33 protein-coding genes and 2 tRNA genes (1 of these 35 running past the window's edge) are annotated in these 43,775 nt (G+C 70.3%); 24 read left to right on the top strand and 11 right to left on the bottom strand.

Annotation, left to right across the window (positions count from 1 at the left end; genetic code table 11):
• Positions 1-150 precede the first annotated feature (150 nt).
• Together ACIQFZ_RS04785 and ACIQFZ_RS04780 are read right to left on the bottom strand one after the other, a co-directional pair.
• Positions 151-1,167 carry an aspartate-semialdehyde dehydrogenase gene (locus ACIQFZ_RS04785; RefSeq protein ID WP_402690610.1) on the bottom strand — a complete coding sequence of 339 codons (1,017 nt, stop codon included), beginning with the start codon at positions 1,165-1,167 and terminating at the stop codon, positions 151-153.
• A gap of 221 nt (positions 1,168-1,388) precedes the next feature.
• A complete protein-coding gene (locus tag ACIQFZ_RS04780; protein ID WP_402690609.1) occupies positions 1,389-4,715 on the bottom strand; it encodes a S8 family serine peptidase in 3,327 nt (1,108 codons plus the stop codon).
• A 317-nt stretch (positions 4,716-5,032) separates the two neighbouring features.
• Between ACIQFZ_RS04780 and ACIQFZ_RS04775 the strand changes: the two genes are divergently transcribed.
• Positions 5,033-5,479, top strand: a complete 447-nt coding sequence (locus ACIQFZ_RS04775) for an NUDIX hydrolase (RefSeq protein WP_365428442.1) — start codon at positions 5,033-5,035, stop codon at positions 5,477-5,479.
• Positions 5,480-5,992: 513 nt separating this feature from the next.
• On the opposite strand, the gene ACIQFZ_RS04770 is transcribed toward ACIQFZ_RS04775, so the two are convergent.
• Complete coding sequence (locus ACIQFZ_RS04770; protein WP_402690608.1) at positions 5,993-7,054, bottom strand: hypothetical protein; 1,062 nt, start codon at positions 7,052-7,054, stop codon at positions 5,993-5,995.
• A gap of 203 nt (positions 7,055-7,257) precedes the next feature.
• Complete coding sequence (gene pepN, locus ACIQFZ_RS04765; protein ID WP_383055529.1) at positions 7,258-9,897, bottom strand: aminopeptidase N; 2,640 nt, start codon at positions 9,895-9,897, stop codon at positions 7,258-7,260.
• A 135-nt stretch (positions 9,898-10,032) separates the two neighbouring features.
• Between pepN and ACIQFZ_RS04760 the strand changes: the two genes are divergently transcribed.
• Positions 10,033-10,707, top strand: a complete 675-nt coding sequence (locus ACIQFZ_RS04760; RefSeq protein WP_365417400.1) for a DsbA family protein — start codon at positions 10,033-10,035, stop codon at positions 10,705-10,707.
• 9 nt (positions 10,708-10,716) lie between these two features.
• Here the strand turns inward: ACIQFZ_RS04760 and ACIQFZ_RS04755 are convergent, their stop codons facing one another.
• Both ACIQFZ_RS04755 and ACIQFZ_RS04750 read right to left on the bottom strand, forming a co-directional pair.
• Complete coding sequence (locus ACIQFZ_RS04755; protein WP_365417397.1) at positions 10,717-10,938, bottom strand: hypothetical protein; 222 nt, start codon at positions 10,936-10,938, stop codon at positions 10,717-10,719.
• A 264-nt stretch (positions 10,939-11,202) separates the two neighbouring features.
• The gene (locus ACIQFZ_RS04750; protein WP_402690607.1) at positions 11,203-12,624 is read right to left on the bottom strand and encodes an amino acid permease; all 1,422 of its coding nucleotides are present in this window, start codon (positions 12,622-12,624) and stop codon (positions 11,203-11,205) included.
• Between the two features lie 406 nt (positions 12,625-13,030).
• On the opposite strand from ACIQFZ_RS04750, the gene ACIQFZ_RS04745 reads away from it, so the two are divergent.
• Positions 13,031-13,612 carry a biotin transporter BioY gene (locus ACIQFZ_RS04745; protein ID WP_365417392.1) on the top strand — a complete coding sequence of 194 codons (582 nt, stop codon included), beginning with the start codon at positions 13,031-13,033 and terminating at the stop codon, positions 13,610-13,612.
• A 221-nt stretch (positions 13,613-13,833) separates the two neighbouring features.
• Here the strand turns inward: ACIQFZ_RS04745 and ACIQFZ_RS04740 are convergent, their stop codons facing one another.
• The gene (locus ACIQFZ_RS04740) at positions 13,834-15,309 is read right to left on the bottom strand and encodes an amino acid permease (RefSeq protein ID WP_365417389.1); all 1,476 of its coding nucleotides are present in this window, start codon (positions 15,307-15,309) and stop codon (positions 13,834-13,836) included.
• A 218-nt stretch (positions 15,310-15,527) separates the two neighbouring features.
• On the opposite strand from ACIQFZ_RS04740, the gene ACIQFZ_RS04735 reads away from it, so the two are divergent.
• Both ACIQFZ_RS04735 and ACIQFZ_RS04730 read left to right on the top strand, forming a co-directional pair.
• Positions 15,528-16,013 carry a ribose-5-phosphate isomerase gene (locus ACIQFZ_RS04735; RefSeq protein ID WP_141360894.1) on the top strand — a complete coding sequence of 162 codons (486 nt, stop codon included), beginning with the start codon at positions 15,528-15,530 and terminating at the stop codon, positions 16,011-16,013.
• A gap of 309 nt (positions 16,014-16,322) precedes the next feature.
• Entirely contained in the window at positions 16,323-17,144 is an 822-nt protein-coding gene (locus ACIQFZ_RS04730; RefSeq protein ID WP_402690606.1) for an Fpg/Nei family DNA glycosylase, read from the top strand.
• A 10-nt stretch (positions 17,145-17,154) separates the two neighbouring features.
• Here the strand turns inward: ACIQFZ_RS04730 and ACIQFZ_RS04725 are convergent, their stop codons facing one another.
• Positions 17,155-18,396, bottom strand: a complete 1,242-nt coding sequence (locus ACIQFZ_RS04725; protein ID WP_365417383.1) for a GNAT family N-acetyltransferase — start codon at positions 18,394-18,396, stop codon at positions 17,155-17,157.
• Between the two features lie 162 nt (positions 18,397-18,558).
• On the opposite strand from ACIQFZ_RS04725, the gene ACIQFZ_RS04720 reads away from it, so the two are divergent.
• Both ACIQFZ_RS04720 and ACIQFZ_RS04715 read left to right on the top strand, forming a co-directional pair.
• Positions 18,559-19,737: a PP2C family protein-serine/threonine phosphatase gene (locus ACIQFZ_RS04720; RefSeq protein WP_365417382.1), complete on the top strand. Its 1,179-nt coding sequence runs from the start codon at positions 18,559-18,561 to the stop codon at positions 19,735-19,737.
• A gap of 42 nt (positions 19,738-19,779) precedes the next feature.
• Positions 19,780-20,232, top strand: a complete 453-nt coding sequence (locus ACIQFZ_RS04715) for an HD domain-containing protein (protein ID WP_402690621.1) — start codon at positions 19,780-19,782, stop codon at positions 20,230-20,232.
• Here ACIQFZ_RS04715 and ACIQFZ_RS04710 read toward each other — a convergent pair.
• On the bottom strand, positions 20,222-21,406 hold the full coding sequence (locus ACIQFZ_RS04710; protein WP_402690605.1) for an acyltransferase family protein: 1,185 nt from the start codon (positions 21,404-21,406) through the stop codon (positions 20,222-20,224). The genes ACIQFZ_RS04715 and ACIQFZ_RS04710 overlap by 11 nt on opposite strands.
• Positions 21,407-21,894: 488 nt before the next feature.
• Between ACIQFZ_RS04710 and ACIQFZ_RS04705 the strand changes: the two genes are divergently transcribed.
• Positions 21,895-22,089: a hypothetical protein gene (locus ACIQFZ_RS04705; RefSeq protein WP_365417378.1), complete on the top strand. Its 195-nt coding sequence runs from the start codon at positions 21,895-21,897 to the stop codon at positions 22,087-22,089.
• A gap of 116 nt (positions 22,090-22,205) precedes the next feature.
• Here the strand turns inward: ACIQFZ_RS04705 and ACIQFZ_RS04700 are convergent.
• Positions 22,206-22,276, bottom strand: a tRNA-Gly gene (locus ACIQFZ_RS04700).
• A gap of 175 nt (positions 22,277-22,451) precedes the next feature.
• Here ACIQFZ_RS04700 and ACIQFZ_RS04695 point away from each other — a divergent pair.
• From ACIQFZ_RS04695 to clpX, 5 genes are all read left to right on the top strand, one after another.
• Positions 22,452-22,528, top strand: a tRNA-Pro gene (locus tag ACIQFZ_RS04695).
• Between the two features lie 193 nt (positions 22,529-22,721).
• Entirely contained in the window at positions 22,722-24,098 is a 1,377-nt protein-coding gene (tig, locus tag ACIQFZ_RS04690; protein ID WP_384429820.1) for a trigger factor, read from the top strand.
• A gap of 248 nt (positions 24,099-24,346) precedes the next feature.
• A complete protein-coding gene (locus ACIQFZ_RS04685) occupies positions 24,347-24,952 on the top strand; it encodes an ATP-dependent Clp protease proteolytic subunit (RefSeq protein WP_172633231.1) in 606 nt (201 codons plus the stop codon).
• A gap of 131 nt (positions 24,953-25,083) precedes the next feature.
• Complete coding sequence (locus ACIQFZ_RS04680) at positions 25,084-25,764, top strand: ATP-dependent Clp protease proteolytic subunit (protein ID WP_141360910.1); 681 nt, start codon at positions 25,084-25,086, stop codon at positions 25,762-25,764.
• Between the two features lie 159 nt (positions 25,765-25,923).
• A complete protein-coding gene (gene clpX, locus ACIQFZ_RS04675; protein WP_100566838.1) occupies positions 25,924-27,210 on the top strand; it encodes an ATP-dependent Clp protease ATP-binding subunit ClpX in 1,287 nt (428 codons plus the stop codon).
• An 89-nt stretch (positions 27,211-27,299) separates the two neighbouring features.
• Here the strand turns inward: clpX and ACIQFZ_RS04670 are convergent, their stop codons facing one another.
• Positions 27,300-28,271 (bottom strand): hypothetical protein, encoded by a 972-nt coding sequence (locus ACIQFZ_RS04670; protein WP_402690604.1) that lies wholly within the window; start codon positions 28,269-28,271, stop codon positions 27,300-27,302.
• 137 nt (positions 28,272-28,408) lie between these two features.
• Between ACIQFZ_RS04670 and ACIQFZ_RS04665 the strand changes: the two genes are divergently transcribed.
• The 11 genes from ACIQFZ_RS04665 to ACIQFZ_RS04615 all read left to right on the top strand — a co-directional run.
• A complete protein-coding gene (locus ACIQFZ_RS04665; protein WP_402690603.1) occupies positions 28,409-31,039 on the top strand; it encodes a valine--tRNA ligase in 2,631 nt (876 codons plus the stop codon).
• 97 nt (positions 31,040-31,136) lie between these two features.
• Positions 31,137-32,684 carry a bifunctional folylpolyglutamate synthase/dihydrofolate synthase gene (locus ACIQFZ_RS04660; protein ID WP_402690602.1) on the top strand — a complete coding sequence of 516 codons (1,548 nt, stop codon included), beginning with the start codon at positions 31,137-31,139 and terminating at the stop codon, positions 32,682-32,684.
• 6 nt (positions 32,685-32,690) lie between these two features.
• The gene (locus ACIQFZ_RS04655) at positions 32,691-33,053 is read left to right on the top strand and encodes a DUF4233 domain-containing protein (RefSeq protein WP_365417365.1); all 363 of its coding nucleotides are present in this window, start codon (positions 32,691-32,693) and stop codon (positions 33,051-33,053) included.
• A gap of 64 nt (positions 33,054-33,117) precedes the next feature.
• Positions 33,118-33,531 (top strand): nucleoside-diphosphate kinase, encoded by a 414-nt coding sequence (gene ndk / locus ACIQFZ_RS04650; RefSeq protein ID WP_361408463.1) that lies wholly within the window; start codon positions 33,118-33,120, stop codon positions 33,529-33,531.
• Between the two features lie 313 nt (positions 33,532-33,844).
• The gene (locus ACIQFZ_RS04645) at positions 33,845-34,864 is read left to right on the top strand and encodes a rod shape-determining protein (RefSeq protein WP_361408466.1); all 1,020 of its coding nucleotides are present in this window, start codon (positions 33,845-33,847) and stop codon (positions 34,862-34,864) included.
• Between the two features lie 162 nt (positions 34,865-35,026).
• Positions 35,027-35,968, top strand: a complete 942-nt coding sequence (gene mreC, locus ACIQFZ_RS04640; RefSeq protein WP_365417362.1) for a rod shape-determining protein MreC — start codon at positions 35,027-35,029, stop codon at positions 35,966-35,968.
• Between the two features lie 14 nt (positions 35,969-35,982).
• A complete protein-coding gene (gene mreD, locus ACIQFZ_RS04635) occupies positions 35,983-36,660 on the top strand; it encodes a rod shape-determining protein MreD (protein WP_376650746.1) in 678 nt (225 codons plus the stop codon).
• A gap of 71 nt (positions 36,661-36,731) precedes the next feature.
• The gene (gene mrdA / locus ACIQFZ_RS04630) at positions 36,732-39,059 is read left to right on the top strand and encodes a penicillin-binding protein 2 (RefSeq protein WP_402690601.1); all 2,328 of its coding nucleotides are present in this window, start codon (positions 36,732-36,734) and stop codon (positions 39,057-39,059) included.
• The gene (gene rodA, locus ACIQFZ_RS04625) at positions 39,056-40,255 is read left to right on the top strand and encodes a rod shape-determining protein RodA (protein ID WP_402690600.1); all 1,200 of its coding nucleotides are present in this window, start codon (positions 39,056-39,058) and stop codon (positions 40,253-40,255) included. Before mrdA ends, rodA begins: the two co-directional genes overlap by 4 nt.
• Positions 40,256-40,315: 60 nt before the next feature.
• Entirely contained in the window at positions 40,316-41,830 is a 1,515-nt protein-coding gene (locus tag ACIQFZ_RS04620) for a CHAD domain-containing protein (protein ID WP_402690599.1), read from the top strand.
• Between the two features lie 94 nt (positions 41,831-41,924).
• Positions 41,925-43,775, top strand: partial view of a TIGR03960 family B12-binding radical SAM protein gene (locus tag ACIQFZ_RS04615; RefSeq protein WP_365773851.1) — the 5' portion only. It continues 129 nt past the right edge of the window; only the first 1,851 of its 1,980 coding nucleotides appear in the window; its start codon is at positions 41,925-41,927; the stop codon falls past the right edge of the window.

The raw sequence follows: 43,775 nt of genomic DNA, 5'->3' as shown, positions 1-43,775 counted from the left end.
CCCAATGATCACGAAGCCCGTGCCTGCTCTGCTATGCACCCCAACCGGTCACGGCCCGACCCAGCCGCACGACTCCGGAACTTGACCAAGCCCTGCCGTCGAGTACGGCTGCTTCCTCTACGAGGTGCGCCGGGATCGGGTAAGCGGTGACTAGCCCTTGAGCTCCGCCGCCACCAGCTCCGCGATCTGCACCGCGTTCAGGGCCGCGCCCTTGCGGAGGTTGTCGTTGGAGATGAACAGGGCCAGGCCGTTGTCCACCGTCTCGTCGCGGCGGATGCGGCCGACGTACGACGGGTCCTGGCCGGCCGCCTGGAGCGGCGTCGGGATGACGGAGAGGGCGACACCGGGGGCGCCGCCCAGCAGCTCGGTCGCGCGCTCCACGCTGAGCGGGCGCGCGAAACGGGCGTTGACCTGGAGGGAGTGACCGGAGAAGACGGGCACGCGCACGCAGGTGCCGGACACCTTCAGCTCCGGGATCTCCAGGATCTTGCGGGACTCGTTGCGGAGCTTCTGCTCCTCGTCGGTCTCGTTCAGGCCGTCCTCGACGAGGTTGCCCGCGAAGGGGAGCACGTTGAAGGCGATCGGGCGCTTGTAGACGGACGGCTCGGGGAAGTCCACGGCCGCGCCGTCGTGGGTCAGCCTGTCGGCGTCCGCGACGACCTTCTGGGTCTGGCCGTGCAGCTCGGCGACGCCCGCGAGGCCCGAGCCGGACACCGCCTGGTAGGTGGCGACGACCAGCGCCTGAAGGCCCGCTTCCGCGTGCAGGGGCTTGAGGACCGGCATCGCGGCCATCGTGGTGCAGTTCGGGTTGGCGATGATGCCCTTGGGGCGGTCGGTGATCGCGTGCGGGTTCACCTCGGACACCACCAGCGGGACGTCCGGGTCCCTGCGCCACGCCGAGGAGTTGTCGATCACCACGGCGCCCTGCGCGGCGACCTTCTCGGCCATCGCCTTCGAGGTCGCGCCGCCCGCCGAGAACAGCACGATGTCCAGGCCGGTGTAGTCCGCGGTGGCCGCGTCCTCCACCGTGACCCCGTCGAGGACCGTCCCCGCCGAGCGGGCCGAGGCGAACAGGCGCAGCTCGGTCACCGGGAAATCGCGCTCCGTGAGGATCCCACGCATGACCGTGCCGACCTGACCGGTGGCTCCGACGATTCCGATCCTCACGGTGACTCCTTCTGCTCACTTCACTGGCGCTGCGTACGCGGTACGCGCAGGACGGTTCCATCATGCGTCTGTCCCGGGTCCGTCTGTCCAATCATTGCCCACGGAGTGGGACGGCGCGGGACGGAGTGCGACGGCCCGGTGGGTGGGCTCCGCCGGAAACGCAAAGGGCGGGCTCCGAGTGGAGCCCGCCCCGTGTCACGTATCGGAGGTGGAGACCGCCGTTACGGGACGACCTTGCCGATCTTCACGCTGCCGAGGCCCGCGGCGGTGCCGCGGGTGTTCAGCACCTGCACCTCGCCGAAGAACTCGCGGCCCGCGGGGGCCGGCTCGTTCGCGATGACGTCGGCGGAGATCTGCGCCGTGCCGTTCGGGGCGAGGGTGAACACCTTGGCGTCGTCGACCTTGACCGAGCCGAGCGCCGCCGAGTAGTACACGTCCCGGTAGTCGTAGGCCGTGGTGCCGGCCGGCACCGAGTAGGCGTCGATCAGGATGGTGTACGTGCCCGCGGCGGGCTTGGCGATGGAGACGGACTCCTCCGAGCCGCCCGCGGCCGAGTAGGCGACGCGCGTGCCGGCGGCGTTGTACACGTACAGGTCCAGGTCGGCCCCGGCGTCCGAGACGTTGCCGATGGCGACGTCCAGGCGCTCGGCACCGGCGGGCACGACGACCGTCCTGGTGTGGCTGTCATGGTTGGCGATGGTCGGCCGGTCCGTCTTCGACGATCCCAGCGAGCCGCCCTTCAGCTTGGCGTCCAGCCCGGCGAGCTTGTTCGTCAGCGTCCAGGACACGGGGGCCGGCGTACCGGCCTTCGCCTCGTCGATCGTCTGCACCGCGGGGCTGAAGTCCAGCCCGTAGACCGCCGCGTTCAGCGTGTACGGGTTGTCGAGCAGCGGCGAGGTACGACGCGACTCGACCTCGATCTCCCAGACTCCCGGCATCGGCTTGGCGTACGAACGCACGTCCGGACGGCAGGTGTTGGCCGGGTTGTTGTAGTTCGGGTAGCAGTTCGGCGTCGAGGTGGGGTCCACCGGGGTGCCGTACGGGTGGATCGCGATGAAGCGGGTCTGGCTGCCGTCCTTGAGACCGCTCATCGAGACCTCGAGGGTCTTCGCACCCTCCGGGACCGTCACGAAGTACGACGTGGTGCTGTTGCGCTGCGCCACACCCGACACCGAGTAGGTGTAGGACGGCTTGGCGATCTCCGTGGAGACCACGACGGTGAGCATGATCTGCTTGTCCACGCCCTCGGTGCCGCGGTCGTCGACCTCGAGGATCGCGCTGTGCACACCGGCGGAGGCGGGGCGCGCCTCGATCTTGACGGTCACCGGCTTGTTCAGCGGCAGCGAGACCTCGTCGTCGCCGAGGATCTTGAAGGTGCCGTCGTCGTTCTTCAGGCTCAGCTTGTGCTTGACCGAACCGGCCGGGCCCGTCGTACGGGTGACCTGGACGTCGTAGGTCTTCTTCTGGCCCTTCTGCAGACCGCCCTCGCGGTCGTACAGGCCGGTGCCGAAGTCGGGGGTCTTCAGCGCCCAGGACAGCGAGGTGCTGACCGGGGCCTTGACCGCGTACTCGTGCGCCGAGGCGCCCTTCTCGATCGACTTCCAGGCCTTGACGATGTCCATCAGGCCGGCGCCCTCGCTGTGCGGCTGCTCGCCCTTGATGTGCTTCGCGGTCGAGGTCAGCGCGGTGCGCAGGGCCGCCGGGGTCAGCTCGATGCGCTTCTGCTTCGCCGCCGACAGCAGCAGCGCGGACGCGCCGGCCGCCTGCGGGGACGCCATCGAGGTGCCCTGGAGCATCGAGTAACCGGCCGGCAGCGAGTAGCCGGCCTCGGCGACCGGGCCGCCGGGCAGCCAGGTCTGGGTGGTGTTGATGGCCGCGCCGGGCGCCGAGATGATCGGCGTGAAGCCGCCGTCCTCACGCGGACCGCGCGAGGAGAACGGCATCATGGCGTACGACTTGTCCACCACGGAGCCGTAGTTGGCCGCCCAGGTCTCCTTGGAGATGGTCGCGCCGACCGAGATGACCTTGTCGGCGAGGCTGGGGTCGCCGATGGTGTTCAGGCCCGGGCCGCTGTTGCCCGCCGAGATGACGAGCTGCACGCCGTAGGTGTCGATGAGCCGCGTGTAGAGCTGCGCGCGGGCGTTGTTGCCGTCGTTGAGCGCCGGCAGGCCGCCGATGGACATGTTGACGATGTCCACGCCGCGGTTGACGACGAGGTCGATCATGCCCTCGGTGAGCGCGACGTTGGTGCAGCTGCCGCTCCAGGTGCAGGCCCGGGAGGAGACGATCTTCGCGCCCGGGGCCGCGCCGTTCATCTTGCCGCCGAACAGGCTGTTGGCGGCGGTGATGCCGGCGACGTGCGTGCCATGCTCGGACTCGATGACGCCGATGTTGACGAAGTCGGCCTTCTTGCCGATCCAGGACCCGCCGTAGGGGTCCATCGCCACGTCCTTGCGGACCTCCACGACGAACGGCACGCGCAGGTCGGCGCCGGTCGCCGGGTCCTTCTTGTCCTGGCCGAAGTAGCCGACCTGGTAGCCGTCCTTGTACGGCTTCATCGGGACGTCGTCCGTGAAGTCGTTGTTGTTGTTCAGGTCGACGCGGACGGTGCCGTTCGCCGGGTCGTACAGGACGCCCCACACGCTGGTGGTCCCGCCGTCGCGGTCCAGGTCGCCGTTGGCGTCGCCGCCCTTGGTCGCGGACTCGCTGAAGGTGTTGAACAGGAAGTTGCCGGCCGGCGCCTTCCAGGTCTTGCCGCCCGCGGTGAACTGGGGGCCCGTGACGCCGGAGGTCATCGGGCGCCAGGTGCCGTCGCTGTCGACGATCGGGTCGGTGGCGGTGACCCAGTCGACGATCTTGCGCTCGCCGGTGGTGGTCTTCTGGAGCGCCGGGTGGCCGAGGTCCACGCCGGAGTCGAGGATGCCGATGGTGATGCCCCGGCCGTCCGCCTTCGGGTTGTTGTTCACGAAGTCGACGGCGCCCGTCTCGAAGGACGGGTTGTACGGGTTCTCGGCGGGGGTGTTCTTGTCGGGCGCCGGGTAGGTGCCCTGGTCCTGCCCCTTGCTCTTGTCCTTGCCCTGGGGGGCGTCCGCCTCGGGCCTCGGGTCGTCGAGCGGGATGTCCTGCTTCAGGTCGATGGCCTGCACGGAGGACAGCTTCGCGGCGGCGGCGATCGCCGAGTCCGCCTTCTGCGTCGGCACGGTGGCGCGGACGTAGCCGAGCTTGTCGTAGGTGCGGCCCACGGCGCCGCCGTCGATCGCGTCCAGCTGCTTGGCGACCTGCGCGGTCTGCCCGGGCTCGGTCGCGATCATCATGGTGACGTTCTTGGCGCCCTCGGCCTTGGCCTCGGCGAGCAGTTCGGCGCCGGTCGAACCGAGTTTGTCGTCCGCCGGCTTGACGGCCGGGTCGGTGGACGTGGGGCCGTCCTGGGCGACGGCCAGGGGTATCGGGCCGGCCACGGAGAGCGCGGCCACCACGCCGGCGGCCATGGCGATGCGGGCCAGGCGTCTCGCGCCCGTGAGCGGTGCGCGCTGGGGGTCGGGGGTCATCGGCATCCCTTGCAGGTAAAGGAACCAAGAGAGGTGCGATCGGGGTCGATCGCGATCGTCCGGATTTCGGAGTCGGATGATCGCTCAGCTTTACCCAAAGGAAAGATGTTTGACGAGACTTGGTCCTGGCGGGATGGAATCATGGCGTACTTCCGCCATGCGCCACGAGGGTCATAGGGGCCCAAACCGTGGCGCTTCCCCTGGCATTGCGGGAGGACAACCAGCCCTGCCGGACGGAGCGTTCATCCGGCCGCGTGCTGGGCCCCGTCCTCGCCGACTCACGCCGGACAGCCCCCTTCCTGCCGTAACGTCCACCTATGAACAAGGAGTTGAGGGTGGCGGCCTACGCCGTGTGTGTGCGGGACGGACGGCTGCTGCTGGCCCGCTGGGTGGCGGGCGACGGCGCCCGCCGGTGGACCCTGCCCGGCGGTGGCATGGAGCACGGCGAGGACCCCTACGACACCGTCGTGCGCGAGGCCGAGGAGGAGACCGGCTACACCGTCGAACCGGTCGCCCTCCTGGGCCTGGACTCCGTCCGCCGCAACTACCCGCGCCCTCTGGGCACCCACGCCGACTTCCACGGCCTGCGCATCCTCTACGAGGGCCGTGTCACCGGCGGCGAACTGCGCCACGAGACGGGCGGCTCCACGGACCGAGCCGCCTGGCACCCCCTGGACGCGGTACCCGCACTGCCCCGCGTCGGCCTGGTCGACGTGGGCCTGCACCTATGGCACAACCGCCCACCCACGGGAAGCCCCACCTGACAGCACCCGGCTGCCGACCCCCGGCCGACCGCGCCGGGTTGTCCGTGTCGGGCCGAGCGCGGCACCGGCCCGCCTGCCTCTCCGCGGCCGCCGAGCACGGCACCGGCCCGCGTCCGCGCGTCGGTGTCTGACTGAGCGCGACATCGGCCCGTGTCCGGCTGCCCGTGCCCGGTCGAGCGCGAGACCGGTCCGCGTCTGCCTGTCGCCCCGGGCCTACCGCGCGCGCCTGTCCGCGCCGAGCGCGGCGCCGGCTCGCGCCTGCCTGCGTCGGGCCCAGCGTGGCCCCCGCCCGCTGTCTGTGCCTGGTCGACCGCGTCTGCCTGTCCGTGCCGGGCCGAGCGTGGCGCCGGTCCGCGTCAACCTGTGGTCCCTGGGCCGACCGTGACATCCGTCCGCGCCGCCCTGTTCGCCCCCGGCCGGTACTCCTTGCGACGTGCGAGGAGGGGCCGCCGAGACGTGGTCCGGTGGTCCCTCCTCGCCCCTCCTGGCGTGTCCCCGTTGGGCGCTTCGGCGCTACTGGGGGAGTGCCACCACGTGTGCGGCCGGGTCGCGGTCGGTGGCTGCCATCAGGGCGGTGCGGACGATGGTCGCCTGCTGGTCCGGGAACTCCCGCAGCTTCCGGGGGGTGACGTGGACGACCGTGATGCCCAGCCGCTCCAGGTGCTCGCGCTTGCGGGCGTACTCGGAGTGCCGGGTCTCGTCGTCCGGCCGGCCGCCGTGGCGGGGTGCGCGGGTGTCCAGCTCCAGGGCGACCGCCTGCTCCGGCCAGTACGCGTCCACGCCGCCGAGACGGGGGCCGCCCGGCAGCCGCAGGTCCACGTTCCAGACCGGGTCCGGCAGCCCGTGCTCACGCACCATCCGGTACAGCCGGTCCTCCGAGAGCGCCCGCCCCTCGGCCAGCAGCAGGCCCACCGCGTCCACCACGTGCGACCGGCCCAGCAGCCCGGCCCCGGTCAGTTCGCGGACCACGGCGGACGGTTCGCAGTGCCCGCCGCGCACCGCCTCCGTCAGCAGCCGCCGTACCGTGCCCGCGTCGGACAGAGCGGCCACCGCGTCCGCCAGGGCGCGCGGCACCGGGGCCACCGGCAGACCCGTGACCGCCTCGGCGGCGGGCAGGCCGGCCGCCCGGACGATCCGCACGCAGCCGGCCGAGCGCAGCCGCCGGCCGCGCTCCACCAGGACGTCGATCCTCTCCAGGGCCGGCAGGCCCGGCGACGCGGCGAAGCCGTGCAGCGTGAGCGCCGCCAGACCGGTGACCATCACCTCCGCGTACACCGGGCGGTGCGGATCCTGGGCGCTCGGCTGCGTCGGCACCCCGGTGGCGGCGCGCGGAAGCGGTCCGCGCGCCGCGTACAGGAGCACCGCGTGCAGCCGCTCCTCACTGGTCGGTGGGCCCGGATGTAGCAGGAACACGCCCGGCAGGAGCTGTTGCCAGGGTCCTCCGGCGCGGCACCGCACGGCCGTCTCGGCCGCCGGCACTCCGTGCTCGCGCAGCTGAGCGGTGGTCAGGACCCGGCGCGGCGCCTCTGCGAGGTGGTGCAGGGGGCGGGGGGAGAGCGGGGTTTCGTGGTTCATGTCCGGCACGTTTCCCGCTTCGCGACCGGCCCGTAACCGCTGTTACACGCCCGTTGGCAAACCTGGACAAGCCCGCCCTAAAGGACGGTTGTTCGGATGCCGAAAACCCCTGGTCCCCTCATGGGTGGACCAGGGGTTACGGCGGGCCGGGCACGCATCGTGTAACAGTTACGACGTGCCCGACCCTTGGCCAGAACTACGGGTCAGCCGGCGGACGTTCCGGCCGCCGCGTCGCACGCCTGTCCGCGCAGCGCCCGCGCCAGGTCGTCCCGGGCCTCCAGCACCAGGCGGCGCAGGGCGGGAGCGGCTCCCTCGTGCGCGGCGAGCCACGCGTCGGTCGCCTCCAGAGTCTCCGGCGAGTCCTGCAACGCCGGGAACAGCCCCCGTACGACGTCCATGCCGATCTGGATGGACCGCTCGGTCCACACCCGCTCGATCGCCTCGAAGTACCTCGGCGTGTACGGCGCGAGCAGCTCCCGCTGGGAGGCCTGCCCGAAGCCCGCGATCGTCGCCTCCACCAGCGCGTTCGACAACGCGTCCGAGTCGACCACCTGCTCCCAGGCCCCCACCTTGACGGCGGCCGAGGGCCGCGCGGCCAGGCAGCGCACCTGGTGCCGCTTGCCGGAGGCGGTGTCGTCCCGGGCGAGTTCGGCGGCCAGCACCTTCTCGTCCGCCACCCCGTGCGCCGCCAGCGGCTCCAGGAACGCCCAGCGCAGTTCCTGGTCGACCTCCAGGCCGGCGATCTCCTCCGTGCCGTCCAGCAGGCCCTTCAGCAGCTCCAGGTCGTCCGGCGCCGAGGCCGCCGTGGCGAAGAACCGCGCCCATGCGAGCTGGTGCTCGCTGCCCGGCTCGGCCTGCCGCAGCTCGGCCAGCGCGCCCTCGGCCAGCGCCCGTCCGCCGGTCTCCCGCCACTGCGGCGCCGCGTAGTGCACCAGCGCGGACTCCGCCCAGGCGTGCAGCATCTGGAGCACGCCGATGTCGGTCTCACGGCCGGCGAAGCGCAGCACCAGGCCCACGAAGTCCCGCGCCGGCAGCAGCGCGTCCCGGGTCAGGTTCCACAGCGCCGACCAGCACAGCGCGCGGGCCAGCGGATCCGTCAGGCCGCCCAGGTGCTCCCGCAGGGTCGCCAGCGAGGTCTCGTCGAAGCGGATCTTGCAGTAGGTCAGGTCGTCGTCGTTGACCAGCACCAGATCGGGCGCGTCCGCACCCGCCAGCTCGGACACCACCGTACGGGCGCCGGCCACGTCGGTCTCGGCGCGCGCGTACCGCTCCAGCGCCCCCACCTGGGACCGCTGGTACAGGCCCACCGCCACCCGGTGCGGGCGCAGCTCCGGGTACGACTCGGCGGCCTCCTGCACCACGGCCAGCTCCTCGATCCGGCCGTCGGCACCCAGCACCACCTGCGGAGTCAGCGAGTTGACCCCCGCCGTCTGGAGCCACGACCGCGCCCACGCGCCCATGTCCCGGCCGCTGGTCTCCTCGAGCACCGCGAGCAGGTCGCCGAGCCGGGTGTTGCCGTAGGCGTGCCGCTTGAAGTAGCGCCGCGCGCCCTCCAGGAACGCGTCCTGGCCGACGTAGGCCACCAGCTGCTTGAGCACCGAGGCGCCCTTGGCGTAGGTGATGCCGTCGAAGTTCAGCTTGGCGTCCTGGAGGTCGCGGATGTCCGCGGTGACCGGGTGCGTGGAGGGCAGCTGGTCCGCGCGGTACGCCCAGGCCTTGCGGCGGTTGGCGAAGGTGATCCAGCCGTCCGTGAAGCGGGTCGCGCCGACCAGCGAGAACGAGCCCATGAAGTCGGCGAAGGACTCCTTCAGCCACAGGTCGTCCCACCACTCCATGGTGACCAGGTCGCCGAACCACATGTGCGCCATCTCGTGCAGGATCACATTGGCCCGGGCCTCGTAGGAGGCCTGCGTGACCTTCCCGCGGAAGATGTACTCCTCCCGGAAGGTGACCAGGCCCGGGTTCTCCATCGCGCCGAGGTTGTACTCGGGCACGAACGCCTGGTCGTACTTGCCGAACGGGTACGGGTAGTCGAAGTGGTCGTGGAAGAAGTCCAGGCCCTGCTTGGTGACCAGGAAGACGTCCTCGGCGTCGAAGTGCTTGGCGAGCCCCTTGCGGCACAGCGCGCCCAACGGGATCTCCAGCCGCGTACCGTCCTCGAACACGCGCTCGTAGGAGTCCGTCACGTGGTGGTACGGGCCCGCGACCACGCAGGTGATGTACGTCGAGATCGGCTTGGTCTCGGCGAACCGCCACACCCCGCCCGCCCGTCGCCCACCACCACCCTTCTGCGGAAGCGCTTCGCGCACTTTTTCGATGCGCTCGCCGACCCCGTTGCTCCACACCGTCCAGTCCTCCGGCGCCCGCACCTCGAAGCGGAACGGCGCCTTCAGGTCGGGCTGCTCGAAGTTGGCGAAGACCCGGCGGGAGTCGGCGGGCTCGTACTGCGTGTAGAGGTAGACCTCGCCGTCCTCCGGGTCGACGAAGCGGTGCAGGCCCTCACCGGTGCGCGAGTAGGCGCACTGCGCGTCCACGACGAGCTCGTTGTCGGCGGCCAGGTCCTCCAGGAGGATCCGGGAGCCGTCGAAGACCTCGCTGGGGTCGAGGTCCCTGCCGTTGAGCGAGACGGCGGTGACGCTCGGCGCGAGCAGGTCGGCGAAGCTCGACGCGCCCGGCTCGTTGCAGCGGAACCGGATCGTCGTCACGGACCGGAACGTCCGCGGACCGTCCCCGGTGTCCTCGCCCACCGCGGACCGCACGTCCAGGGACACCTCGTACGCGTCGACGGACAGCAGGGCGGCCCGCTCCCGGGCCTCGTCGCGGGACAGATTCTCACCGGGCACAGGCGGCACTCCCTCGGATGGTTTCACGATGTGGACAGCACCGATCCTGCCATGCGGGTTTGCCGCGCGGCAGCCGGGAATGCCGTGCACGACCGTCGATGTTGGCAGTTCAACGACCCTTTACCGAGGAGAGCCATGTCCGAGACCGCCTCCGCCGCGACCCCGTCGTCCGGCAAGACTCCCGTCGACTTCTGGTTCGACCCGCTGTGTCCCTGGGCCTGGATCACGTCCCGGTGGGTGCTGGAGGTGGAGAAGGTGCGGGACATCGAGGTCCGCTGGCACATCATGAGCCTCGCGGTGCTCAACGAGCCGAGGCTGGACGAACTGCCCGAGGAGTACCGGGAGCTGCTGACCACCAAGGCGTGGGGGCCGGTACGGGTGGTCACCGCGGCCTGGCAGAAGCACGGCCAGGACGTCCTCGGCCCGCTCTACACCGCGCTCGGCACCCGCTTCCACAACCGCGGCGAGGGCCCCACCCGCGAGGCCGTCGTCGCCGCGCTCGACGAGGTGGGTCTGCCCGCCGACCTGATCGACTACGCCGACCAGGAGAACTTCGAGTTCGACGCCGAACTGCGCGCCTCGCACAAGGAGGGCATCGAGAAGGTCGGCCAGGACGTCGGCACCCCGGTCATCGCGGTCCCCGGCCCGGACGGCGAGCAGATCGCCTTCTTCGGCCCGGTCGTCACCCCCACCCCCAAGGGCGAGCAGGCCGCCCGGCTCTGGGACGGTACCCTCGCGGTGGCCTCCGTCCCCGGTTTCTACGAGATCAAGCGCACCCGCACGGTGGGACCGGACTTCAGCAACCTCTGACCCGGCCGGTCAGCGGAAGCTCTCGGGGAGGCTGAAGCCCTTCGCCTGGGTCCAGCGCGGCTGGACCCACAGGCAGCGTCCCTTGGGGCTCTGGCTCTCGCACCGCCACCAGCCGTGGCCGTCCCGCACTCCGCGTGCCTCGTTGATGTGCTTCGCCTCGTCCGGGCCCACCTTGCCGAAGGGGTGCAACTTCTTCCCGGGGCAGTTGGGGCAGTGGATGTAGTCGGGCATGCGCGCCTCCGGTCCGGTCGTCGGATCGCTGTACGATTCGCCGGAATTGGGATCGTAAGGGCGCGGGTGCCGTGCCGCGAGCCCGGAACCGGTCCTGCCGGGGCAGAGAACCGGCCCTGCCAGGGCGGTATCCGAACGCAAAGCCCCCGCGAGTCACGTTCTCGCGGGGGCTTCCTGCTTTCCGCCTGCCGGGTGAAGGGTGACGGGTGAGGGGGAGCAGACGGTCACGAGGCCGGGCGCACCCGGGCGGCGTTCCGGGGTGCGTCAGCTCCGGGCGCGCCCGCGCTGCCGGATGTACCCGGCCGCCGCCAGGAACAGCGTCATGGCGCCCGTCGAGTACAGCTGCACCCGCGTGCCGGACTCGGCGGCCATCAGGACGAAGACCGCCGCCATACCGGCCAGGGCCACCCAGGTCAGCCATGGGAACGCCCACATCCGGACCACCAGCTTCTCCGGCGCCTCCTGCTCCAGCGTGCGGCGCAGCCGCAGTTGCGAGACGGCGATGAAGATCCAGACGACGAGGATCACCGCGCCGATCATGTTCAGCAGCCAGGGGAAGACGTCGTCGGGCCGCCAGTAGCTCAGCAGCACGCAGACGAAACCGAAGACGGAACTGGCCAGCACCGCGGTCCGCGGCACCCCGCCGGAGACCTTCGCCAGCGCCTTCGGGCCCTGACCGCGCTCGACCAGCGAGTACGCGATGCGCGAGGAGCCGTAGATGTTGGCGTTCATCGCGCTCAGCAGCGCGACCAGCACCACCACGTTCATCAGCTGACCGGCCCCCGGGATGCCGAGGTGGTCCAGCGCGGCGACGTACGGGCCCTTCCCGACGACCTCCTCGGAGTCCCAGGGGACGAGCGTGACGATCACCGCCATGGAGCCGACGTAGAACAGCGCGATGCGCCACATCGCCGTACGCACGGCGCTCGCCACACCGCGCACCGGGTTCTCCGACTCGGCCGCCGCGATGGTGACCGTCTCCAGGCCGCCGTAGGCGAAGACCGAGGCGAGCAGGCCGATGACCAGGCCGTGGCCGCCGTGCGGCAGGAAGTCGGTGAGGTTCGAGGCGCCCGGGGAGTCCGTGCCGGGCAGCACGCCCGCGACGGCCAGCACACCGAGGACCAGGAACAGGGCGATCGCGCCGACCTTCAGCGCGGCGAACCAGAACTCGAACTCGCCGAAGTTCTTCACCGCGGCCAGGTTCGTGCCGCAGAACACCACCATGAACAGCGCCACCCACACCCACTCCGGCGTGCCCGGCAGCCATCCGGTGACGATCTTCGCGGCGCCCATGCCCTCCAGGCCGACCGCGGTGCACAGCAGCACCCAGAACGACCAGCCCGCGGTGAAACCGGCCCACGGACCGAACGCCCGCTCGGCGTGCGCGGAGAACGAGCCCGACGACGGGTACGCGGCCGACATCTCGCCCAGCATCCGCATGACCAGCATCACGAGCGCGCCGGACAGGGCGTAGGCGACGACGATCGAGGGGCCGGCGGCGGCGATGCCCGCGCCGGAGCCGACGAAGAGGCCGGCGCCGATCACACCGCCGAGGGCGATCATCGACAGGTGGCGCTGCTTCAGGCCGTGGGACAGGGAGAGGCCGTCCGCCCGCGGGGGCGTCGACGGGGGTCCCCCCTGCTGCGGCGAAGCCGAGAGATCGGGGGAGGTGGTGTCGCTTGGCATGGGGAGGCTCGTCCGGTGGGGGGCAGATGCGAAAACGCCCACAGTCTGGGCGGCCGCTCCACCGCGACGGAGCGCCCGCTCACCATCCGGACGCGCTCTGTGCACAGAGTGAGACGGTGATTACCCGGGCGAGCCGTCGCGGCCGGTGCGCGGCGCGCGGCACCGCCCATGATCCAGCCGTCGAGCCGTTTGGTGGGACCCTACAGTCGCCGTGCCCTCGGCCTGAGTGGCGGAAACCGCGCCACCTCAGTGACAGGCGTCACGTCCCGCCGGGTGTACGGCGTTTCCTTTGTGTGAAACCGACCAAGCGTCCGTTCCCCCCTTGTCGAGCGCTGACGGTGATCGCCGCGCCGCCGCTGGGATAGCGTCACGCTGTCCCGAACTGTCCTCACTCCGCGGAGTCCCCATGAGCACCGCTGCCGCCACCCCCGCCCGTACCGGGGTCGTCCTCGCCGACCTGCTGCCCACGTCCCGTGTCCGGGACGTGGCCCTCGTGGTGGGCGGCGCCGCGCTCACCGGACTCGCCGCCCAGATCGCGGTGCCCGTCCCGCACTCCCCGGTGCCGGTGACCGGTCAGACCTTCGCGGCGCTGCTCGTGGGCACCACGCTGGGCGCCGGCCGCGGTTTCCTCGCCCTCGCGCTGTACGCGCTCGCGGGCGCGGCGGGCGTGCCGTGGTTCGCGGGCGGCGCCTCGGGCGCGGGCTCCGTCTCCTTCGGCTACGTCCTCGGCATGCTGCTCGCCGCCACCGTTGTGGGCGCCCTGGCCCGCCGCGGCGGGGACCGCAACGTCTGGCGCACGGCCGGCACGATGGTGCTGGGTCAGGCGATCATCTACGCGGTCGGCGTGCCCTACCTGGCCCTGGCCACCGGCATGTCGGCGTCCGCCGCGCTCGCCGCCGGCCTCACCCCGTTCCTGATCGGCGACGTCCTCAAGGCCGCCCTGGCGATGGGCCTGCTGCCCACCGCCTGGAAGCTGGCCGGGAAGTGACCGACCGCTTCGTGATGCCGTAGTTCCCGCCGGTACTCGCGAAAGGTTCCCGCCGGTACTCGCGAAAGCCCGCGAGAAATCCTGCGGATATCCCGCGGAAATCCCGCGAAATCTTGTGAAAGAGGCCCGCCGCGTCGCCCTGCGACGTTTCCCGGCGGGCCTCTTTCGCGTTCCGGACCGCCAGACCTGCCTGCGTCTGCCGGGCCCTGCCGAGGCCGTCGTCAGCCGGCCGCGACCTTGTCCGTCTCCTCGGCGGCCGGGGCCGCGACCGCCGTACGGCCGCTCCCGAGCTTCTGCTTGACGAAGGAGATCACCAGCACGATCGCCGCGACCAGCAGCGACAGCAGCACGGTCTCGCGGCCGTCGTGCTCGGTGTCGGTCAGCATGTAGCCGAAGACGAAGACGATCAGCGCGGCCGCCGCCCACGTCAGATACGGGTACAGCCACATCTTCACGACCAGCTTCTCCGGCGCCTCCCGCTGGATGATCTTCCGCATCCGCAGCTGCGAGAAGCAGATCACCAGCCAGACGAACAGGGCGACCGCGCCGGAGGAGTTGACGAGGAAGAGGAATACGGAGTCCGGGAACTTGTAGTTGAAGAACACGGCCACGAAGCCGAACACGACCGACGAGACGATCGCGGCCATCGGCACACCGCGGCGGGTGGTCCGTGCGAACGCCTTCGGCGCGTCCCCGCGCTCGCCCAGCGAGAAGGCCATCCGGGAGGCGGTGTAGAGGCCGGAGTTGAGGCAGGAAAGCACCGACGTCAGCACGATGAAGTTCATGATCTGACCGGCGTGCGGGATACCGAGGGAGTCGAGGGCGGCCACGTAGGAGCCCTTCTCGGTGATCGCCTTGTCGTTCCAGGGGAGCAGGGCGACCACGACGAAGACGGAGCCGAGGTAGAAGACGCCGATACGCCAGATGATGCTGTTGGTCGACTTGGTGACGGCGCGCTGCGGGTCCTCCGACTCGCCTGCCGCGAGGGTGGCGATCTCGCTGCCCATGAAGGAGAAGACGACGAGCAGTACACCGGTCAGGATGGCGCCGGGCCCGTGGGGCAGGAACCCGCCGTGGTCGGTGAGGTTGCCGAGCCCCGCCTTGTCGCTGTGCGCGCCGGGCAGTGCGCCGAAGATGGCCAGCCCGCCGACGACGATGAACGCGGCGATCGCCACGACCTTGATCCCGGCGAACCAGAACTCGAACTCGCCGTAGGAGCCGACGGAGACGAGGTTGGTGGCGGTCAGCACCACCATGACGATGAGGGCCCAGCCCCACTGGGGCACGGCCGGCACCCAGCCGGAGAGGATCTTGGCGCCCGCCGTCGCCTCCACGGCCAGCACGACGACCCAGAAGAACCAGTACAGCCAGCCGATGGAGAACCCGGCCCAACCGCCGAGCGCCCGGTCGGCGTGCGCGGAGAAGGAACCGGAGGTGGGGTTGGCCGCGGACATCTCGCCGAGCATGCGCATCACGAGGACGACGAGCGTGCCGACGAGGGCGTAGGAGAGGAGGATGCCCGGTCCGGCGGTGGCGATGGCCGAGCTGGAACCGACGAAGAGACCGGCGCCGATGACACCGCCGATGGCGATCATCGACAGATGGCGGTTCTTGAGCCCGGCCTGGAGCCCCGAACCGTGGCCCTCGGGGTTCGTATGGCCGCTTCCGGTCTCCGACAGGGTCGGCTGCGAAGTCATGGGGGGAATTCCTTTGCTCGGGTGGAGCGGTCTCCCGTACGAGCGGTGTACGGGATGCTCCAGTGAAACGGAGGCATTGGAATCCGTGAACCTTCGAAATGTAATTGTTACTTGAGGTTTCTTTGAGCTTTGAAAGATTAGCCACATTCTTCTGGTGGATGTGATAGTGCACGTGACCCGGCGCTGCCGCGCGCATTCCGCCATGTCACACTCGGACCATGCGCGTGTATCTCGGCTCCGACCATGCGGGCTTCGAACTCAAGAACCACCTCGTCGAGTGGCTCAAGGCGGCGGGCCACGAGCCCGTCGACTGCGGACCGCACATCTACGACGCCCAGGACGACTACCCGCCCTTCTGCCTGCGCGCCGCGGAGCGCACGGCCGCGGACCCCGACTCCCTCGGCATCGTGATCGGCGGCTCCGGCAACGGCGAGCAGATCGCGGCGAACAAGGTCAAGGGCGTGCGCGCGGCCCTCGCCTGGAGCGAGGAGACGGCCTCCCTCGGCCGCCAGCACAACAATGCGAACGTCGTCGCGGTGGGCGCGCGCATGCACACCACGGAGGAGGCGACGAAGTTCGTCGAGACCTTCCTCGGTACCCCCTTCTCCGGCGACGAGCGCCACATCCGCCGCATCGACATGCTCACGGCCTACGAATCGACGGGCGACCTTCCCCCGATCCCGGCCCACCACCCCCAGCAGTAACCGCCTCACCGTCCAAGGCACGGCGCCCTGAGGGGAGCCGTGCCGCCGCCTTGCGGGCCGGCTCAGCCCTCGGCAGGTGAGGGGAGACGGGAGTCCCCGCTGAAGATCCCGGCCGAGTTCTGCCAGGGGTGCAGGGGACGGAGTCCCCGCGGGGGTCTGGGGCGCAGCCCCGGGCTCGGCACCGCTTCACCCACCGAGACGGGCGGGTGAGTGGGAAACGGGGTCCGGGGCGGAGCCCCAGCGCCGGTGCCCCTCCACCCGCCAAGTCGGTCGGGCAGGTGGGTAAAGAACCGCAAGAAGGGACACCCCGTGCCAGAGGGGCACACCATCCACCGCCTCGCACAGGACTACGCCGCCCACTTCTCAGGCCGGCAGGCCCACGCCACCAGTCCCCAGGGCAAGTTCTCCACCTCCGCCACCCTCCTCACCGGAGCGGAGCTCACCCGCACGGAAGCCCACGGCAAACACCTCTTCCTCCGCTTCCGCGACAGCGACTGGATCCACATCCACCTCGGCCTCTTCGGCAAGGTCACCTTCGGCGACGCCCCCGCACCCCCGCCCACGGACACCGTCCGGCTCCGCCTCGCCAACGCCACCTCGTACGTCGACCTGCGCGGCCCCACCACCTGCGCCCTGATCACCGACGCCGAGAAGCAGGCCGTGCACGACCGCCTCGGCCCCGACCCCCTGCGCTCCGACGCCGACCCGGACCGGGCCTACGCCCGCATACGCCGCAGCCGTACGACCATCGCCGCCCTGCTGATGGACCAGAAGGTCGTCGCGGGCGTCGGCAACGTCTACCGCGCCGAGGTCCTTTTCCGGCACCGCGTCGACCCCTACCGCCCCGGCAGGGACCTGACCCCGGCCGAATGGGACGCCATCTGGGCCGACCTCGTCGCCCTCATGCGCGAGGGCGTCCGCAACAACCGCATCGACACCGTCCGCCCCGAGCACACCCCCGAGGCCATGGGCCGCCCGCCCCGGGTCGACGACCACGGCGGCGAGGTCTACGTCTACCGCCGTACCGCCCTGCCCTGCCACATCTGCGGCACGGACATCCGCACCGCCGACCTCGCCGCCCGCAACCTCTTCTGGTGCCCCACCTGCCAGCAGCCCGCGAAGGTGGGATGAGACACCCGTCTCAGAACCCGTGCGGCAGCCACGGCGCAACCGCCGAGCCGAACGCCACCGACGCCTCGGACAGCGCCCCGCGCCGCAGCTCCCGTACCCGCCCGGCCGCCGCCAGCCCGGACAGCGGCACGCCACCGAGGTACGCCGCCCCCAACTCCCGTACGGACAAGGAGAGGTCCGCCGCGTCCGTGGTCCGCTCACAGGACGCCCCCTTCGCGTCCCCGGCCAGCCGCCACCGCCCGGCGTTCCAGGGGCAGAAGTCGTCCGCCACCTCCAACACCACGTCCACCGGCGCCTGGTAGGTCCGTGCGGCGAGCGCGGCGCCCACGTCCACGAGCCGTACGTACAGCACGTCCCGCAGCCGCGGCCGGCACCGCCGGATGTCGGACACCAGGTACTGCCAGGCGTCGTCGACCGGCCGCTCCCGCAGGATCAGCGTCGAGGTCAGGTCGATGCCGAACAGGAAGCGCCACAGGGCCGCGTCGCTCTCCGGGTCCAGCGCGGCCAGGTCGGTCAGGAGCACCGTGCCCTCGGGCCCGCCGACGCCCCAGCCGGGCTTGACGCGATAGCGGGCGTACCCCGTGACCTCGCCGGCCCGCTCGGCGATCACGCACTGCAGCGGCGAGGCGCCGTCCCGTGCGCTCTCCGGGTCGAGCAGCGCCAGCCGCCCCCAGCCGGGCTGCCGGGCCAGCATCCCGGGCCGGCCGGGCACCAGCCGCGCGTACACCGCCTCGCAGTCGTCCAGCACCTCGGCGGGCGCCGCGTACCGCAGGCGTACGTCGTCCGTGCCGGCCGGGACCGTCAGACCGGCCCGGTCGGTGTCGATCTCGGCGCTGAGCTGGAAGGTCGCCGCGCCGTACCCGAAGCGGCCGTAGATCGCCGGCTCGGAGGCGGTCAGCACCGCCAGCGGCTCGCCCCAGGAGCGCACGTCGTCCAGCTGCCGACGCATCATCGACGTCAGCACACCGCGCCGCCGGTGCGTGGCGGCCACGCTCACCATCGTGATGCCGGCCGCCGGCAGCGAATCGCCGCCCGGCACGGTGATCCGGAAGCGGAACGCCCCCGCCGTGCCCACGCACACGTCCCCGTCCCAGACACCCAGGGAACGGTCCGGCTCGGTGAGGGAGTTCCAGGCCTCCCGCTCCTCGGCCGGCTCCGGGACCCCTCCGAAGGCGCGGATCAGGTTGTCGTACCAGCGGTCCCACTCGTCCCGCCGCAGCACCCTCGGCTCGGTCGCACGCTCAGTCGCCATGCGCCATGCCTACCAGCGCGCCACAGAACAGGCGAACGAATTTCGCCCGGGTGGCAGCGAGACGGCCGCCGGTGAAGTTCACTGTGAATCCGAGCCTCGGACGGGGGACAAGTGGGACCTCCCGTGCCAAGCGTCAGGTCCGATGGATAGGGTCCCCAACTAATGGCAGCAGGACGACAGCGGCGCGCGGAAGCCGAGACGTTCACGGCCCGGTTGAAGATGCAGTGGCACCGGGCCCGCGTCGGCGTGCGCAGAGCCGCCGTCGACTACTTCCGCGGGGACGGCTCGGACTGGATCGCGCTCGGCGGTCTGCTGCTGACCATCCCGCTGATCCTGGTGCTGACGCTCGCCAACTCGGTGTGGTTCTCCCCGGTCGCGCTGGTGCTGCCCATCGTCGCCGGCGGGCTGCTGCTGCGCCCGGCGAGCCTGCTCGGCCTGTACGCCGCCGCGGCCACGGCGCTGATCGTGGAGTCGGTGCGGCTGGGGCCGTACACCGAGGGCCCAGCCAGGGTGACCCCGGGCGTGGTGCTCGTGGTCGCCGCCTGCGGCTTCTTCGGGCTGATCATCGCCCAGTTCCGCAGCCGGGTCGGCGTGCCCTGGCGGCGCGGCGGCACCATGCTGTTCGACCTGCGCGAACGCATCCGCGTCCAGAGCAAGCTGCCGCACTTGCCCGGCAGCTGGCACCACGAGATGGCGCTGCGCCCGGCCGGCGGCCAGTCCTTCTCCGGCGACTTCGTGGTCGCCGCCCGTACGAACGGCGGCCGCACCCTGGAGGTCGTGCTCACGGACGTGTCCGGCAAGGGCATGGACGCGGGCTCGCGGGCGCTGCTGCTGTCGGGCGCGTTCGGCGGTCTGCTCGGCAGCCTGCCCCCGCACGCGTTCCTGCCCGCCGCCAACGGCTACCTGCTGCGCCAGGACTGGGACGAGGGCTTCGCGACCTCCATCCATCTGGTGCTGGACCTGGACTCCGGCGACTACGAGCTGTACTCCGCCGGCCACCCGCCGGGCCTCCAGCTCAGCGCGGGCAGCGGCCGCTGGGAGGAGAAGGCCGCCGAGGGCCCGCTCCTCGGCGTCTACGACGGCGCCCAGTTCGACCCGGTCAAGGGCTCCCTGCGGGCCGGCGACGTCCTGATGCTGTTCACCGACGGCCTGGTGGAGACGTCCGACCGCGACATCGTCGAGGGCATCGACCGCCTCACCGGCGAGGCCGACCGCTATGTCGCCGGCGGCTTCCACGGCGCCGCCTGGCACCTGATCGAAGCGGTGGCGAAGGACGTCAACGACGACCGCGCCCTGCTCCTGATCTGCCGCGAGGGCCCGACGGCCCTGGCGGCACGCTGACACACTGGACCGGTGACCGAGACGCCCCGCACCCCGCGCACCATGTCCCTGGCCGAGGTCGAGACCCTCGCCCGGGCCGCTCACGAGGGGCAGACCGACAAAGGGGGCCTGCCCTACGCCGAGCACCTGCGGGCCGTCGCCGAGGGTGTACGGGCCCGGGGCGGTGACGGTGAGCAGATCGCGGCGGCCTGGCTGCACGATTCCGTGGAGGACGGCGTCCTGTCCGAAGGGTGGCTGCGCGAGGCCGCGCTGAGCCGCCGTACGAAGGACATCGTGCTGGCGGTCACCAAGCGGGCGGGGGAGGACCCGGAGGCGTACGCGCGGCGGATCCTCGCCACGCCCGGCGCGCTCCTGGTGAAGGAGGCGGACCTGGCGCACAACGCCGACCCGGTCCGCCTCGCGGTCCTCGACGAGACCACCCGCACCCGGCTGACCGGGAAGTACGCACGGATGCGCGCACTTCTCGGGCTCCCGGACGGTCCTCTCAGGCGCTGACCGAGCCGGCCGTCTCCCACTGCGGCCGCTGAGCCTCCCGGCGCTCGCGGGCCTGATCGCCCGCGTCCTGCCGGAAGGCCCACTTCATCTCGGGCTCCATGACACAGCGGAAGACCCGCCGCACGGGGCGGGTGCACAGCAGGGTGATGACCGTCGCCGCCAGGACGGTGACGAGGATCTCGCCGAGCGGACGGTGCAGCCAGGCGTGGTCGAACCAGCCCCGGAAGCCGGCGCCCTTGATGACGAAGCCGTGCAGCAGATAGCCGTACAGCGTGCCCGCGCCGAGCGCCGTGAACCACATCCGCCGGCCCGGCACCCAGGCGAAGAAGCAGGCGGTCAGCACCACCGAGCAGCCGAACAGCGCCAGCGTCATCACCGGGCCGGCCCACCAGGGCGCGCCCAGATCCTGCGCGGCGTCACGGTGGTAGAACCAGGAGGTGTTCATCCGCGGCGCCGCCCACCAGGCGGTGACCAGTGCTGCCGCGAACACCGGCACCGCCGCGATCCGCACCGAACGGCGGCGCACCAGCCGGAAGTGCTCGGCCTTCATCGACAGCCCCAGCACGAAGAACGGCAGGAACTGCAGCACCCGCTGAAGGTCCAGGTCGTTGCCGATGGCCGAGCTGGCCGACGCCAGCATGGCGATGACGAGCGCGAGGGGCAGCGGCCGGCGGACCAGTTTCCAGATGGGGGCGGTCAGCCGCCAGATGAACAGGGCGCACAGGAACCAGGTCAGGTACCAGGGGTCGAGGAGGCTGATGTCCTGTTCGGGGCTGTGGCCGGCGTAGCGCTTGAAGAGGGAGAGGGCGGTCTCGAAGACGATGTACGGAACCGCGACACCGGTGATCAGCCGCTTGAGCCGGTCGGGCCGGGCGTCGAAACTGCGCGAGAAGTAGCCGGAGATGACGATGAAGGCCGGCATGTGGAAGGTGTACACGAACATGTACAGGCTTCGCAGGACGCGGCTGTCGTCCATGAGCGGCGCCCAGGAGTGACCCGCTGCCACCAGCACGATCGCCAGGTATTTGGCGTTGTCGAAGAACGCGTCGCGCTGTGTGGCCGGTCTTCCGCCCGACTCGTCCGATCGGCGCGGACTCGGCACTCCGGGGGCCGGTGACTGTGCCGGAGGGAGCGGTGTTCTGTTCTGACCGGGGGACGAGGCAGCGTGGAACATCTGAGGCACCCTAGTGTTGTCCGCGGGGTTCCGTAAAAGCGCCGACGTCATACGCCGGTTATTCGCTGCGGCTACCCGGGATTTGACGAAGTCGGCATGCTTTCAAGGGTGATGGTCGACACATCTCACGTGCCGTTCGTGCGGGCAGTCGCACCCCCAATGTCCGGACTCATCCTGATGAGTTGGTGCACGGGTTCATGTTCTGGGCGACGATTCGAATTCCTTGCGAACATAATGTGCAGGCGTGTAAAAGATCTCACTGAATTCCCTGCGGAGGCGGTGCGGCGAACGGCGCCGAATTGCCGTACGGATCAAGGTCGGAGAAGCGCCCCGCCCCAAGGGGCGCGGTCCCCGGAGCGACTGGCGTGGCCGATGATGTGTCAGCCGCCGCATAGGGGAGCCGGGTTGGTGGCACGATGGTTCCAGCGGGGTGCGCGGGGCTGGCGTCCGCGGGCCGGGAGAGCGACCGACCGAGGGTGTGATCAGTTGTGGCCATTTCACTGTCAGTGGTGCTGATGTTGGCGATCATCCTGGTGGTGCTGCTCCGAGGGGGCTCCATCAAGGCGGGCCCGGCCATCGTCGCCATACTCTTCGGCTTCTTCCTCGCCTCCACCGGAATGGCGCCGTCCATCAACCGCTTCCTGAACTCGATAGCGCACACGATCAACTCGATCAGCTTCTGACGGGCAGGTGACGTGCCGCTGACCCGGCGGGATGGGACGCGAGCCGTCCGTGTTCGTGGAAACGCTCAGGGCCAGGTCGGAGGAGTGATCCTCTGACCTGGCCCTGAGCGGTACAGAGCGGGCGACGGGAATCGAACCCGCGTAGCCAGTTTGGAAGACTGGGGCTCTACCATTGAGCTACGCCCGCACACAAGGCGCCGCCGGTCTGCCGACCGCGGCACACAAGGCATCGTAGCGGGTCGTGCGCCGTCGACGCACACCCTGTTCCCCGAGGTCGCCGTTCGCGCCCGGCGCGCTCCCGGTGGTCGTGGAATGCGGCGTCGGCACTGCCTGCGGGCATGTACCCTACCTGTCGCACCAGACGGGGTGTGGCGCAGCTTGGTAGCGCGTCCGCTTTGGGAGCGGAAGGCCGTGGGTTCAAATCCCGCCACCCCGACCATCCGCCGGCCGCCGGTCGGCGTCACTACGCGTGATCGCCTTTGGGGGCGCGGAGTGGCTGCGGTTACTATGCAAACTGCGCGCCCGTGTGTCCGGTCCTGCTGGGCCTGCGAACTCCTCCGGGCGGGTCGAAATCCGCCGGACCCATCTGGCCCCGGCAGAATCCAAGCAGTCAGCCACAAGGAGACCGAACCGTGAAGAGCGCCGTGGAGACCCTGAACCCGACCCGGGTTCGGCTCACTGTCGAGGTGCCCTTCGAGGAGCTCAAGGACAGCCTCGACGCGGCGTACAAGAAGATCAACCAGCAGGTCACGGTGAAGGGCTTCCGCAAGGGCAAGATCCCGGCCCGCGTCATCGACCAGCGGTTCGGCCGCGGTGCGGTTCTCGAGGAGGCCGTCAACGACGCGCTGCCGAAGTTCTACACCGAGGCGGTCAACGAGGCGGAGCTGAACCCGCTGGGCCAGCCCGAGGTCGACATCACCGAGCTGAAGGACGGCGAGACGCTGAACTTCACCGCCGAGGTCGACGTCCGCCCGGCCGTCGAGATCCCGGACTACTCCGGCATCGAGGTCGAGGTCGACGCCATCGAGGTCGCAGACGAGGACGTCGACAAGGCCGTCGAGCAGCTGCGCGAGCGCTTCGCCTCGACGAGCCCGGTCGAGCGCGCCGCCGAGGACGGCGACGTGGTCACCATCGACCTGGAGGCCAAGGTCGACGGCGAGGTCCTCGAGGACGGCGTGGCCAACGGCGTCTCCTACACCATCGGCTCCGGTGAGCTGCTGGACGGCATCGACGACGCCGTGAAGGGCCTGGAGGCCGGTGGCGAGGCCACCTTCACCTCCGAGCTCAAGGGCGGCTCCGCGGCCGGCAAGGAGGCCGAGGTCTCCGTCAAGGTCACCCAGGTCGCCGCGCGCGAACTGCCCGAGCTGGACGACGACTTCGCGCAGCTCGCCTCGGAGTTCGACACCCTCGAGGAGCTGCGCGCGGACAGCCGCAAGCGCCTGGAGAACATGAAGCAGTACGACCAGGCCACGCAGGCCCAGGAGCGCGTCCTGGACAAGCTGCTCGAGCTGGTCGAGGTCCCGGTCCCCGAGAAGCTGCTCGAGGACGAGATCAACACCCGCAAGCACAACCTGGAGCACCACCAGCTCGGCCAGATGGGCCTCACCCTCGACAAGTACCTGGAGATCCAGGGCAAGACCGCCGAGGAGTTCGAGACCGAGACCCGCGACGCCGCGGTCAAGGGCATCAAGACCCAGTTCGTCCTCGACGAGCTGGTCAAGACGGAGAAGCTCAACGTCAACCAGGAGGAGCTCACCGAGCACCTCATGCGGCGCGCCGCCTCCTCCGGCATGTCCCCCGACCAGTTCGCGCAGGCGGTCGTCGAGCAGAACCAGGTTCCGCTGCTGGTAGGCGAGGTCGCCCGCGGCAAGGCCCTGGCCGTCGTGGTCGAGGCCGCGACCGTGAAGGACACCAACGGCGAGATCGTCGACCTGGACGACGAAGAGGACGAGGCGGAGACCGCCGACGCCGCCGCCGAGGGCGAGGGCGAGGAGAAGGCCGAGGCCTGATCCGTACGGCATACGGATGCGCGCGGCGGGCGGGCCCCGGGTACGTTGGTGACCTGGGGCCCGTTCGCTTTTTCCGAAGGCCGCGCGCTACGCCCCCGGCGAACACTCCCCTCAGCGGGATTCGCCGACGGGAGCCGCGCGTTAGGGTCCATGAGTACGGGGGCAGGGGAGTCCCCAGCCCCTGGCAGGAACACGTGAGACGGCCCGGCGCCGTCGTAAGACGAGCAGGTGGATACGTGACGAATCTGATGCCCTCCGCCGCCGGCGAGCCTTCCATCGGTGGTGGCCTCGGCGACCAGGTCTACAACCGGCTGCTCAACGAGCGGATCATCTTCCTCGGCCAGCCGGTCGACGACGACATCGCGAACAAGATCACCGCACAGCTGCTGCTCCTTGCCGCGGACCCGGACAAGGACATCTACCTGTACATCAACAGCCCCGGCGGCTCGATCACGGCCGGCATGGCGATCTACGACACCATGCAGTACATCAAGAACGACGTGGTGACCATCGCCATGGGCCTCGCGGCCTCGATGGGCCAGTTCCTGCTCAGCGCGGGCACCCCCGGCAAGCGCTTCGCGCTGCCGAACGCCGAGATCCTGATCCACCAGCCCTCCGCCGGTCTGGCCGGCTCGGCCTCGGACATCAAGATTCACGCCGAGCGGCTGCTGCACACCAAGAAACGCATGGCCGAGCTGACCTCCTTCCACACCGGCCAGTCGGTCGAGCAGATCACCCGCGACTCCGACCGCGACCGGTGGTTCGACGCCCACGAGGCCAAGGAGTACGGCCTCATCGACGACGTCATCACCTCGGCCGCCGGCATGCCGGGCGGTGGCGGCACCGGGGCCTGAGCCGCTCCCACGGGGCCCACGAGGCCCCCTGAGCCGCTCCAGCGGAGTTCCCGGCCCCGCGCGGGCGTCCGAGACCTCCGCGCAGGCCCGCCAGCCCCAGCCGACCGCCCAGCCCCTTTCCAGGAGACACCGTGAACGACTTCCCCGGCAGTGGCCTCTACGACCGTACGCGTGCCGAGTACACCGGCCCCACGGCCGAGTCCCGCTACGTCATCCCGCGCTTCGTGGAGCGCACCTCCCAGGGCATCCGCGAGTACGACCCGTACGCGAAGCTCTTCGAGGAGCGCGTGATCTTCCTCGGCGTCCAGATCGACGACGCCTCGGCCAACGACGTCATGGCGCAGCTGCTGTGCCTGGAGTCGATGGACCCCGACCGGGACATCTCGGTCTACATCAACAGCCCCGGCGGTTCCTTCACGGCTCTGACCGCCATTTACGACACCATGCAGTTCGTGAAGCCCGACATCCAGACCGTGTGCATGGGCCAGGCCGCCTCGGCCGCCGCCATCCTGCTGGCCGCGGGCACGCCGGGCAAGCGCATGGCGCTGCCCAACGCCCGGGTGCTGATCCACCAGCCGTACAGCGAGACCGGCCGCGGTCAGGTCTCCGACCTGGAGATCGCCGCCAACGAGATCCTCCGGATGCGTTCGCAGCTGGAGGAGATGCTGGCCAAGCACTCCAGCACGCCGATCGAGAAGATCCGTGAGGACATCGAGCGCGACAAGATCCTCACGGCCGAGGAGGCCCTCTCGTACGGGCTGATCGACCAGATCATCTCGACCCGGAAGATGAACAACGCGTCCGTCCGCTGACGGGAGGCAGTATCGTCTGCCACTCCTTGGCACGGTGCACGTCAAAGCGAACCGTGCCAAGGGGGGCCCGAACGAGGGGCCCGGCAAGGTACCGTCGACATAAGGCAGCACCAGGAGCCGCTGGACGTAGGCGTCTCCCAGGCGAAGGGGAAGCACACCGTGGCACGCATCGGTGACGGCGGCGATCTGCTCAAGTGCTCGTTCTGCGGCAAGAGCCAGAAGCAGGTCAAGAAGCTCATCGCAGGGCCCGGTGTGTACATCTGCGACGAGTGCATCGATCTCTGCAACGAGATCATCGAGGAGGAACTCGCGGAGACCAGCGAGGTGCGCTGGGAGGAACTGCCCAAGCCCCGCGAGATCTACGAGTTCCTGGACGGGTACGTCGTCGGCCAGGAGGCCGCGAAGAAAGCCCTGTCCGTCGCGGTGTACAACCACTACAAGCGCGTCCAGGCCGGCGAGAACGGCGGCGCGCAGGGCCGTGACGACGGCATCGAGCTCGCCAAGTCCAACATCCTTCTGCTGGGCCCCACGGGGTCCGGCAAGACCCTGCTGGCCCAGACGCTGGCCCGCATGCTGAACGTCCCGTTCGCCATCGCCGACGCCACGGCGCTGACGGAGGCGGGGTACGTCGGCGAGGACGTCGAGAACATCCTGCTGAAGCTGATCCAGGCGGCCGACTACGACGTCAAGAAGGCCGAGACCGGGATCATCTACATCGACGAGATCGACAAGGTCGCGCGGAAGAGTGAAAACCCGTCCATCACGCGCGATGTGTCGGGCGAGGGCGTCCAGCAGGCCCTGCTGAAGATCCTCGAGGGGACCACGGCCTCGGTTCCGCCCCAGGGCGGCCGCAAGCACCCCCACCAGGAGTTCATCCAGATCGACACGACGAACGTCCTGTTCATCGTGGGCGGCGCCTTCGCGGGCCTGGAGAAGATCATCGAGGGCCGGGCGGGTGCCAAGGGCATCGGCTTCGGCGCGACGATCCGTTCCAAGCGGGAGCTGGAGACCAAGGACCAGTTCGAGGACGTCATGCCCGAGGACCTGGTCAAGTTCGGCATGATCCCGGAGTTCATCGGCCGCCTGCCGGTGATCACCTCGGTCCACAACCTGGACCGCGAGGCGCTCCTGAAGATCCTGGTCGAGCCGCGCAACGCCCTGGTCAAGCAGTACCAGCGCCTGTTCGAACTCGACGGCGTGGAGCTGGACTTCGAGCGCGAGGCCCTGGAGGCCATCGCCGACCAGGCCATCCTCCGCCAGACCGGCGCCCGCGGCCTGCGCGCCATCATGGAGGAGGTGCTCCAGGGCGTGATGTACGAGGTTCCGTCCCGCAAGGACGTGGCCCGCGTGGTCATCACGGCCGACGTCGTCCTCTCCAACGTCAACCCGACCCTGATCCCGCGCGACGCGCGCGGCCGCGGTCCGGGCGAGCAGAAGACGGCGTAACCGCCGCCGCGGGAACGCGGACGCCGCACGCACGAGGAAGGGCCCCGGTCGACCGACCGGGGCCCTTCGTCATCTGCCGAATGCCGACGTCAGGCCTTGACGCGCACGTCCTTGCGGAGCTTGGCCGCGGTCGCGGCCGCGTCCTCGAGGCTGCTCGCCTTGCCGGTCATGGCGGATGCGAAGTCGACCGGCATCACCAGTCCGAGGGTGCTGTGGTCACCCCAGATGCAGACCGGCATCGTCATGTCCTTGGGGCCGCCGGCCGTGCTGCCCGACGCGCCCAGGTTGACCTTGATCTCCTGGCACTTGAGGACGGCGCCGTCGAGGCCGCTCGGGCTGTACGCCTTCGGGCTGCCGAGGAGCTTTCCGCCGTCGCTCTTCTCCTTCTCGGCGTTCTTCTTCATGTCCGCGAACATGTTGTCGACGGCCTTCTCGGGGTCGTCGATGGTGCCGTAGACGCCGCCGAAGGTGACCTGCTTCAGGGCGAGCGGGTTGCTCTTGTCCCCGGACTGGTAATTGGCGCTGACGTCCTTCGGGCTCTTCACACCCCAGCTCTCGGCGTCCTTCAGGTCCGACTTGGACATGCCGTCGTTCCCGGAGTCCTCGGCCTTCTTGTACTGGCCGTCGAGAACCGTCGCGGGCGTGATCAGCTTGTGCGGGCCGTCGTTTGCGACGCTGGAGCCGCCGCCCCCGTCCTTCATGTAGTACACGCCCGCCGCGATCACCGCGATCACCATGGCGACCGCCACCGCGCCGATGATCAGGCCCGCCTTCTTGCCGCCGCCACCGGAGGCCGGGGGCTGCGGGAAGGCGCCCTGGGGAGGCTGCTGGCCGTACGGGGGCTGCTGGCCGTAGGGGCCCTGCTGGGGCGGGACGCCCGGGGCCTGCTGCGGGTAGCCGTAACCGGGCTGCGGCTGGGCGGGAGGGGCCTGCTGGGGGTAGCCGTAGCCGGGCTGGGCGGGCGGTCCCTGCGGCGGCTGCTGGCCGTAGGGGCCCGGCTGGCCGTACGGCCCGGGCTGCTGGGGCTGCCCGCCGTACGGGCCCGGCTGGTTGTTGCTCATTTCCTGGGTTCCCCTCCAGATGCTTATGTGTCCCTGACATCCTGGCCCAGGTACGGCGATGCCATGTCGTCGGGGTCGCCACCGTTACGAAACAAATGCGGTTCGGGACAGCGCCGTGACGCCTCTAAACTGACCCCGTGACCGAGAACGCTCAGCAGCAGCCACCAGCGCCCGACACCGAACTGCCGACCCAGTACGCGCCGGCCGACGTAGAGGGGCCGCTGTACGAGCGCTGGGTAGAGCGGGGTTACTTCGAGGCGGACGAGAAGAGCGACAAGCCGCCGTTCACCGTCGTCATCCCGCCGCCGAACGTCACCGGCTCGCTCCACCTGGGGCACGCCTTCGAGCACACGCTCATCGACGCCCTCACGCGCCGCAAGCGCATGCAGGGTCACGAGACGCTGTGGCAGCCCGGCATGGACCACGCCGGCATCGCCACCCAGAACGTCGTCGAGCGCGAACTCGGCAAGGAGGGCAAGTCCCGGCACGACCTCGGCCGCGAGGCCTTCGTCGACCGCGTCTGGCAGTGGAAGAACGAGTCCGGCGGGCAGATCTCCGGCCAGATGCGCCGCCTCGGCGACGGCGTCGCCTGGTCGCGTGAGCGCTTCACCATGGACGAAGGGCTGTCGCAGGCCGTTCAGACCATCTTCAAGCGGCTTTACGACGACGAACTCATCTACCGCGCCGAGCGCATCATCAACTGGTGCCCCCGGTGCCTGACCGCCATCTCCGACATCGAGGTCGAGTACCAGGACGACGACGGCGAGCTCGTCTCGATGAAGTACGGCGACGGGGACGACACCATCGTCGTCGCCACCACCCGTGCCGAGACCATGCTCGGTGACACCGCCGTCGCCGTTCACCCCGACGACGAGCGCTACCGCCACCTCGTCGGCAAGCTCATCAAGCTGCCGCTCACCGACCGTTCCATCCCGGTCGTCGCGGACGAACACGTCGACCCCGAGTTCGGCACCGGCGCCGTCAAGGTCACCCCGGCCCACGACCCGAACGACTTCGAGATCGGCCGGCGCCACGACCTGCCCGCCATCACCGTGATGGACGAGCACGCCGTCATCACCGTCCACGGCCCCTTCCAGGGCCTGGACCGCTTCGAGGCCCGCTCCGCCATCGTCGGCGCGCTGCGCGCCGAGGGCCGGATCGTCGCCGAGAAGCGCCCGTACGTCCACTCCGTCGGCCACTGCTCGCGCTGCAAGACCACGGTCGAGCCGCGCCTGTCCATGCAGTGGTGGGTCAAGGTCGGTCCGCTGGCGCAGGCCGCCGGCGACGCCGTCCGGGACGGTCGCGTCAAGATCCATCCGCAGGAGATGGAGAAGCGGTACTTCGACTGGGTCGACAACCTCCACGACTGGTGCATCTCGCGGCAGTTGTGGTGGGGCCACCGCATCCCCGTCTGGTACGGGCCGAACGGCGAGGTCGTCTGCGTCGGACCCGACGAGCAGCCGCCCGGCACCGAGGCCGAGGGCTGGAAGCAGGACACCGACGTCCTCGACACCTGGTTCTCCTCCGGCCTGTGGCCGTTCTCCACCCTCGGCTGGCCCGAGCAGACCGAGAGCCTCGCGAAGTTCTACCCGAACTCCGTCCTGGTCACCGGCTACGACATCCTCTTCTTCTGGGTCGCCCGGATGATGATGTTCGGCCTGTACGCGATGGACGGCACCCCGCCGTTCCACACCATCGCCCTGCACGGCATGGTCCGCGACCAGTTCGGCAAGAAGATGTCGAAGTCCTTCGGCAACGCGGTCAATCCGCTGGACTGGATGGACAAGTACGGCTCCGACGCCCTCCGGTTCACCCTGGCCCGCGGCGCCAACCCCGGTGTCGACGTGCCGATCGGCGAGGACTGGGTCCAGGGCTCGCGCAACTTCGCCAACAAGATCTGGAACGCCACCCGTTTCGCGCTGATGAACGGCGCGACGGTGGACGGTCCGCTGCCGGACGCCTCGAAGATGTCGGCGACCGACCGCTGGATCCTGTCCCGGCTGAACTCGGTCGTCGCCGAAGTCGACGCGTACTACGAGGACTTCCAGTTCGCCAAGCTGTCGGACACGCTGTTCCACTTCGCGTGGGACGAGGTCTTCGACTGGTACGTCGAGCTGTCCAAGACGACGTTCCAGGCGGGCGGCGAGCCGGCCGAGGTCTCCAAGCGCGTCCTGGGCGAGGTCCTGGACGTCACGCTGAAGCTGCTGCACCCGGTGGTCCCGTTCGTCACGGAGACGCTGTGGACGACGCTGACGGGCGGCGAGTCGCTCGTCATCGCCGAGTGGCCGACCGACAGCGGCTTCCGGGACGCGGCCGCCGAGCGGGAGATCGAGACCCTCCAGTCCGTGATCACCGAGGTGCGCAGGTTCCGCGCCGACCAGGGGCTCCAGCCGGGCCAGCGCGTCCCGGCCCGCCTGGTCCTGGACGGTACGGCGCTGGCCACGCACGAGCCGGCCATCCGGCAGCTCCTGCGGCTCCAGCCGGAGGGTGACGGATTCACCGCCACGGCGACGCTGCCGGTCGCGGGTGTCGAGGTCGCGCTGGACCTGTCCGGCGCGATCGACGTCGCCGCGGAGCGCAAGCGGCTGGCGAAGGATCTGGCGGCCGCGGAGAAGGAGAAGGCCCAGGCGAACGGCAAGCTCGGCAACGAGGCGTTCCTGGCGAAGGCGCCCGACCAGGTGGTCGAGAAGATCCGTACGCGGCTGGCCAAGGCCGAGGAGGACATCACACGGCTCGCGGCACAGCTGGAGCGGCTGCCGCAGCACTAGCCCGCAGCCCGCGGGCACCCGTGCCGCTGGGGCGGCACGCGCGGCCACACAAGCGAAGGCCCCCGGAGTCACGCGACTCCGGGGGCCTTCGCCCAGAATGTCGGCGACCCTCCGTACACTTGGCCCCGTGAGTGAGCTCCCCCCGGACAGCAGCAGCCAGCCAGACCCTCTCGACACCTTCGACGAGATCATCGCCACGGAGACCGAACGCGACCCCGATCTCGCGGTCATCGAGGCCGGCAGCCGCACCCTGCGGACCCAGGGCGGTCCGTCGCAGGCGGACGTACCCGGGCGCCCGGAGGACCCCGAGGTCGACAAGGCGCTGCGCGAGGTCGAGGGCGAGCTGGCCACCCGCTGGGGTGAGACCAAGCTGGAGCCCTCGGTCAGCCGGATCGCCGCGCTGATGGACGTCCTGGGCGAGCCGCAGCGGTCCTACCCCTCCATCCACATCACCGGCACCAACGGCAAGACCTCCACCGCCCGCATGATCGAGGCCCTGCTCGGCGCCTTCGAACTGCGCACCGGCCGGTACACCTCCCCGCACGTGCAGTCGATCACCGAGCGGATCAGCCTGGACGGCGCCCCGATCTCCGCCGAGCGGTTCGTCGCGACGTACCACGACATCAAGCCGTACGTGGAGATGGTCGACGCCTCGCAGGAGTACCGGCTGTCCTTCTTCGAGGTGCTGACCGGCATGGCGTACGCCGCCTTCGCCGACGCGCCGGTCGACGTGGCCGTCGTGGAGGTCGGGATGGGCGGCAGCTGGGACGCCACGAACGTCATCGACGGTGACGTCGCCGTGGTGACCCCCATCGACCTGGACCACACCGACCGCCTGGGCGGTACGCCCGGCGAGATCGCCGGGGAGAAGGCCGGCATCATCAAGCAGGACGCCACGGTGATCATGGCACAGCAGCCGGTGGACGCCGCGCAGGTACTGCTGAAGAAGGCCGTGGAGGTCGACGCGACGGTCGCCCGCGAGGGGCTGGAGTTCGGTGTCGTGGCCCGCCGGGTGGCCGTGGGCGGGCAACTGCTGACCCTGCGCGGCCTGGGCGGCGACTACACCGAGGTGTACCTGCCGCTGCACGGCGCCCACCAGGCGCACAACGCCGCCGTGGCGCTCGCCGCCGTCGAGGCGTTCTTCGGCGTAGGCGCGCAGCGCGCCCAGCCGCTGGACGTGGACACCGTGCGCAAGGCGTTCGCGTCCGTCGCCTCGCCGGGCCGGATGGAGGTCGTACGACGCTCGCCGACGGTGGTGCTGGACGCCGCGCACAACCCGGCGGGCGCGCGGGTGACCGCCGACGCGGTCCAGGAGGCGTTCGACTTCAGCCGGCTGATCGGGGTGGTCGGGGCCAGCGGCGACAAGAACGTGCGCGGTCTGCTGGAGGCCTTCGAGCCGATCTTCGCGGAGATCGTGGTCACGCAGAATTCCAGCCACCGCGCGATGGACGCCGACGAGCTGGCCGCGCTCGCCGTCGAGGTGTTCGGCGAGGACCGGGTCCAGGTCGAGCCGCGGCTGCCGGACGCGCTGGAGGCCGCGATCACGCTTGCCGAGGAGGAGGGCGAGTTCGCCGGCGGCGGTGTGCTCGTCACCGGCTCCGTCATCACCGTCGGTGAGGCCCGACTGCTCCTGGGGAGGGGCTGACTTCTCGTGCGTACGCTGTGTTCCTCGACCCTGATCGGCGAGTTCTTCGTCATCGGCTTCGCCGCGCTGGTCGCGATGAAGGACCCCGGCCTGTCCATGGCGACCGTGTGGACGGTCAGCGGCATCGCGATGCTGCTGTGCCTGCTGCTGTGCGGCGTGGTGACCCGGCCCGCCGGTGTGGTCCTCGGCTGGGTGCTCCAGTTCGCGCTGATCGCGTCGGGCGTGGTGGTGCCGATGATGTACTTCCTCGGCGCGGTCTTCGCGGCGCTGTGGTGGGCGTCGGTGCATTTCGGGCGGAAGATCGAGGAGGCGAAGGCCAGGTTCGCGGCCCAGGCCGCCGAGGTCGGCCCTCCGGCTGACGCTGCGTGACAGGTGCGGCGACACGCCCTGTAACCTCGTCCCACCGCACATCTGCCAGGAGAAGGAGCCACCCGTGACTCAGCGCACCCTCGTCATCCTCAAGCCCGACGCCGTCCGTCGTGGCCTGACCGGCGAGATCATCAGCCGTATCGAGCGCAAGGCCGGCTGGCAGATCACCGCGCTGGACCTGCGCGCCCTGGACACGGAGACCCTGGAGCAGCACTACGGCGAGCACAAGGGCAAGCCCTTCTACGAGCCGCTGATGGTGTTCATGGCCTCCGGCCCGGTCGTGGTCATGATCGTCGAGGGTGAGCGGGTCATCGAGGGCGTGCGCGCGCTGGCCGGCCCGACCGACCCGATCGCCGCCGCTCCGGGCTCGATCCGCGGCGACTACGGCGTGATCGTCCGGGAGAACCTGATTCACGCCTCCGACTCCGAGGAGTCCGCCGAGCGCGAGGTGAAGATCTTCTTCCCGGGCCGCGGCTGACCCTCCGAGCGCCCTCCCCGGCCCGGCCGAGCTGACGCCTCGTCAGCTCGGCCGTCCGTCTGACCTGGGCGGCCGCACGAACCCGGCCGCCCGGTGGCATACGGGTGCCGATCGGGGGAACGAGTGCCCCCGATGGACCGTCTCCAGAAGCGAGGCGGTACGCCATCTGCTGACAATGGCGAAGACCCTCGCGCAGTGTTCGTGCAGGCGCGTCTACGATGGAAGCCTTCACGTCACAGCACCCACCTCGCCGTACCTGAACTGCCGTCAAACGCTCCCAGGGAAGGCCAGACGAATCCTGATGGGGAACTCAATGTCGTTCATCGGCCGTGACATGGCTGTCGACCTCGGGACCGCCAACACGCTGGTGTACGTCAGGGGTCGCGGGATCGTACTCAACGAGCCGTCCGTCGTCGCGATCAACACCAACACCGGTGGGATCCTCGCGGTCGGCGCCGAGGCGAAGAAGATGATCGGGCGCACGCCGGGCAACATCGTCGCCGTGCGTCCGCTCAAGGACGGCGTGATCGCGGACTTCGAGATCACCGAGCGGATGCTCCGCTACTTCATTCTGAAGATCCACAAGCGGCGGTATCTGGCTCGTCCGCGCGTCGTCGTCTGCGTGCCCTCCGGTATCACCGGCGTCGAGCGCCGCGCCGTCATCGAGGCCTCGTCCCAGGCCGGCGCACGCCAGGTGCACATCATCGAGGAGCCGATGGCCGCGGCCATCGGCTCCGGCCTGCCGGTCCACGAGGCCACGGGCAACATGGTGGTGGACATCGGCGGCGGCACCACGGAGGTCGCGGTCATCTCGCTCGGCGGCATCGTCACCGCCCAGTCCATCCGTGTCGCGGGCGACGAGCTGGACAACGCCATCATCCAGCACGTCAAGAAGGAGTATTCGCTCCTGCTGGGTGAGCGGACGGCCGAACAGATCAAGCTCACGATCGGTTCGGCGTACGACCTCGACTCCGACGAGCACACCGAAATCCGCGGCCGGGACCTCGTGTCCGGGCTGCCGAAGACCGTCGTCATCTCGGCCGCCGAGGTGCGCAAGGCGATCGAGGAGCCGGTCAACGCGATCGTCGACGCGGTCAAGACCACCCTCGACAAGTGCCCGCCGGAGCTGTCCGGCGACATCATGGACCGCGGAATCGTTCTGACCGGCGGCGGAGCACTGCTGCGCGGCCTGGACGCGCGGCTGCGCAGTGAGACCGGCATGCCGATCCACATCGCCGAGGACCCGCTGGACAGCGTGGCGCTCGGCTCGGGCAAGTGCGTCGAGGAGTTCGAGGCACTCCAGCAGGTCCTGGACGCCCAGCCCCGCAGATGACACAACTCAGCGACTCCGCCGTACGAGATGATCTTTTCTCGTGCGGCGGATCGTTGATATAGAGGCATAAACTCCCGCAAACGGGCCCCTTGGGATCGCGCGCGCAGACCGCGCTTCGACGGGGCCACCCGGTTCCTATGAGGAAGGGCACGGCCGCCGCACGTGAGGGACACGAAAGAGAGCCGGCTGCTCCTGGTGCTGCTGACCGCCATCGCGTTCGCGCTGATCACGGTGGACATCCGCGGCGGGGAGAACTCCCCTGTGGACGGCGTCCGGCAGGCCGCCGCCGCCGTCTTCGGCCCGATCGAGAACGGCGTGTCGGCCGCGGTGGACCCGGTCGGCAACGCGGTCTCCGCGGTCCGCGACTCCGGCGAGCGCCACGACCGGCTCGCCGCGCTGGAGAAGGAGAACGCCGCCCTCAAGGCCGAACTCGGCAGCGACGACCGCAAACGCAGCCGCCTCACCCAGCTGAACAAGATGCTGAAGCTGGCCGGCGACGGCCAGTACGGCATCAAGGGCGCCCAGGTCATCGCCATAGGGGCGGCCCAGGGCTTCTCCTGGACCATCACGATCGACGCCGGCGCCGACGACGGCATCCAGCGCGACATGACCGTCCTCAACGCCGACGGACTGGTCGGCCGCGTCACCACCGTGGGCCCCAGCACCTCCACCGTGCTGCTCGCCAGCGACCCCGACTTCACCGTCGGCACCCGCATGGAGGGCAGCGACGAACTCGGCTTCGCCTCGGGCCAGGGCGACCGGCCGCTGCGCGTGCAACTCCTCAACGGCAAGGCGGACGTGAAGAAGGGCGACCGCATGGTCACCTTCGGCTCCCAGGCCGACCGGCCCTTCGTGCCGGGCGTCCCGGTCGGTGTCGTCTCCCGCGTCGACCCCTCCGGCGGCGACCTGACCCGCACCGTCTACGTCACGCCGTTCGCGGGCTTCACCAAGCTCGACGTCGTCGGCGTCGTCGTCCAGGCCCCGAAGAAGGACCCGCGCGACGAGGTCCTGCCGCCGAAGCCCAAGCCGACCCCGACGCCCACGGTGACCGTGACGGTCACCCCGTCCGCCGACGCCTACGCCAACGACTATCCGCAGCAGTAGGAGCTTCGAGTCCCATGCGCCCCAACCGGATCCTGCTCTCCACCGCGCTGGTCGTCGTCGCCCTGGTGATCCAGGTGAGCGTCCTGTCCCGGCTGCACCTGCCCGGAGCCGTCCCCGACCTGCTGCTGCTCACTGTCCTCGGCCTGGCCATGGTCTACGGCCACGTCGGCGGCGCCCTGGTCGGCTTCGGCGCCGGACTGCTCGCCGACATCGCCCCGCCCGCCGACCACGCCGCCGGCCGCTACGCGCTCGTGCTGTGCGTCATCGGCTACCTCGCCGGGCTCATCAAGCCCGAGACCGGCCAGGTCAAGTCGGCCACCGGTCCCATGGCCGTGGTGGTGGCCGCCGCCATCGGCTCCACCCTGCTGTACGCGGGCGTCGGTGCCCTCGTCGGTGACACCGCCGCCCGCCATGTCGGCCTGGGCGGGCTGCTGCTGACGGCCGCCGTGTACGACCTGCTGCTCGCGCCCTTCGTCGTGCCCGGAATCATGTGGCTGGCCAGGCGCGCGGAGAACGATCCGCTCGCCGAGTCCGGCTCCGCCGCCAAGAAGACCGACTTCTCCTCCGGCTGGCTCTCCTCCGGCACCGGACTGAGCATCGGCGGCCGCCGTGGGGCGCTCGGCAGCCTGAAGGCCAAGGCCCGCACCCGCGCCACCCGGGTCGGCCGCATCAAGGGGGTCAAGCGGCTGTGACAGCACGGCAGTCGGCCGCCCTGCCGACCGCACAGGTCCGTTACACGCACTGAGAGGGGGAGGCAGCACCCGTGACCAACATCCCTGAGACCGGCCGGACCCCACGCGTCCAGACCCGGCTCGTCGTCATCCAGATCCTCGTCCTCTCCCTGCTCGGCACGCTCGGTGGCCGGTTGTGGTACCTCCAGATCCGCGAGGGCGCCCACTACCAGAAGGAGGCCTCCGGCAACCACGTCCAGCAGGTCGTCCAGCCCGCCGTGCGCGGCTCCATCCTGGACGCCCGCGGTGTGCCGCTCGCCGACAACGAGACCCGGCTGGTGGTCTCCGCCTCCCGCACCGACCTGCTCAAGCAGAAGGACGACGGCAAGGCGGTCCTCACCAAGCTCGCCGGCGTCCTCGGCATGGACGTCGACGAGGTCATGCAGAAGGTCCGGCTGTGCGACGCCAAGACCCCGCAGCCCTGCTGGAACGGCTCGCCGTACCAGCCCATCCCCATCACCGACGAGGCCACCCCGCGCCAGGCCCTGCAGATCCGCGAACGCGCCGAGGACTTCCCCGGCATCACCGCCGAACCCGAGGCCGTGCGCCGCTACACCGGGCCCGGCAAGTCCAACTCCGCGCAGGTCCTCGGCTACCTCTCGCCGGTCACCGACGACGAGATCCAGAAGGCCAAGGACACCGACTCGCCCTACCTGCGCTCCGACATGGTCGGCCGCTCCGGCCTCGAACGGCAGTACGACCGGGAGTTGCGCGGCAAGGCCGGCGTCACCCGCTACGAGGTCGACAACCTCGGCCGCGTCATCGGCAAGTCCAAGTCGGACGCCGCCGAATCCGGCTCCAGCCTGGTCACCAGCATCGACTCCCGCGTCCAGCGGATCGCCGAGTACGAGCTGGACAAGGCGATGAAGGCCGCCCGGGCCCAGTGGGACAAAATCACCGAGAGCAACTACAAGGCCGACTCCGGGGCCGTCGTCGTGATGGAGGCCAAGACCGGCCGTGTCGTCGCCATGGCGTCCGCCCCCACGTACGACCCGAACGTCTGGGTCGGCGGCATCTCCGCCAAGGACTACAAGACGCTCACCGGCAAGGACTCCGACTACCCGCTGCTCAACCGGGCCATCCAGGGGCAGTCCGCGCCCGGCTCGACCTTCAAGGTGGTCTCCACGGCAGCCGCGGTCGAGGCCGGCTACGACTTCAACGGCAACTACCCGTGCACCAGCTCCTACTCGGTCGGCAGCCAGGTCTTCAAGAACTTCGAGGGGGAGAGCTTCGGCCCGATCTCACTCGGCCGGGCCCTGGAGGTCTCCTGCGACACCGTCTTCTACTACCTCTCGGACAACGAGTGGAAGAAGGACGGCGGCATCAACCCCAAGAAGGGCCAGCCGAAGGACTACTTCTACAAGACCGCCCACCAGTTCGGCCTCGGCAAGGAGACCGGCATCGACCTGCCCAACGAGGTCACCGGCCGCGTCCCCGACCGCCAGTGGAAGCAGCGGTACTGGGAGGCCAACAAGGACGCCTGGTGCAAGACCGGCAAGAAGGACGGCAGCTACGTCGAGAAGATCGCCTACGAGAACTGCCTCGAGGGCAACAGGATGCGCGAGGGCGACTCGATCAACTACTCCATCGGCCAGGGCGACACCCTCCTCACTCCCGTCCAGGAGGCCGTCATCTACGGGGCGATCTCCAACGGCGGCACCATGTACACCCCGACCATCGGCAAGGCGATCGTCAGCCCCGACGGCAAGCACGTCACCGAGATCAAGCCGAAGTCCCACGGCAAGCTGCCCATCACCAAGGCCACCCGCGACATGATGGACCAGGCCCTGGCCGGCGTGGCCACCCGCGGTACCGCCGCCTGGAAGTTCGGCGGCTGGCCGCAGGACAAGATCCCGCTGCACGCCAAGACCGGTACCGCCGAGGTCTACGGCAAGCAGACCACCTCCTGGCTGGCCACCTACACCAAGGACTACACGGTCATCATGACCATCGCCCAGGCCGGTACCGGCTCGGGCGCCTCCGGTGAGGCCGTCCGCAACATCTACAGCGCCATGTACGGCGTCCAGGCCGACGGCTCCATCGACAACAAGAAGGCCCTGCTGGCCGCCCCGCAGAAGAGCCTGCCGCAGATCCGGCCCGACGGCTCGATCGCCGCCCCGAAGGTCCCCGCCGACCCGGCCAAGGACCAGGAGGAGATCGCCAAGCAGGCCGCCGAGCGGGCCGGGCAGGGCGGTATCGCGCCGAACGACCAGCAGGACGGCACCACGGCGAACGACCAGCAGGGCGGCGCCGCACCGAACGACCAGCAGCCGCCGGCGACCACCGCCTCGCCCCCCACAGGCAACAGCAACACCCGCAGGCGCCAGCGCCGAAGGGGAAGCCGGAGGATGACCGCATGACCGGCGCGAACAGCTTCTCCATCTCCGGATACGGCCCCGAACGGGGCGGCTGGACACGGGTCTTCGCCCGCGACTCGGCCGCCCGCCGGCTCGACTGGCCGATACTGTTCTGCGCGCTGGCGCTGTCCGGGATCGGCGCCGCCCTGATCTACTCCGCCACCCGCAACCGCACCGCCATCAACCAGGGCGACCCGTACTACTTCCTGATCCGGCACCTCACGAACACCGGCATCGGGTTCGCCCTGATGATCGGCACGGTCTGGCTCGGCCACCGCACCCTGCGCAACGTCGTGCCCATCCTGTACGGGCTCTCGGTCCTCGGGGTGCTGCTGGTGCTCACCCCGCTCGGCGCCACCATCAACGGCAACCGCAACTGGATCGTCCTCGGCGGCGGCTTCTCCCTCCAGCCCTCCGAGTTCGTGAAGGTCACGATCATCCTGGGCATGGCGATGCTGCTCGCGGCCCGGGTCGACGCGGGCGACAAGATGTACCCCGACCACCGCACGGTCCTTCAGGCGCTCGGCCTGGCCGCCGTACCGATCATGGTCGTGCTGCTCATGCCCGACCTCGGCACGGTGCTGGTCCTGCTGACCATCATCCTGGGTGTGCTGCTCGCCTCCGGCACCTCCAACCGCTGGGTCTTCGGCCTGCTCACCGCGGGTGTCGTGGGCTGCATCGCCGTGTGGCAGCTGCACATCCTGGACGAGTACCAGATCAACCGGTTCGCCGCCTTCGCCAACCCCAGCCTCGACCCGGCCGGCGTCGGCTACAACACCAACCAGGCCCGGATCGCCATCGGCTCCGGCGGCCTGTCCGGCGCGGGCCTCTTCCACGGCTCCCAGACCACCGGCCAGTTCGTCCCCGAACAGCAGACCGACTTCGTCTTCACGGTCGCGGGCGAGGAACTCGGCTTCCTCGGCGCCGGCCTGATCATCCTGCTGCTCGGCATCGTGCTCTGGCGCGCCTGCCGCATCGCCCGCGAGACGACCGAGCTGTACGGCACCATCGTCGCCGCCGGAATCGTCGCCTGGTTCGCCTTCCAGTCCTTCGAGAACATCGGCATGACCCTGGGCATCATGCCGGTCACCGGCCTGCCCCTGCCCTTCGTCTCCTACGGCGGCTCGTCGATGTTCGCGGTCTGGGTGGCCGTCGGACTGCTCCAGTCGATCAGAATGCAGCGGCCCATGTCGGCGTAGCGGCGGCGACCCACGCCCGGACCCCTGCCGCCGGGGCCGGACCCGCACTAGATTCGGGTCATGGCGGACATGAAGGCGAAAAGGGAGATCGAGCGGAAGTACGAGGCCGGCGACGGCGGGCTGCCCGACCTGACCGGCGTCGGCCCGGTCGCGGCCGTCTTCGACCAGGGCGTCGCCGAACTGGACGCCGTCTACTACGACACCCCCGACGAACGCCTCACCGCCGACGGACTCACCCTGCGCCGCCGCACCGGCGGCACCGACGCCGGCTGGCACCTGAAGTTCCCGGTCGGCCCCGGCGTACGCGACGAGATCCACGCCCCCCTCTCCGACACCGTGCCCCCCGCCCTCGCCGGACTCGTCCGCTCCCGCGTCCGCGACGCCGAATTGCTCCCCCTGGTCCGCATCCGCTCCCGCCGGGCGATCAGCCACCTCGTCGACGCCGACGGCACCCCGCTCGCCGAGGTCGCCGTCGACGCCGTACGGGCCGAACGGCTGACCGGTCACGGCGGCACCGCCCAGTGGACCGAGATCGAGGTGGAACTCGCCGACGACGGCGACCCGAAGCTCCTCGACGCCGTCGGCAAACGCCTGCGCAAGGCGGGCGTGCGCCCCTCCCCGGCGGCCTCCAAACTGGCCCGCGCCCTGACCGAGACCGCACCGCCGGACCACCCCCGCCGCACGGCGGCCGGGCACGCGGCCCCCACGACGGCCGGCGACCACGTCCTCGCCTACCTGCGCGCCCAGCGCGACGCCCTCGTCGCACTCGACCCCGCCGTACGCCGGGACGAGTACGACTCCGTCCACCAGATGCGTGTCGCCACCCGCCGCCTGCGCAGCGCCCTGCGCACCTACCGCAAGGTCCTGGACCGGACCGCCACCGACCCGGTCCGCGCGGAACTGAAATGGCTCGGCACCGAACTCGGCCTCGGCCGCGACCAGGAAGTCCTCACCGAACACCTCACCGCCGGCCTCGACGACCTGCCCTACACCCTGGTCACCGGCCCCGTCCGCACCCGGCTGCGCACCTGGTCGCAGTCCGCCCGCAGCGACTCGCGCCGACGCCTCCTCGCCGACCTCGACGGCGCGCGCCACCTGGCCCTCCTCGACACACTCGACGCCCTGCTGGCCGACCCGCCGCTGCGCCCGGCCGCCGCCGGGAAACCGGCCAAGGTGATCACCAAGGCCGTCCACAAGGACTTCGCGGCGCTCTCCGCCCTGCTCCGGCACGCCCTCGACCTGCCCCCGGGCCACGACCGCGATCTCGCCCTGCACGAGGCCCGCAAGAAGGCCAAGGCGACCCGGTACGCGGCCGAGGCGGCCGTACCCGCCCTCGGCGATCCGGCCGCCGGCCTGGTGAAGGCGGCGAAGTCGCTGCAGAGCCTGCTCGGCGACCACCAGGACAGCGTCATGGCCCGCCGGACCCTGCGCGAGCTGGCCGGCCAGGCGCACGCGGCGGGGGAGAGCGCGTTCACGTACGGGGTGCTCCACGGACGCGAGGAGCAGCGGGCGGCCGAGCTGGAGGCGCGGCTGCCGGAGACCTGGCGGGCGATCGAGAAGGGGACGGCCCTCTGAGCGCACCCGCGACCGTCTTCCGGGCGTTCGGGACAGGTCCGGGACCGGGTTAGGCTTGGTGGTCACCCCTGTCAGCTCACGAAGGTCCGTCGAGATGCCTGCCGAAGCCGCCGAGACCGTCGAGTCCGTGTTCCCGCAGCTCGAAGCTCTGCTCCCGCATGTGCAGAAGCCGATCCAGTACGTCGGCGGAGAACTCAACTCCACGGTCAAGCCCTGGGAGTCCTGCGACGTCCGCTGGGCGCTCATGTACCCGGACGCCTACGAGGTCGGCCTGCCCAACCAGGGCGTCATGATCCTCTACGAGGTCCTCAACGAGCGCGAGGGTGTCCTGGCCGAGCGCACCTACAGCGTGTGGCCCGACCTGGAGGCGCTGATGCGGGAGCACGGCGTCCCGCAGTTCACGGTGGACGGCCACCGCCCGGTGAAGGCCTTCGACGTCTTCGGCCTGTCCTTCTCCACGGAGCTGGGCTACACGAACATGCTCACGGCCCTGGACCTGGCCGGAATCCCCCTGGAGTCCAAGGACCGCACGATCGACGACCCGATCGTGATGGCGGGCGGCCACGCGGCCTTCAACCCCGAGCCGATCGCCGACTTCATCGACTGCGCGGTCATCGGTGACGGCGAGCAGGCGGTGCTGGAGGTCACGGAGATCATCCGCGCCTGGAAGGCGGAGGGCCGCCCGGGCGGGCGCGAGGAACTCCTCTTCCGCCTGGCGAGGACGGGCGGGGTGTACGTGCCCGGCTTCTACGACGTCGAGTACCTCCCCGACGGCCGTATCGGCCGCGTGGTCCCCAACAAGTCGGGCGTCCCATGGCGTGTGTCGAAGCACACGGTGATGGACCTGGACGAGTGGCCGTACCCGAAGCAGCCGCTGGTGCCGCTGGCGGAGACGGTCCACGAGCGCATGTCGGTCGAGATCTTCCGCGGCTGCACGCGGGGGTGCCGCTTCTGCCAGGCCGGCATGATCACCCGCCCGGTGCGCGAGCGCTCCATCACGGGCATCGGCGACATGGTGGAGGCCGGTCTGAAGGCGACCGGCTTCGAGGAGGTGGGCCTGCTCTCCCTGTCCTCGGCCGACCACTCGGAGATCGGTGATGTCGCCAAGGGCCTCGCCGACCGCTACGAGGACGACAAGATCGGCCTCTCGCTGCCCTCCACCCGTGTGGACGCCTTCAACATCGACCTGGCGAACGAGCTGACCCGCAACGGCCGCCGCTCGGGCCTCACCTTCGCCCCGGAGGGCGGCTCGGAGCGCATCCGCAAGGTCATCAACAAGATGGTCTCGGAGGACGACCTGATCCGCACGGTCGCCACGGCCTACGGCAACGGCTGGCGCCAGGTGAAGCTGTACTTCATGTGCGGTCTGCCCACGGAGACGGACGAGGACGTCCTCCAGATCGCCGACATGGCGATGCGCGTGATCCAGAAGGGCCGTGAGGTCTCCGGCTCCAACGACATCCGCTGCACGGTCTCGATCGGCGGCTTCGTCCCCAAGCCGCACACCCCGTTCCAGTGGGCGCCCCAGCTCTCCTCCGAGGGGACGGACGCCCGTCTGCAGAAGCTCCGCGACAAGATCCGCGGCGACAAGAAGTACGGCCGCTCGATCGGCTTCCGCTACCACGACGGCAAGCCCGGCATCGTCGAGGGTCTGCTCTCGCGCGGCGACCGCCGGATCGGCGCCGTCATCCGCGCGGTCTACGACGACGGCGGCCGCTTCGACGGCTGGCGCGAGCACTTCTCCTACGACCGCTGGATGGCCTGCGCGGACAAGGCCCTCGCCCCCTTCGGCGTGGACGTCGACTGGTACACCACCCGTGAGCGCACCTACGAGGAGGTCCTCCCCTGGGACCACCTCGACTCCGGCCTCGACAAGGACTGGCTCTGGGAGGACTGGCAGGACGCCCTCGACGAAACCGAGGTCGAGGACTGTCGCTGGACGCCT

The organism is Streptomyces sp. NPDC093064 (genome assembly GCF_044754605.1).
Lineage (GTDB): Bacteria > Actinomycetota > Actinomycetes > Streptomycetales > Streptomycetaceae > Streptomyces.
The sequence above is the reverse complement of the archived record's forward strand: the minus strand, read 5'-3'. Positions and strand labels throughout refer to the sequence as shown.

Coding starts and splice junctions, on each gene's coding strand:
- ACIQFZ_RS04780 (WP_402690609.1), bottom strand. CDS start 4,715: ATGACCCCCGACCCCCAGCGCGCACCGCTCACGGGCGCGAGACGCCTG.
- ACIQFZ_RS04775 (WP_365428442.1), top strand. CDS start 5,033: ATGAACAAGGAGTTGAGGGTGGCGGCCTACGCCGTGTGTGTGCGGGAC.
- ACIQFZ_RS04770 (WP_402690608.1), bottom strand. CDS start 7,054: ATGAACCACGAAACCCCGCTCTCCCCCCGCCCCCTGCACCACCTCGCA.
- ACIQFZ_RS04760 (WP_365417400.1), top strand. CDS start 10,033: ATGTCCGAGACCGCCTCCGCCGCGACCCCGTCGTCCGGCAAGACTCCC.
- ACIQFZ_RS04755 (WP_365417397.1), bottom strand. CDS start 10,938: ATGCCCGACTACATCCACTGCCCCAACTGCCCCGGGAAGAAGTTGCAC.
- ACIQFZ_RS04750 (WP_402690607.1), bottom strand. CDS start 12,624: ATGCCAAGCGACACCACCTCCCCCGATCTCTCGGCTTCGCCGCAGCAG.
- ACIQFZ_RS04745 (WP_365417392.1), top strand. CDS start 13,031: ATGAGCACCGCTGCCGCCACCCCCGCCCGTACCGGGGTCGTCCTCGCC.
- ACIQFZ_RS04740 (WP_365417389.1), bottom strand. CDS start 15,309: ATGACTTCGCAGCCGACCCTGTCGGAGACCGGAAGCGGCCATACGAAC.
- ACIQFZ_RS04735 (WP_141360894.1), top strand. CDS start 15,528: ATGCGCGTGTATCTCGGCTCCGACCATGCGGGCTTCGAACTCAAGAAC.
- ACIQFZ_RS04725 (WP_365417383.1), bottom strand. CDS start 18,396: ATGGCGACTGAGCGTGCGACCGAGCCGAGGGTGCTGCGGCGGGACGAG.
- ACIQFZ_RS04720 (WP_365417382.1), top strand. CDS start 18,559: ATGGCAGCAGGACGACAGCGGCGCGCGGAAGCCGAGACGTTCACGGCC.
- ACIQFZ_RS04715 (WP_402690621.1), top strand. CDS start 19,780: ATGTCCCTGGCCGAGGTCGAGACCCTCGCCCGGGCCGCTCACGAGGGG.
- ACIQFZ_RS04710 (WP_402690605.1), bottom strand. CDS start 21,406: ATGTTCCACGCTGCCTCGTCCCCCGGTCAGAACAGAACACCGCTCCCT.
- ACIQFZ_RS04685 (WP_172633231.1), top strand. CDS start 24,347: ATGCCCTCCGCCGCCGGCGAGCCTTCCATCGGTGGTGGCCTCGGCGAC.
- ACIQFZ_RS04670 (WP_402690604.1), bottom strand. CDS start 28,271: ATGAGCAACAACCAGCCGGGCCCGTACGGCGGGCAGCCCCAGCAGCCC.
- ACIQFZ_RS04660 (WP_402690602.1), top strand. CDS start 31,137: ATGTCGGCGACCCTCCGTACACTTGGCCCCGTGAGTGAGCTCCCCCCG.
- ACIQFZ_RS04645 (WP_361408466.1), top strand. CDS start 33,845: ATGTCGTTCATCGGCCGTGACATGGCTGTCGACCTCGGGACCGCCAAC.
- mreD (WP_376650746.1), top strand. CDS start 35,983: ATGCGCCCCAACCGGATCCTGCTCTCCACCGCGCTGGTCGTCGTCGCC.
- rodA (WP_402690600.1), top strand. CDS start 39,056: ATGACCGGCGCGAACAGCTTCTCCATCTCCGGATACGGCCCCGAACGG.
- ACIQFZ_RS04620 (WP_402690599.1), top strand. CDS start 40,316: ATGGCGGACATGAAGGCGAAAAGGGAGATCGAGCGGAAGTACGAGGCC.